Below are 57,671 nucleotides of genomic sequence, written 5' to 3' on the forward strand. Positions count from 1 at the left end.
CTGTTATCCCCCAGTACGAGGCAGGTTGCCCACGCGTTACTCACCCGTCCGCCACTAAAGATCATCAAGATTCTGCCGAAGCTTCATCAGCGATAATCTTCCGTTCGACTTGCATGTGTTAGGCACGCCGCCAGCGTTCATCCTGAGCCAGGATCGAACTCTCACGTTTAAATGTTTCTCAAACATCTCTGTTTAAGATCGTTCGTCTTCTGACCAGAACTTAAGCTTGGCTTTTGTTCTGTCCGTTTTACCTTTAGTTAGGTTGTTTTGTTCTCTGAATATTCTTTTTGGAATTTTCAGGGTTGCATTACTATTTCATTGTCAAAGTACAATCTCATCATATTGATGAGGAACGCAGAAGGAGGGATTTGAACCCTCGCGCCGCTATTAACGACCTGCACCCTTTCCAGGGGTGTCTCTTCAACCTCTTGAGTACTTCTGCAAAAGTGTTGACTTCATCTCTTCACTCTTTAATTTTGAGCGGAGCGAGAGGGATTCGAACCCTCGTGGCGTTGCCGCCAAACGGTTTTCAAGACCGCCTCGTTATGACCGCTTCGATATCGCTCCATTTATAATTTTCTCTGTGAAGTGTTGCACACCTCAGCAGCGAAATTTATTATATCCATATGTGCATATAATGTCAACACTATTTTTAAATTTTTTCTTTTTATATTTTATTTTTTTCTTTCCCTTTTCTCAAAGTGTGACTTTTACTCTTTGAAGCATCTTTCTTAAGTTGGAATTTAATTTTTACTTCAGCTTTTTCTTTTTAATATTGATTCAGCCAGAATAATATCCTCAGGAGTGGTTATCTTAATATTGTCATATGATCCTTCAACCAGCTTTACTTTCCGTTTTCCAAATGTCTCCATTACCATGGCATCATCTGTTATGTTTATACCTTTTGAAATCAGGTCCTCTTCATTTCTGACAAGTTCTTCATATAACTCTGATATTTCATCATAAACAAAAACCTGCGGCGTCTGTATAAGCCAGGTATGATTCCTGTCAGGTGTCATTTCGGCAAAGCCTTCGGAATCTGCAATCTTGATGGTATCTTTTACAGGCATGCCAATTACACATGCTCCATACTTCATCACTGCATCATAAGCTCTCTCCAAAATCATATCATCAATAAATGGTCTTGCTCCATCATGAATAAACGCTATCTCTGTATCCCCTGAAGCTGCTTTAAGGCCATTTCTTACACTGTGGTAACGAGTGCTGCCACCCGGAATCATTGCTTTAACTTTAGTGAAATTACGCGAACCTATTATGTCTTTTTTTACATATTCAATATCTTCTGACGGTAATACAAGAATGATTTCATCAACAAAGCTTTTTTCAAACACTTCAAGTGCATATAAAAAAAGTGGTTTCCCTGCTATCTGCATATACTGCTTTTTTATGTCGCTATGCATTCTGCTACCGCTTCCTGCAGCTAAAACTATCGCTGTTGATTTTTTCTTATGATCTGCCATGATATCTTCTTTCCCTGTTTCCAAGAGGTAAATTAGGTACTGCATTTAAATCCATCCCACTTCTTACCCCTTTTAAAAACTCATAATAGCCTGCTGCTCCGATCATTGCTGCATTATCAGTGCATAATACCGGTGAAGGCCTGTAAAATGTATATTCTCTGTCCTTGCATTCTTTTTCCAATCGTCCACGTAACGCTGTATTAGAAGCAACGCCACCAGCTATGGCTATCTTATTGCATCCATATTCAGCCGCTGCTTCTATTGTGTGCTCAGTAAGAACATCTATAACTGCCTTCTGGAAAGAAGCAGCCACATCATTTATGTTTACGCTCTCTCCTTTCATTTCAGCCTGGTTAAGATAATTCAGTACTGCAGACTTAAGTCCGCTAAAACTAAAGTCATATGATTTTTCAGTGGTTTTTGCTCTAGGAAAGTGTATTGCTTCCGGATTCCCCTCCTTTGCAGCAGCATCCACCTTGGGTCCACCGGGATATCCAAGCCCTATCGCTCTTGCAACTTTATCAAAAGCTTCACCGGCAGCGTCATCACGTGTCTGACCAATAATGTCATATTCACCATAATCTTTCACATAGACAAGGTGTGAATGTCCTCCAGAAGCAACAAGGCAAATGAACGGCGGCTCTAATGTCTTGTCCTCTATATAGTTAGCACAGATATGTCCTTCTATATGATGCACTCCAACAAGCGGTTTTCCTGTAACAAAGCTAAGGGCTTTGGCTTCTGAAACACCAACAAGCAGGGCTCCGACCAGGCCGGGACCATATGTTACTGCTATGGCATCGATATCTTCAAGCCTGAGCTTTGCCTCATCCAATGCAGCACGCACACAACCATTTATTTTTTCTACATGCTTTCTGGAGGCTATCTCGGGTACTACCCCACCATAAATTGTATGTAAAGCTATCTGAGAAGATATAATATTTGACAACACCTCTCTGCCATTTCTGACCACGGCAGCCGCTGTTTCATCGCAGCTGCTTTCTATTGCCAGTATTGTTATATCATCAGCTTTGTTTTTTTCAATGTCGTTCTCGTTCTTAATCGACATAAATATTACGCCGTCCTCTTCGGTACGGCGCTCAATTTTTTCTACATTTTTATTATCCATAATTTACTGCTCTTCATCCGTTATTTCTGAAACTGTCCAACCCATTATCTTCCATAGTCCTTCTGAATCCTTTCGAAGAACAAACAAATAGTTATATGGAGTAGTGGATGTTCCATGTCGCAAATTGATTTTTGCGAGTACATTTGCTATTTCTTCACCGTTATCTCTCTTTTCCTGGAGATCCGATGTCAATACTTCATATTTGGTGATAGAATAGTCACCCTTCTTTTTTTCGTCTACTTCATTTTTGAGTCCATCCGGCCAATTGCTCTGATTCAGCAGAAATTCTGAATCAAATATACCCGCAAGAATTGCTGCCATTTTATCAAATTCTTCGTCAGTATATGTCTGTTTATACAGAACCTTCATGGTCCGGGCATAAAGATCCACAACAGTAGGAGGAGTTTTCGGATAGCTTTTTGCAAGGTCAATGGTTGTTATTTTTTGAACCTCTGTAAGCACCTGGTCCTCTGTTGTAGTATTTGTGTTCTTACCATTTCTGGTTATAACAACAAATATAGATATTCCTACAACTGCTGCAAGAAACATAAGCAACACGGTTTTAAAAATACTATTCTTCGTAGACTCGTCCATAATTCCTCCTCAAAAGAAATATGATCTGTTATTCGTCTTCAAATTTTAATGTGATATTTCTACCGTCCTTGGCTGCAATTGATTTAGAAAAAATTTCCTTTACTTTAGGGAGATATTCCTTTGGATTAACAAGTGACGGACTGTAATGTGTAAGCCACATTTCTTTAACGTTTGCCTTCTTTGCAAGTTCAGCAGCTTCATACATTGTCATATGTTTGTTTTCTTTTGCTTTCTGCAGTTTTTCAGGTTCTCCGTACATTCCTTCACAGATAAATAAATCTGAATTTTCGGCATATTTAATTATACTGTCGGTGGGCCTTGTATCTGTGACATATGTCAGATGTATGCCCTTCCTTGCCTCTCCAAGAACCATATCCGGTGTGAAGATTCTGCCATCCTCAGTATGTATAATCTCGCCTTTTTGCAAAGGATTCCAGTATTTCTGTTCTATATTGTTTGCTTTGGCAGCTTCGACGTTAAATTTTCCAATCCTGTCCAGCTGCATGGAGTATCCATAACATGTAATGTTATGATTTACCTTGAATGCATTGATTTTAAATTCCGGCATATCAGGTATTATGATCTGGTCACTATCGCTATTGATCTCGTGATATTCAATAGGGAAAGGAAGTTCCGGCGCGATTGTCCTCAGCGCTTTAACTACACGTTCAAGCCCTTTGGGTCCTACGACCAGAAGTGGTTCTGTTCTTTCGGCATTGCCCATAGTAAGAAGCATTCCGGGTAATCCGGAAATATGATCTGCATGATAATGTGTAAAACAGATCATATCTATGGGTTTAGGACTCCATCCGCTTTTCTTTAAGGCTATCTGTGTCCCTTCTCCGCAATCAATTAAAAAGCTCTTTCCGTTATAACGGACCATCAGAGCTGTAAGGTATCTGTTTGGCAGTGGCATCATGCCGCCAGTTCCAAGTAGACATACATCAATCATTCGTTTTATTTCTCTTCCAATATATTATAGCATCGTCCTTCGGATCATCATAAAATCCAGGTCTGGTCCCCTCATTCACAAAACCAAGTTTTTCATACAGCCCTATTGCCGGTGCATTTCCTGCTCTGACTTCAAGAGTAAAGTTCTCGCATCCTATAGCTTTTCCTCTAAGCAGTAGTTTTTCAAGCATCATAGAGGCGATTCCTGCTCCCCTGCATTCCTGGGATACAGACACATTTGTAATTTCTCCGTCTCCCTGGATGTTTTGCACGCCGCATAATCCTACTACATTTCCCACCTTTTCTGCAACAAGATAAACCGTGTCATCCCGTGTACTTGCTTCAAGTATTTGTTTTTCAGTCCATGCTTCTTTACCGAGGTTGGCTTTTTCCAGTTCTGCAGCGTATGTTATATCCTCTGCCCTAAGGTCTCTTATGTAAATGGATTCACTTTTACTCTTTTTTTCCAGCTTAGTTGAATCTTCAGAGGATGATTTCATTGCAGATTTTTTCTCTGCAGCTTCACGCTCAGCCTGGGAGGCTCTCAAATATTCAGGAGAAAAGCTGTCAGCATCTACTGTTTTGCCTTCACGAAGGTATATTTCCGCCAGAGAAGCCAACGCTGAAGCTCTCTGTCTGTTCATATGAGCAGGCGCAAGGATATAGTTGACTGTCAACAGTTTTTCAATCTTATCCCTATAAACCGGTACTCCATCACCAAGAAGCACAACCGTTTTGCCAAGCATGTTAAGTTCACCTGCTATGTTCTCAACAGACATTGCACTCTGAGGTTTTATTGTTTTCATAGAAAAATAGATTTCACTATGCTTTTCGTTTTCCTTTTCAGGGACAAAAGTATATATGCCTGTGTAAACCTGGCTTCTTCTGGCATCCATCATTGGACATATAACGAGTTCATTACCATAAAACTGATATGCCATTGCATCAAGGGTTGGCACGGCAATCAGTGGTTTATCCATGGCGAGGCATAGTCCTTTAGCTGTTGCGCATCCTATTCTAAGTCCTGTAAATGATCCGGGTCCCGCTGCAATCGCAATAGCATCAATTGTATTTAAATCAAGTGCTATACGTTTTTTAATTTCGTCCATCATAGGAAGTAAAAGCTCTGAATGCGTAATCTTATGCTGTATGGAAAACTCCGATAACAGTTTGTCATCCTCCATAACAGCCACACTGCAAACAAGGCCCGATGTATCTAATGCAAGTATTCTCATTTTCTATCTCTCAATCGTTCTTAATGTTATTCGGCGATAATCTGTTCCTTTCATCAGATCTTTTTCAATTATTATCTCCATATATTTTTCAGGAAGGATTTCCTCTATCAGATTTGCCCATTCAATGAAGCATATTCCTTTTCCGTAGAAATAGTCCTCATATCCTATCTCATCCATTTCACTCACATCGCCTATTCTGTAAACATCGAAATGATAAAATGGTATCCTCCCCTCATCATAAACCTGAAGTATCGTAAAGGTAGGACTGTTTACAGGTCCTTCGATTCCAAGACCTGCTGCCACTCCCTGAGTTAATACGGTTTTACCCACACCAAGATCCCCGATCAGTGTATATACCGATCCGGGCGCAGCAGTCTCTCCAATTCTTTTTCCAAATGCGAAGGTTTCCTCCGCTGAGTATGTTTCTAATATAGTATTCATATAATCAGAATATTCCAGCCATCCAAAAAATGCAAGTCGGGAGCCAAAAAGGTATTGACGTATTCACTTTCTGCTATATAATGATGACATAAAAATATAATCTTCGGGGCAGGGTGTAATTCCCTACCGGCGGTAACTGAGAAGCTTTTTATTTTGTATGTCAGCTTAATCATTCATTAATGACATCGAAACAGAAATGTTTTGCTGATAATCTGCTTGCATCAGAAGTCCGCGAACCGTTTTTACGGCCGATTTGGTGAGATTCCAAAACCGACAGTATAGTCTGGATGATAGAAGATGTCGTTTTATTTTGTCCCGAATCAACATCTATGTTGATTCTTTTTTATTAATAGAGCGTACGTAATCTAATCATAATCCTCCCCGACATTAATCTGGAGGAAAAAAACCATGAAAAACAATTTATTAGCTTCAATCGCAGAAAACACTCTTCTTGTAGCGATTTTTCTCATGCTTATCGTTGCCATGTTTATAGCAGCAAGAATTGCAGAGAACTATGTATCTAAAAAAACCGGTGACTCTTCAGGCACAATGAGTACCAGAAAACTTGTCATCATCGGCATCTTTTCAGCAATTTCAGCAGTGCTCATGCTCTTTGAAATTCCGATGCCTTTTGCACCAAGCTTCTACAAGCTGGATATCTCAGATCTTCCGGCAGTGATCGCAGGTTTTGCTTTTGGCCCCATGACCGGTGTAATGATTGAATTTATAAAAATCCTTCTCAATCTTGTACTTAACGGAACACAGACAGCATTTATCGGTGAGTTGGCAAATTTTGTTGTTGGATGCAGCTATGTACTTCCCGCTTCAATCATTTATATTTTCAAAAAGAACCGCCAGACAGCATTTATTTCATGCCTGGTAGCAACTATGATCATCACAATAGTAGGAAGCTCTCTCAACGCATTCTATCTTCTTCCTGCTTTTGCCAAGCTTTATGGAATGCCACTTGATGCACTTATTGGAATGGGAACAGCCATTAATCCGGCTATAAACAATCTGTTTACATTTGTGCTTTTCGCTGTTGCTCCCATTAACCTTATTAAAGGTGGCGTACTTAGTGCAATTACAGCTCTGGTTTATAAAAAGCTCAGTCCAGTGCTCAAGAATTCAGAACTGGCATCTCACAGAAAAATTCAGACAGGAACAGAAGCTTAAACCTGCAATTTATATATTATTTATTGTTTTTTAATAGCATGAAAATGGCGTCTTTATTGACTTTTATACTAGCGAACCCTAAGATTAATTTGTATTTACGTTCACTAAAAAACAGTCAATGAGGCGCCTTCTTTATGAAAAGGTTGATTACAAAAAAACTTGTTCCGGGCATGGTTTTATCTGATAACATATATGCCCATGATAATAATCAATTGATCTTACCAAAAGAATATGTTCTGGATAATCAAGCCATCACAAAGTTGACCTTTTATTCTATACAAAGTGTGCTTGTTGAAGATTCTTCAGAAGATTTGATTGCTTCTTTTGATAATAACAAATCCTATGCAGCCAGTCTCAGACAGACTGCTGAATTCATTGAGTTCAAAAAGGACTTTGAGGATTGCGCAACCAAATTCAAATCCGGTATAGAAGACTTAATAAACGATAAAGAGAAGTTTGATATTGATTCCATCATTTCTCCAATTTATGCATTACTGCACAAAGGGAGCAGCTCCTCAAATCTTTTCGACATGATTCATAATCTCCGCTGTTACGATGATGCAACTTATGTACATTGTATAAGCGTAGCCATGATATGTAACATTTTAGGTCAATGGCTTAAAATGAGCGAAGAGGACATTTTGATCCTGACAGAGGCAGGTCTTCTTCATGATATAGGAAAACTTCTAATTCCAAATGAAATAATAACCAAACCATCAGGTTTATCTTCTGATGAGTACTCTGTGGTTCAGACCCACCCCTCTCAGGGGTATATGATCCTTACCGATCTGAATCTGAGTGACCATGTGAAAAATTCCGCGCTTATGCATCATGAACGGTGCGATGGCACAGGATATCCTGCTCATCTTCGCGGGCCTCAGATAGATTATTTCGCAAAATGTGTGGCCATCGCAGATGTTTACGATGCCATGACCTCTGCCCGTGTATACAGGGATTCACTTTGTCCCTTTATAGCAATTGAAATGTTTGAAAATGAAGGGCTTCAGAAGTATGACACAAATGCTATAATGACATTTCTTCAGAATATCGTTAATACATACTTATTAAACCGCGTGAAATTAAGCGATGGCCGTGAAGGAGAAATCATATTCATAAATCGCGCTCATCTCAGCAGGCCTACAATAAAAATCAATGATGAATATCTTGATCTTACGCAGCATCCTGATCTATACATAGAAAAAATACTGTAACTGTAGCTTATAGGCATATTCCTTTTATTATGGATCTTCTCTAAAACCTATTTATAAGTTAGCATGAAAAAGCCTTACCAAACAAACTCCACCAAGTCCGAAAATATTGTACTTATCGGAGTTACATAGTTCTCTCGAAGCTTGTGAAAAACTCACTGGTTTTTCTACTAAAATAAGAATTTTGCTTGCAAAATTCTCGCGCCGAGCGCGGTTGCTTCAAGCAACATATTCCTATCGCGCGAGTGCGCATCCTCACGGAGTGTTTTTATCTTATAGGAAATCCGGAGGAATTTCCTGTAAGATAAAAAAAGAATCACTGTAAGCTACAGCGATTCTTTTTGTTTATATTCATGTTTGTATTTATGTTATGCAAACTTTAATTTGAATTTCTGAAGTTCTCTGTCAGAATCTATCTTTTGAATCTGAGCTCCAAGTTCTCTGAGTTTTACATCAAAGTCCTCATAACCTCTCTCGATATATTTGATATCTTCCACAGTAGTAAATCCCTCAGCTGTAAGTCCTGCTATTACAAGGGCTGCTCCGGCACGTAAATCCGGTGCTGCTACTTCTGCACCTGTATATTGATCAACGCCTTCAATAATTGCAGTACTTCCCTCAACTTTGATGCTGGCTCCCATTCTGGTAAGCTCATCAACGTATTTAAAGCGATTCTCAAAGAGCGATTCTGTTACAAGACTTATACCACTTGCAAGTCCGAGTACAACAGTAATCTGCGGCTGCATATCCGTAGGATATCCCGGATATGGAAGTGTCTTTACATGGACATTCTTCATTCTCTTAGTTGCTACGACTCTGACTGCATCATCAGATTCGAGAACCTGACATCCCATCTCAGTGAGCTTGGCACTTATTGATTCCAAATGCTTGGGTATTACATTTTTGATAGTGACATCACCCTTAGTAGCAGCTGCAGCCATCATAAATGTTCCTGCCTCTATCTGATCAGGAATTATCGTGTACTCTGTCCCGTGCAGCCTCTCAACACCTCTAATACGTATTATGTCAGTACCGGCACCTTTAATGTCAGCACCCATACTATTTAAGAAGTTGGCAAGGTCAACCACATGTGGTTCCTTGGCAGCATTCTCAATTATTGTTTTCCCTTCTGCCATAGAAGCTGCCATCATAATATTGATCGTAGCACCTACGCTGGCTATATCGAGATAAATATGGTTAGCTACTAATCTGTCTGCCTGGGCACTTATAATTCCATGTTCTATTGAAACATTCGCGCCAAGAGCAGTAAATCCCTTTATATGCTGGTCGATAGGTCTGAGACCGATATTACATCCACCTGGAAGTACGACCTGCGCATTCTTGTATTTTCCAAGAAAAGCACCAAGCATATAATATGATGCTCTTATCTTTTTAATAAACTCATTCTCTATTTTGTATGAGCTAACCTGTGATGCATTGATTGTAACTGAATGACGGCCTGTTCTGTCGATCAGTACCCCTATGCTCTCCATTGCCTGAAGCATTACATTTGTATCAGCCTCATCAGGCATATTGTCTATATATACAGTCTCATCGGTCATAGAAGCCGCAGCAAGAATAGCCAGTGCAGCATTCTTAGCTCCACCGATTTCAACTTCACCTACAAGTGGTGTCCCACCTTTAATAACATATTTTTCCATAATTTCCTATATTCACACCTTCGTGAATCTTTTAGTTGATAAACTTTCTCCCCAATTTTATAAACGCTTTATGTTATACCACAAATTAAAACATTTGTAAAATGAACCCATTAATTAAGATAATTAAGCGGATTAACCTGAGAGCCATTTATCAGTATTTCAAAATGTATATGCGCGCCGGTACTTACGCCGGTGTTACCGCTAAGTGCTATCTTCTGTCCCTGAGAAACGGACTGTCCGGGCTTAACCAATATTTTGGATAAGTGTCCATATCTGGTCTCTCTTCCATCAGAATGACTGATGTAGACAACATAACCATAGCCACGTCCCCATCCGGCTCTTGTTACAACACCGGCATTAGATGCCATGACAGCAGTACCTACAGGAGTTGCCCAGTCAATTCCTTTGTGGAAAGAACTTGCACCCTTTGTAGGAGCATTCCTTCGTCCAAATCCGGAAGACAGTCTTCCTCCAGATATAGGTTTAATATATGTGGGAGGAACGATGGTTCCCCTTTCTACAATCTTGGGAACTGCTTCATAGGTCACCTCTTCCTTTTGAATATCACGACCTACTTCGCTATTATTAACATACGAAACCATAGCCACAACTTTTCGGTGACCGTCTGAGGGTTCCTGAACAACTTCAGACCTTGTTGTATACCAGGAATCATTATCCCTGTAAATAACGTCAGCCTCATAGTCTTCTTCGTAATACTGCTGCTTTGTATATACAACAGCCAGTTCCGGTTCAGGAACTGTAACTATGATCTCATCTCCTATTCTTATGGTTGAGTTCTCATCTTCTATAGTTTCATTTATCGCTATAAGCTGATTCATCGGTATTCCGAAATCTTCAGCTATAGTTCCTAATGTATCGCCTGCCTTTATTTCGTATATCTGATTAGTCTCCTGATCCTTGGTGACTTCATCTATGGCAGTCTGAATATCAGTAATTTCTGAAGATGGCAAATAGCTTTCGACCACTTCCACCTTATCACCAAAATCTATTGACATAAGTCCCAACTGATAATCATCAAAGCTTTTTTCGACAATCAATGGCTTGATCTCTCTGAAAATATCAGATATTGCCTGATTAATTCCAGCCTCAGGAAGCTTAATCTCCTCTTCCTGCTTCTTGGCCTCTTCGACTGATACAACCTGTGATGTAAGCACATTTACCTCACGGGTAGGGTCCGTTACAAGTTCAACCTTGTATTCACCCTCTGTATCGTATTTTCCAAGGGCCTCCCCTAAAAGAGTAAAAACATCATCTTTACTAGAAAGATTGACTGAGTATTTATTGATTTTAACAGTATATGAGCGTTCCAGTGTTGTCGAAATATTATTTTTGAGTACCTCAAGCATTCTGGCTCTGACTGCTTTTTTAGAGTCAATCTGTCCAAACAGTACATCATCGCCCTCAAGCTCAAGATTAGCATCCACAAGTATGAGTTCTTCACTCTCAGCAGCAAGCTGCCTTCTGGCATCCCTCAGGCATTTCTCTGCAGCTTGTTTAGACGATAGTGTTCCGACTTCCACTCCGTTTAATGAAACTTTAAAAATATTATCACCCGAACTTTGTATCGGCGAATAAATCGGCAATATCATGACCACCCAGACAATTGCCGCCATAATAGTAGCCTGAAAAATGCCCACTCGAATTTTTTTGAGCTTATAAAACTTCATTCTTTAAACCAACCCTATAATTCGTAGAACTACAAGAGCCAAGTTGGCAATAGTAGCGATCAGAATGATCACTGTCAAAGGCATAATACCTCTGTTCTTTGCTCTATTAGCCCTCTGCATGGAATCAAGCTGTCTCACAAGCATAGTGAATTCACCTCTGATTGATTCCATCTGTTTCTTTAAATCCTCTTTAATCTCATCAAGCTGCTTCTTTTGTTCATCTATTACAGCAGCCTGGACGTTCCTGTAAATTCTTACTCCGACATCATGAGTAGCTTCGTCACTTTTATTAAGTCTGTCGCTCAGATTATCCTTAAGTTCTCTGATAGCATTATCAAGTTCCTGTACATTGACATCTGCCTCATCTCTGTCCTTCTTTAGATCCTTAAGAGCTATTTCAATATTATTCAGTCTGTCCTCAAGCTTATGTGCATTTTGACGAAGAACATTTATCTCTTCTTCATATTGCCTGTTCTGATTCTCAATCTGCTCTCTATGAGCCGCCTCAGCAGCAGCATTAGCATTTATTATCTCTTGCGCACTGATTTTCCCAGCAAGTTTATCCATTATATTATCCATAGCCCCTCCCGTCAACAAATGCATTCTGTCCATTTTATTTAATTAAAACTTTATAGCCAAATACTAGATTACATTATTTATGCATTTCGCACAATAATACTATGAAATAATTCCTTGTTTTGTTTATATTAACGTCTAGTTTAAATTTTATTAATAATTTGTTCATATTTGATTGTTATAATTAAACAGAACCAAGGAAAATGAGGTTCATGAGCGAAGCTTATTAGTAGCTCCGAAAGATAGATAAATTTTTTCATAATAGCCCGGGTGCCGAAAGGTGCCTGGGCACTCCTCATTATTGAGGAATTATTACTTTCAATATAGATTTCTATCTGAACGCATATAGGAAAATGCGTTCAAAAATCCGTTATTTCACAGATTCCTGAACGTATTCCATTTATATATCTATAAATGATATCAATCATTCTGAAGCGTTATTGACTGTATCTCTTCATTCAGTGATAGCATTCTGTCGTCAAGCTCCGCCACCATCCTGGCACATTCAAATAACTGCGCTTTTATATTTGCAGGTGCCTTGGTCTCGAATTTATATTGAATCTTATGTTCCAGACTTGCCCAGAAATCCATGGCAACAGTACGAATCTGGACCTCAACCTTAACCTCTGCCTTATGATCAGACAAATATACAGGAACTGCAACAATCATGTGATAGCTGCGGTAGCCACTGGTTTTGGGATTCATTATGTAATCCTTTATAGTCAGTACCTTAATGTCCTGCTGGTTGCTTATCATGTCCGCAATACGATAAATATCTGAAGTAAAAGAGCATATGATTCTGATACCGGCTATATCATTGATATATTTCATCATGTTTTCCAGTGTTGATTCATAGCCGTGCCTTTTAAGCTTTTTAACAATACTTTCAGGAGTCTTAATTCTGGACTTTATATGTTCTATCGGATTATATCTGTGAACTTCTTGAAATTCATCATTTAGTATCTCAATTTTTGTATTTATTTGTTTAAGAGCTGAATTATATAGAAGGCTGACTTCTTCCCAGCTTTTTATATCTCCATCTGAAAATCTGGACTCCATAGTATTCCCCCTGTATGGTCCATCACCAAATACATCTATTATTATTTACCCAAAAGTACCCATCATTTATCCCAATAGCTCTTGTTCATTGAACATGCTCTTACAAGCGCCTTGGGAAGCTTTTTATAACGCCTTCCCATTCTGTATCCAATAAATCTGAACCCACACATTACAATATAATGAGGCACCAGATACAGCTTCCCGATATGTTGAAAATGTCTAATGGTATCCCTCACCATACGCTTGCCCTCAGATTCAGACTTGATTCCGGAAAAGATTTCAGGATGATCAGTCTGAGACACACCAAGGTCAAAATTCCGATGAAACTGCTGCATACAGGAATAATTATGGGAATGTATTACTCCCGCATCAGGTACATAGCATATCGCATATCCCTGATACATTGCGTTTCCTGCATATACCATGTCTTCATTGAAAATCGCCTTGTGAAGGAACCCTCCTACCTTATCAAAAACATCTCTTCTATACATTGCACAAACATTGGAACAGAAGAAAGTTTTTATCCCAAGGTTTGGTAAATCTTTGATTGTCTTGCGAATGTATTCTGTAGGGTAATTGAATTTTCTTGAATAGCGTTCAGCCAGATTGCAATCGCTTTTAGGATACTGTCTACCATAAGCTGCTGCTACCTGCGGATCTTCCAGCTCTTTTATAAGATTGGAGATCAAATGATAATCCCTTGGCACAGCATCCTGAGTAATCATAAGAAAGCAATCTGCTGTTGACAAACTTACTCCAAGATTTCTAGTCTCACCATGATCAAATTCCTTCTTGGAAATATGACGGACAATTATATTGTCATATTTGCCGATTGTATCCATGGCGTCTTTTCTTTCTACCAGATGATGCTTCTCTGTATTAATTATTATAATCTTCTCAGGTCTGTATGCCTGCTTCTCCAGCTCATCGATAAGCATGGAAAGCTCCGGTCCCGGTTTATATGTTGGTATTATTACATCTACTGTCTGCATTATACTCCTTTAAATCATAAACAAATTCCAATGGATTGTTATGAGTATGCTTGTTTCAGTACATATTCAGCTTGCGCAAGTGCGCAAATATCTCATAGCTCAAATAAAGCCCCGGCTGAAATGCCGGGGCTAGTCTTCAAAACTTCTATCTGTCAAGATACTCATCCGTATCAGCAGCGATCTTCTGGCTGTATTCCTCAACACTTGAAGATACCTGATATTCAGCATCATCAAAGAGGAATTCATGAAGCCACTTAACATTAGAAGCAAGATTTACTGGAATTACACAACTTCCCTTTTTACCAATTGTACCGGTTGCTCTCATATCCGCTACCGGGAATCCATCATTTGCAACTACATTATAATTGGTAACATTTCCTAATAATTTTACAATATCATCAAGTCCAAGTGAAGTATATGTCTCACCAAAAACCTTATTTGCGACATTTTCAAGTTCAGAAATGTTTACTGTTTTAGCCTTTTCCAAAATAGCCATGAGAACTGTTCTCTGTCTCTCAGCTCTCTTGAAATCATCACCGGCTGTGTACCTTATACGGCAATATGCAGTAGCCTGAAGGCCGTCAAGTGTCTGCATTCCTGTCTGAGTAACCGGTGTGTATTTTTTATTGAGTTCTTCTGCCATAGTTGACTGGTAGTTGTTAAGATGAGTTATCTCATTCTCTTCAATGTTAATATCAACTCCACCAAGCTCATCTATAACATCTGTAAGGCCACCAAATCCAATTGTAACGAAATCAGTTATATCCATATCCAGATTCATATTCAGCATTGAGATAGCCTGCTCAGGGCCACCAGCCATATATGCTGCATTACACTTGGTATATGTATCATTACTAAGATTAAGATATGTATCACGGTATACTGAAACCAGTCTGATATCACCTGTAGCATTGTTGATTGAAGCAATCATGATGGTATCACTTCTGGTATTCTTATCAAGATCGCCCTCACGAGAATCTACACCAAAGAGTGCCAGATTCGTATAGCCTGTCATCTGCTCATTCTCTTCGACTCCGGTATTCACACTCTCGGCAATTACCTTCTCATCAAGATTGACCTTACCTACCTTATCAACTTTAATCCTGCCAAACAAAGTCCAAACTATAAAAAGAAGTATAAGCAGAACAACAATTTCAACCCCAAAAATCACAAGTGCTCTCTTTGTGTTCTTCTTTCTGCCTCTTCTGCCTGAGCTTCCACTCCTGCGATTAGACATATCAAAAATCTCCTTTAACTTATGTTTTCCACTGCCCTATTTTGCCACAAAAACAATAATTATACAAGCAAAAGTAATCAGTAAGCATTCTTATTTATAAAGCCATGGAAAATCGTTCCTATAAGAATCCTGATATCAAATTCCATTGACCAGTTCTCTATATAGTAAATATCATATTCTATACGTTTTCTTATAGAAGTATCTCCTCTGTAACCATTGATCTGAGCCCATCCTGTCAGTCCGGGTCTTACCTGATGCTTGACCATGTACCTTGGAATCTCCTGCTTGAACTTTTCAACAAACTGAGGTCTCTCCGGTCTTGGCCCGACAAGTGACATGTCTCCGATCAGAATGTTAAACAACTGAGGAAGTTCGTCTATACTATGAGATCTTAAAAATCTTCCAATTCCGGTTACTCTGGGATCATCCTTTGTAGTCCAACCCTTTTTCTCGCTTTTCTCAGACTGAAGCTTCATGGTTCTGAATTTGTACATCATGAAGCTCTGGCCGTGAAGTCCAACTCTCTCCTGCTTAAATATAATAGGTCCAGGACTTGAAGCCTTAACTGCTATGGCAGATGCGAGCATTATTGGTGAAAAGAGAATTATTGCCACTATAGAGCCAACTATATCAACGATTCTCTTCACAAATACATTAAATGCATTTGTCAATGGCACATATCTGATGTTAATAACCGGAAGTCCCATAATATCTTCCGTGTAAGGATTACTCGGGAAAAGGCTGGTATAGTCCGGTATGAATTTTGTATGAACACCTGATTTCTCACACTCATCCACAAGCACTTCAAGTCTGTCATATCTGTCCAGGGGAAGAGTTATCGTAATCTCATCATATTCATTCTCTTCGAGAAGTTCAGGAAGCTTACCTATTTTTGAGATTACTTTTACCCCATGATAAGTTGTTCCGATCGGAACCGTATCATCAAGAATTCCGCTTACTACATATCCCCATTGAGGATTATTGTTGATTCGACTGATATACCCTTCAGCGCTTCTTGAATATCCCACAAGGAGAATATGCTTTAAATTATATCCTTTTCTCCTGATATATCTTAGAAACCTCCGGAGCAAAACTCTTGAGAGGCTCATCAGTATGACATTTATCACCCCGAACATGATTATCATCTTACGGGAGAAATCGACCTGTTTAACCATGTACAGCGCTACGAAGAATCCTATAACGCCAATAACATTGGCTCTTAGAATATTATATAGCTCAATCCTGGTCCTTGTGGCACGTCTTGGCGTATAGAGATTGACCATATTGTAAAGAACCATATATGCAGGCACCAAAAAATAGAGGGCAGTAAAATATGTCCCCATTGATAGGTAGCCTCCCTCCGGCTCTGAAAAAGGTGATTCAAATTTCAGATAAAATGCCAGCATATAGGAACAGGCCACAATTATGCCGTCCCCAACGACGTGCAGCATGTTCAGGTTTTTCTGATTATCTTTAATCATATCTATTTCATTCTATAACATTTTATTTTATCCAACAAGCCTGCGAACGCAGTTAACAAGCAGTTCCAATTCAAGCTTAGCATAATTTTTAAAATGCGTATTACTATATGCTACTTTCTTGTTACTATTATGGATAATTTTGTTTATCCCACTCATTAATCCTTTGAAATAAGCTCTTCCAAGCTTTTTCTTTGAAAAATACAACTGCTTTATTATAATTCCTGTGACTATGAGCGGTAAATTTATAATTATCTGTAAAAAAGGCATATTCTTGTATATAAAATAAAGATTGTTGGCAGCTGTAAGTTCTTCCTTAAATACGTTATATCTTGAGCCGCTGGTCCCGCTACCTGCATGATAAACTATAGCAGATGGTTCAAAAACGTTCTTATATCCAAATATCCTTGCCCTGTAGCCTATATCAACATCTTCAAGATAGCAGAAATGAGCTTCATCAAAATAACCTATTTCTTCAAAGACAGATTTTCTATAGATAGCCGCCCCTGCGCATGCTGAGGTGATTGTTTTCTTTTTATTGTAACGGCCTTTATGTTTATCCCTTGCAGGTGAAAAGGCCCATCCCAGTGCACAGTAATAATCCCCTGCATCATCTATATAGTCTGGATTGTTCAATTGTAGCATTTTAGCCTGAACAGAGAAAATCTTCTTATCGTGATCCGCTGTTTTTATAAGCTTCTCCGTCATTGCCTCATCAGAAACAGTATCATTATTAAGAAGAAGGACATACTCTGTTTTAGCAAGTTTCATACCTACATTCACCGCATTGGCAAACCCGGTATTCTCAGAAAGCTCGTGAATAATTACTTCAGGGTATGCTTTAGCATGTTTTGCCATTGCATTTTTTAGTATTTCCAATCCGTTATCTGTCGAACCATTATCTACCACTATAACCTTAGACGTAACAGTCTGCTTCTTAAGGCTTCTCAGACAGGCATCAAGATATTTTGCACCGTTATAGTTAGGAATAATGATCGTAACTCTTTCGCCAGTATACACTAGAATCTCCTCTATAAGCGTCGGATTCCTGTCAGATTATAGTTTCAAATCCGGGATCCCACAATACTTTGTAGCCAAGTTGTTTTGTAGCCAGTCCGAAACGGACGCACTTATTCAGTATTTCGCTTTCTGTTCCCAGAATCTCAGGACGAATACTATTATCTTTTGTTGTATCCACATAAGATATACCAAAAATCTCTTTATACAGGTTTTTCAGCTCAGGGCGAATTTTCATACATCTTACGTCAACCGCATCAGTATCCTGTTCCAAAACAGCCAGATGTTGCCTTCCGCCGCTAAATCCCTTCGGAAGACCATCAAATCGGATCTTTCCATCTGCTCTGTAATTACCACCAAGAAGAGTGCCGTTCTTATCTACAATCTTACCGCCTACTACGCCGACATCTTTTCTTGCATCAAAAATGTCTTCCTTATACTCAACCCTGTAAAAGCCCACATGTTTAAGATGAGATACTGTAGCCCTTATATTATTTGAATCAAGGAAGTCCTGAACAGCTCTTTTTCCGGCATCATAGGCATACATCTTGCTCTGCGGGTTGGCAGAGGTTGAATTCTCATGCGTTCTCCAGTGATATAACACTTTTGAGATATGTACTATCTGCTTCTCATAATCAGACGTCCACATGATTCTTCCAATAGCCCTCAGGAAAAGATCATAGTCCTGAGCTCCGTCATATTCATTCCGGAATCTGCAGGTATGTATTACATCAGACCTGATTGTCGTAAAGTGACAGATATAATTATTGGACAAAAACAGGTCCGGATTAAATTTCTTTTTTCTGTGATATTCGAAAAACTTCTTTCCTTCAGCATCACACTTATCCTCATCGGAATAAATAAGCCTTGGATAGTTTTTTATGGCAGCTATGGCAACTTCACACAGGGCATCAGGAGTAAGCAGATCATCATGATCAAGCAGAGCCATATAGTCTCCCCTTGCGACATCCAGCGCCGCATTACTGTTTCCTGAAATTCCTGCATTTGCTTTCAGCTTTATATGTCTTATTCTGCCGTCATTTGTTGAATAGCCCTCTATAGTTTCAGTGAGAGGATAATATGGTCTTCCCTTTGAAACCACCGGTGCCTCAGCAAGAATAAGTTCCCACTTACCGTATGTTTGATTCTGTACTGACTCTATCATTTCACGCAGAAATCTTCTGTCAGTATTAAAGCAGGGCACAAGTATGCTTATAAGAGGAAGCATCTTTGATTTTCCTGCATTATTAAGAAGCGCTCTGTACCATTTTCTTTGTTTTTCCAATTTCTCTTCGGAAACCGGCACAAAATCATAGCTTTCAGTGCGCTGATCGCGGAGCCTCTCCATTGCAGCAACAACGGTATTCCCCACTCCGTTTCTTCTTGCATATGCAATTGTCTTTTTTATATTATTGATCATATTAAAATAAGAGGGCTGCCAGGCAAACTGACAGCCCTATAAATAGTATTTTTAGTGTTATTCTATAAGAGCCTTAACAGCAGCTGTTAATTCTTCCTGCTTCTTCTCAGCATCCTCAAGACTTGTTCCCTTAACACCCATGTAGAATTTAATCTTGGGCTCGGTTCCTGAAGGACGTGCGCAGCACCATGAATCATCATCCAGTGCAAAGTACAATACATTAGACTCCGGAAGTCCGGTTGTTCCTTTTTCACCAGTCTGAGGATTAACTGTCTCACCTGTCTTGTAATCACGGAACTCAAGAACAGTCCAATCACCAAATTTCTTAGGCGGATTGCTTCTAAGTTTATCCATAAGTGCAGCTATCTCTTTTGCACCTTCAATGCCCTTCATAGTGATTGAATACTGACCTTCCTTGTAATAACCATAATCTTCATACATGTCGATCATAGCATCCCAAAGAGTCATATCATGCTTCTTGCAATATGCAGCTACCTCGCAGAGCATCATAACTGCAACAATAGCATCCTTGTCACGGGCATGTGTTCCGGCAAGGCAACCATAACTTTCCTCAAGTCCAAATACATAATTGTATGACTGATTGTTTTCCTCAAAAAGTCTGATCTGCTCGCCTATATATTTGAAGCCTGTAAGAACTTCGATATAGTGTAAGCCGTACTTATCAGCTACTCTCTTAGCCATGTTAGTTGTAACTATTGTAGTAACAAATGCAGGTCTCTCAGGCATTGTACCTGTAGCCTGTCTCTCACGAAGAATATACTCTCCAATAAGCATACCGGACATATTACCTGTGAATGCTACATACTCGCCTGTCTTTGTATCCTTAGCATAAACACCAAGACGGTCTGCATCAGGATCTGTTGCAAGAACGATGTCTGCATCCTTCTCTTTTGCAAGTTCAAGAGCAAGCTTAAATGCCTTAGGATCCTCAGGATTAGGATAATCCAGTGTAGTAAACTCAGGATCCGGAAGCTCCTGCTCAGGAACAATAAATACATTCTTAAATCCAAGCTCAGCAAGTACTCTCTTTACTGGTACAAGACCTGTTCCATGGAAAGGTGTATATACTACTGTGAGCTTCTCAGCCATTTCCTTGATAACATCAAGATGAATGATCTGCTTTTTAAGCTCTACCATATATGCATCATCAATTTCCTTGCCTATAACTTCATAAAGGCCTTCCTTCATTGCGTCCTCTTTGGACATGGTCTTTACGTCATTATAGTCAGTTATTGCCTTAACTTCTCCGATTATTCCAGTATCGTGAGGAGGTGTAACCTGTGCGCCATCCTCCCAATAAGCTTTATATCCGTTGTATTCCGGCGGATTGTGGCTTGCAGTTATCATTACACCTGCAATACATCCAAGCTTTCTTAAAGCAAATGAAAGCTCAGGAGTAGGTCTAAGTTCATCAAAAACATAAGCCTTTATACCATTAGCTGCAAGACATCTTGCTGTCTCATCGGCGAACTCAGGTGAAAATCTACGGCAATCATATGAAATAGCCACACCTCTCTTAGCGCCATCAGCACCACCGTTTTTCTTGATATAGTTTGCAAGTCCCTGTGTAGCCTTACGTACTACATACTTGTTCATTCTGTTAGTACCTGCTCCGATAACCCCACGCAGACCACCTGTACCAAACTCAAGCTCCTGATAAAATCTATCCTGAACTTCATCCTCATTGTTACGGATAGCTGTCAGCTCTTTCTTTGTTTCCTCATCGAAGTAAGGATCATTCAGCCAATATTCAAGCTGTTTCATTGCTTCACTCATCATCTTCCTCCTTATAAGTGAGGTTAAACCTCAATATACTTAGTAAATCATTACTGAAAGCAAAAATCAAGATAATACTTCCCAACAATCATAGGAACGAAAAAGTCACTTCGTGGCTCTTTTCGTGCTCATGAATTTCTCAGACTGCTATATCCTTCGACGTTTAGCGAAAAATCGCTTCTGTCAAGTGAGAAGTTCGGATTATAGTACGGATCTCCCTTATCGAGAACTTTTTTCCATTTAGTGCGGAAATGCTCTGATTCCTTATCATATCTTTTGGCATTTTCGCCCTCAAGATCAAGACCTCTTGAAGCGGACTCATAATGATACATCTCTGCAAAGGGTGTAAATATGTTGAGATACCCTTTTTCCCGTAATTTGAGGCAAAAATCAACATCATTTAATGAAACCTGAAATCCTTCGTCAAATCCTCCGACTTCATCGTACTTTTGTCTTGATACCATGAGACATGCACCTGTGACAGCCGATACATTCTGAGCGTAGCAGAGTCTTCCCATATATCCAAGGTTCATTCCCTCCTGCCCATAATGTGAATGTCCTGCCGTTCTGTGAGCTCCAAGTCTTAAAACAATTCCTGCATGCTGAATTTTTCTGTTGGGGAAATATAATTTTCCTCCAACTGCACCAACATCACTACGCTGGGCATACATCAAAAGCTCTTCCATCCAGTTCACGGTTATTACCTGAGTATCATTATTCAGCAATAGAATATAGTCTCCTGAAGAATTCTTTACTCCATAATTAACTACCGCAGAATAATTGAACGCCGGTCTTGATCCATCCGGATTTAAATTATTCTTATCATCATAGTAATCCACAATCTTTAACACAGAGCTCATCGCGCTGTTTCTAAGTTCATCATAATAAGCTTTTATTTCTTTTGAGCTGCTGCCATTTTCTACCAGTATGATCTCATAATTATCATAGGTCGATTTTTCATATATTGATGTGAGACACCTTTTAAGATCCTCCATGTGCTCACATGTAGGAATAATTATCGATATTTTAGGCATTCCTTCGACTTCATATGCTATCTTGAATATAGTCTCAAATGCCCTTGTGCTGCTGATCTTAAAATGATCATAGCCGTGTCTTCTTAAATGATCAGCCACTGCGCCTCTTGCCGCATCAATGGCATAGCTCTTGGCACTGATATCTGATGCCACACTTCCGGCATGGGATCTCCAATAATATAAAAGTCTTGGTACATGAACTATCTTTTCCGCGTTGTCTGTCAGCCTGAGAATCATATCATGATCCTGGCTTCCATCAAACTTGGATCTGAAAAGCTCGGTCCCATCCAAAAGTGAACGTTTAAATACACTAAAATGGCAGATATAGTTATTTGCCCTTAAATTATCAGGTGCATAATCAGGTTTAAAATGCATTGTTATCATGTGATCAATGCTCTTGCCTGAAAAAGTGGCCTCATCACAGTAAAGATAATCTGCATTTTCTTCGTTGATAGCCTTAACGTAATAATATAAAACCTCAGGATGCAGAATATCATCATGGTCCAAAAGGCCTATATATTCGCCGGATGCAAGCTTCAGGCACTCATTGGTATTTCCGGAAATACCTGTATTTTTCTCAAGTCTGTGATATAAAATTCCGGAGTCTTTCGATATACCTTTTCCGCTCCGCTCATCCTTCTGATATTCCTTTACAATCTGCTCTACATATGCATGCTCGGCATCTGAGCCGTCTGCCAGACACAGCTGCCAGTTTGTATAAGTCTGATTTAAAACAGACTCGATCATATCTCTCAAAAAGTTCTCAGGTGTGTTATACAGAGGAACAAGAATACTGATAAGAGGCATATTATCAAATCTGGTCTCTCTCTCAATCCTTATAGTTTCCTCTGAGGGAAAGCTCTCTGTTCCATAATGAACCTTCGCTTTTCTCTCAATCTGTTTGTACTTAAGCTTTGCTATAACACCTCTGACAGATCCTGCATTCTTGACTCTGTCCTTTTGTCTGATAACAAAATGCATGGCGTTTCTGGCAGGAGTACTGGCTTTCCAGATAGGATTATTTTTAATTCTGTTTAGTTTAAATTCCAGTTCCTGATTCTTATCTTCAAGATCTGCTATTCTCTGAGCAAGATCAGCACTTTTAAGCTTTTCCTTCTCATATGCTGTTTTAAAATCAAATTCTGTATTGTCAGTCATTATTTCACCTTAAGTAAATTTGGTACCCAATTAATCAATTTCAGGCTTCCGGTCTGATCAAGTGCTGCCATACCGACCTGATAATATCCGGGAGAAAGCTTCCCGGTTGCAATTCGCACTTTGTATCCGGTCAGGTCCACATCTATCTGATCCTGAAGTCTTAGTCTGATATCAGGTCTGTACCATGTATATACCGGCATACTGTAAACTATAGAAGAAACCGGCCTTGCACCCTCATCGGATCGTTCAACCTGTCTTAGTACAAGCCTTCTTTCGAAAAAGGCATTGTCTGAACCGATAACAAAGCTATATCCCTTGATAAAGTAGCCATCGGAGGCCTCTCCATCTCTGATTCCATACATCCAGTTTTCCATAGTTCCGGCATATTCAACACCAACCCTGAGGCAGGCATCCTCTCTTGCATCAACAAATCCATCCTCATGAACCTTGATGCTGTGATAGGGTATATCCGTTACCGGTGTAAAGTCTTCACATGGAATTATTGCGCTTATAGTCTCATCATCAGTAAGATAACCACTGTAGAAGGGATCCTTATTGTAAAAACCGGGATGACGCTTCATAAGCACTTCATACTCACGGGCAAGGCGCTCCATCTTTTTAATATCCAGAGTATCAAGCCCTCGACTTAATGACTCGTGATGATAGAGGCTTATGTGATTGCAGGATACATTATAATATCCCTTCTCAAAAACACTGTAGCACAGATCAACATCATTAAACGCAACCGGCAATTCCTCAGGAAATCCTCCGACCTCGTTAAACTTTTCTCTGCTGATCATAAGGCATGCGCCTGTAGCACCTATCAGATTATGAATTCCTCTGTTAAATCCAAAATAATGTGATTTCTGATCGTGCATTTTCTGGAGCTTATGAACAGGGCCAAGCCTTACATTAGTGATTCCGCAATGCTGAATCAGATCACTGTCAGGATAAAGGAGCTTGGCACCAACAACTCCGACATGACGAAGCTGCGCCTGTGAAAGCATCTCCCGCATCCATCCATCCTGAGTGGCTTCAATATCATCATTCAGGAAAAGCAGGTATTCACCGCCGGACCTTGATGCTCCACGATTACACATATGTGAAAAATTAAAATTCTCAACCTTATATAGATACGAAATATTGATCAGACCATTGATCTTATCAATCTGGCTTATATAAGATCCATATCTCACACGATTATAAGCAGTACTTCCATTATCAACTATCACTATCTCATATTTAATATTCTTCTCATGAGTAGTATTAACTATCGATTTAAGACACTGAAAAAGAATGTCCGGATGGTCCTTTGTAGGAATTATAATACTCACAGTAGTGGGTTTCATAAGCATATGCCTGGAATTATGAAATCCTCTTCCATAAAATACATCCGTCTCAGAGTTTCTGTGGAAGAGTATCTCTCCAATATGTCCTATAGGAAATGACATATCTTTTCTCTTTCCAAAAGCTCTTTCTTCTATCGCGAGCATGCAGAATAAAACGTCCGCAGAAAGCATACTTGCTTCACGTCCCAAGGCTTCCGGGGTATTTTTCTTAACTCCCGTGGTTCCTCCAAGCATTCGCAGAGCATTGTCATACTCTGCTGCAGCGGCTTCATAGGTATTTGCTCTGCAGGCAAATACACTGCCAATATAAAATGCATTAAGATATGTATCAGGTGACCAGTCAGGTTTAAAGTACGGGTGTCCGTATTTACCCCTGCTCACCATTTCATCCTCATCGCCGTAAACAACGTTGATCTCGGGATGTGCCTCAAAATAACGTCTTATATTTTCAACAGCATGTCCTGCGAGCCTTCCTTTTGGGCTCACGAAAATAAGGATCTTCTCAGCAGTGGCCGTAGGATCAGATTCTCTCCAAACCTTAGTATAGGATACAATCTCCGTAGTCAGCTGAAGTCTCCCCGTAACTTCAGAAGCCTCCCCGTTTTCAATAAATACAGGGTGCTTCTCCTGACGGTGTTCCCAGATGTTATAGGCATTTTTACACTCATTGACCTTATTCTGGTAACCACGTTTTCTGTTGTTAATAAGAACGTTCTTAATGGCTTCTTTTAACATCTGCTAATGCTTTACTTAGGAAGAAGCTTCTTAATCTTCTGAAGAAACTCCCCTTTCTCCTCCGCGCTTTCATCCACACTCACCCTGAGTGAATCCTCAAGGGTAATAGCTGTCTCCTTCGGAATAAGCGTAGTCATCATTGTAACCTTCAAATGATTCTCACGCCTTTTCTCAATTTTATCATCCATAAATCCAAATTCTATATTAGGATCATCTGTTCCAAATACAATACTGTCCTCAGAAATCCATGAACCGTTGGGATGAATTGAAATATAAGTGTCTCCTTCTTCTACCGAAACACCATTCCATACAACCTGCTTAATAGTTACTATGCAGCTGGAAAATGCCGGATCGATTCTGATGTTCTGCACATTATCATTGCACTCCACATCGAGTGTGACGATATTATGGTCATCATAAGACTCCTCAGGGAAAATAGAATCATCCTCGCTATAACCATCACCCTCATCAACATAAATCTGAATATCCTCAGCACTTCTTGCTGTTTCTGCGGAGCCTGCAAGTTCCTTGGGAACAATAGCAGTCCTTCCTATCATCTTCCAGAGTTCAACTGACGATTTCCTTCTTCCGGTGACATATTTCTGGAAATCAGCCTCCTCACTGAGAAGAGCCTTTATATCCTCATCAGTTATACCTATCTTTTCATATAAAGCCTTAACATCAAGCTTCTCACGGCTTCTGTCCTCAAGGATGTAACTGTATAGTGCTCTGAATGCTATTTCCTTTGGCGGAATACATTTTCCATATGTCCATTCATAATCAATTATGGTCCATATAGGTCCATTAACCAGAATATTAGGGAAAATCAGATCATAATCCGTAACCGGATAATCAGATCTGTATCCAATCCTTCTCATGTACTCTCTGAAAAGTGCATTAAATGAATCCATATCATCTGATTCAAGACATGCATCAAACAAAGCTGTAAGAGGGATGCCGTTAACATATGAAAACATTGCACATCTTGACTTCTCATCAAGCTGGCAGTCGTTTACCTCAAGGTCTCCGCCTCTATATCTCTCGCGAAGTGCATAATAAGCATCCTGCATTCCAAAAATGTGCTCTTCTGCAGCTTCTGTAAGGGGATACTTCTTTATTATCTTCCTTCCAAGTTTATCAACAACAATATCTGTCCTTATCTTAAACTCGTCCGCACGGTCGTTGGAATATTTGCAGTAAACAGTATCAAATCCTGGCCCTAAAATAACCTCGAAGGAATTAGCAAAATCAGCATACATTCCATCATTTATAAGGCATTCATAGGCACGCTTTTCATTAAAAAGAAGTAATCTGTCTCTATCAAAATTCCGTACATTATCCTGCAGTTCTCCGTATCCGGGTAAATATTTATCCGAATGGAGTGAAGTCATAAGCTTGTAATCCGGGTATGGATAATAGAAATGATAATCATTGATACCACACTTCTTAAATATCTTTATAAGCCCGTTTCTTGTAAATGTTCTTGCAACAGAATCCTTGGAATAACCTTCAATTCCATTGAAATAACCACCAAGATGATCCTCTGCTGCCCCTGCAAAGTACTTAAGACCTATCCTGTTCTCTATAGCTATAACAATTCGTCCATCTTTTTTAAGATGCTTCTTAAGCATCTTAAGGAAATTCTCGTATGGGTTCTCTGTGCCGATATAGCCCTGTCCATACTCAAAAACACCTATAAGAAAGATAAAATCGAAATCTGTCGGAAGGTCAGGCTCAATATCTCTAAAATTACCAACGTGAATAGTTACATTATCACAATCAGAATTCCTTGTAGCATTTATCTCACTTCTACGTCTTGAAAGATCACACGCAACTACCTCTTTGGCTTTCTCCGAAAGCATACCGGTAATTGCACCGCAACCGGCTCCAACCTCAAGAACCTTTTCCTTACCATTCATCGGAATCCATTCTACAATGTTGCTTCTAAGCTCTGATAAATGATACAGTACCGGCCAGCTGGCTTTCTTTTCAATAATCTCCGGATACTCTTCTCTTTTATGTTTTCTTACGATGTCGAAAATTTCCTGTTCTACCGGTCCATCACTATACAGATCAAGTCCGGCATAATGCTTGAAATTCAGTTTTACGTTACCAATAAATACTTCTTCCTGCATGTTTTATTCCTTTTTGGCATCGGTTACCTGTACTGTTGATTCCATATCTACAAAGCCAACCGTGTTTTTATCTGACACAACAGTTAAGTTAAGTGCATCATAGAGACGATGGTAGACCTCAAAATTATCCTGTTCAAAACCTGTAACTCCAAAGGATACGAGATAGTCTCCTCCCTGCAAAAGCATTCTCTGACTAAAGGTAATAACCTTCTCCTCTCCTGCCTTAACAGGCTCCAGGAATGCTTTTTCAACCATGGAATTGGTTCCTGCAATTTCAATTCCCATGATGTTTTTAATAGTAAAAGCAAAAATCGGAGCATTTATATCTTTAAGGAACTTAACCTTCATATGAATGGTAAACTCTGTTCCCTTAATTACCGAATTAGTACGCAGCCCCTTGGAATCTGTGGCATAAAATTCCACAATCTGTGCTGCATTATTTCCATATTCCAAAAGATCAGGATTCTGCTCGGTTTTATCCTTATCTTTGGTGGAATCATCACAATTTTCTTTGTTGTCCACATCTTTTTTGCCAAGCTTTTTCCCGGCAGCTTCCCTGATGTCATCATCCTCAAGAAGAGACTTGAAATCATTCTCGGGAAGAGGATATTGTCCAACCAGAACCTGTTTATATATATCTATCATCTTTTTAGGGGTACCTTCACCAAGGATCACTCCCTGATTCAAAAGGATCGCCCTGTCACAATATCTGCTTATGGTTGAAAGATCATGTGAAACAAAAAGAATCGTTTTCCCCTGCTTCTTGAACTCCTCAAATTTATGGTAACACTTTGCCTGAAAGAAAACATCACCAACTGAAAGCGCTTCATCAACAATCAATATTTCAGGATCTATGTTGATGGCTACTGCAAAAGCAAGTCTTACAAACATACCGCTTGAATATGTCTTAACAGGCTGATAAACGTAGTCTCCTATATCGGCAAATTCAAGTATCGAATCCATTCTGGCCTTTATCTCATCTTCGGAAAAACCTATCATCATTCCATTGAGGAATATATTGTCGATGCCGTTATATTCCATATTAAAGCCAGCTCCGAGCTCCAGGAGTGCTGATATATGTCCATCCACCTCAACAGAGCCTGATGTAGGTGATAAAACACCTGTAATGATTTTAAGAATAGTAGATTTACCGGAGCCATTGGTTCCGATAATACCTATTGTCTCTCCCTTTTTCACTTTGAGATTAACATGATTAAGGGCAAGATGCTCTGTATATGAATTTCCTTTAAGCAATCCCAGCGCATCTTTCAATCTGTCACCGTTTTTATTATATAGTTTATACATTTTCGTCAGGTCTGTGACCTGAATCGCTATATCTTTTTCCATTAAACCAAACTTTCCTGATGGATTATATTAAAGCACATCTGCAAAATGTGTTTTAGAACGCTTGAAAATCAAAGAACCTATACAAAATAATGCTACAACAACGATCCAGAAATATGTGCTTGAGTAGAAATGCTCAAAGAACCATTCATCGCCGTAAACAGCATTACGATAGCCATTAACAACATAAGTCATGGGATTAAGCTTAATAATCCACTTAAGATTGTCTGGAAGCATATTGATATCCCATAAAATCGGAGTCGCCCACTGTCCTACCTGCAAAGCGATCGCCAGGATCTGTGTGAGATCCCTAAAGAAAACCACCACTGCACATGTAGTATAACAAACGGACAATACTAAAATAAACTCACATATTGCGTAATAAAAAATCTGAGTCGTATATATTGTGGGATAATACCCATACATACAAGCCACAACAAGCATTACTACTGCAAAAAATATATGAATAAATAATGCTGCAATAACTTTGATTAGCGGAAGTATACTGATCTTAAATAGAACCTTCTTTACAAGGTAATTATATTCAAGAAGTGATGTAGTTCCGTTCATAAGTGCTTCATTAAAAAAGAACCACGGAACAAGTCCGGATGTGAGAAAGAGAACATACGGCACATCTATTCCACCTGCAACCATCTGAGATCTTGTGTGGAATATTCTGTCAAATACAAACCAATACATCAAAACAGTGACCACCGGTTGAACCAGTGCCCACACAACGCCCATATAAGAGCCGGCATATCTTTTCTTAAAATCATTTACCGCAAGTCGCCATATAAGCCTTCTGGAATTAAAAAGCTCAACCGGCAATACCATAAGTTTGTCATACCATGCAGTAACAAGTATCATCGACATGACTATCAAAATACATGCACATATCTTTTTAAGGAGCTCCGTATGCTGATCTGCCAGCTGATTGCTGTGCAAGACAACAATCAGCATAAGCACTACAGCAAGTCCATAATATATTCCAAGCCCCACCTGCTTTGGCAGCTCACTTATAAACGGCAGTTTATCAGTTTTTTCCTTTGCCATTTAGTTAATACCGCGTTCCTTTTTATAGTCAGAAAGTGTTCCCCACTTAGTATCCTTATCTGAAAGTGTGAGTTCTGCCTCATTTTCGAAAGGCCATTCTACTCCAATCTCGGGATCCTTAAAGAGAAGACCGCCCTCATCGTCGGGATGATAGAAATCTGTACATTTGTACGCAAATTCAGCATAATCTGAAAGTACAAGGAAACCATGTGCAAATCCCTTAGGAATAAAGAACTGCTTCTTATTCTCAGCTGAAAGAACAACTCCAAACCACTTTCCAAAAGTAGCTGAACCTTCTCTTAAATCAACAGCCACATCAAAAACTTCACCGTTTACAACACGAACAAGCTTGTCCTGAGGGAAGCTCTTCTGAAAATGAAGGCCTCTCAGCACACCTTTTTTAGATGCTGACTGATTATCCTGTACGAAATCCATAGGAATACCTATTTTCTCAAAATCACGTTTTGAGTATGTCTCCATAAAATAGCCTCTGCTATCACCGAAAACCTGGGGTGTGATAACCTTAAGTCCTTCTATTTCACATGTTTCAACTGTTAACTGTCCCATTTTAACCTAAATCCTCCAAAATCTAATTTGCATTTCCGTCTGTAACTTCCGGTACTTCATGAAGCATTCCGTGTTCATCCGGTTTTAGATTGCCGTCCTTAACAGACGATGACTGATCCTGCTGAATGTCTGCATTGGCAGGAACAGGCACATTATCAACAACAACCACCACTGAAGGGCGTTGCTCACTTTTATCAAAAAAATCGTTGGCAGTAAGAAACCCTTTAAGATTGTCTCCTATCTGTTCTCCATATTCAGTTGTACGTACTTCTTCCTCAACGCTCTCCTCTACCTCTGCCGTATCATTCTTTCCAACAAGAGAATTGATCTGCTCTCTGTTGGCAGCATAAACAACAACAGCGATAAGGGCCAGCGTAGTAAAAATAGCCAGTACAGATAACCTGAATGTTTTAGAGTCCATTTGCTACCTCAACAAGATATTTACCGTAATCAGTTTTCATCAAAGGCTCAGCAAGCTTTAATAACTGTTCCTTGTCGATAAAACCTCTCTTATACGCAATCTCTTCTATACATGAAACATAAAGTCCCTGTCTCTTCTGGAATGCGCAAACAAAGTCAGCTGCATCAAGGAGTGAATCATGATTTCCTGTATCAAGCCATGCAAAGCCTCGACCCATAGTCTCAACACGAAGCTCACCGCGTCTCAAATACTCATTATTAACACTGGTAATCTCTATTTCTCCTCTTGCAGAAGGTTTAACATTTTTAGCAATTTCAATTACGTCATTATCATAGAAGTAAAGTCCCGGAACCGCATAGTTGCTCTTTGGATGCTCAGGCTTTTCCTCAATTGATATAGCCTTGCCGTTCTCATCAAACTCTACAACACCATATTCTCTGGGATCACGAACATAGTATCCAAATATGGTTGCACCCTTATCCCTTGCAGCAACTTCCTTAAGGAGCTTACTAAAGCTCTGACCATAAAAGATATTGTCTCCAAGTACAAGAGCCACACTGTCATTACCTATGAAATCTGCTCCGATAATAAATGCATCTGCCAGACCTCTCGGCTGCTCCTGAACAGCATATGAAAATGACATACCAAGCTGCTCTCCTGTTCCGAAAAGATCTTCAAAAATCGGCAGATCTCTGGGTGTTGAAATAATAAGAACCTCTCTTATGCCCGCAAGCATAAGTGTTGAAAGCGGGTAATAGATCATAGGCTTGTCATAAACAGGCATAATCTGTTTTGAGATTGCTCTTGTAAGCGGATAAAGTCTTGTTCCGGAACCTCCGGCTAAAATAATACCTTTCATGGATATTCCCTCCAAATAAATTCCTAAAGCGGACCACTTGCGGTGAATCCCTTAGGACGATTCACAGTTTCAATAATTTGCTTTACATTACCTCACAAAAATGTAAGCAAACATTTTCACCACATTATACTATAACACAAAATGAACGTGTCTTTCATTTGTTGTTATTTCGTTATTTATTCTCGTTTTTTCGAACCTCATCAATGATAAACGGCGGTCTGGACCTTGAAGCATCCAATGCACGCCATATATATTCCCCAAGAATACCAAGGGTTACCATTATCAGTCCTGTTGCAAAAAGCACTACGCACATAAGTGAAGCGTATCCTGCTATCGGTGTTCCCACTGTCAGCTTCTCATATATAGCACCAATTATTCCGATCAATGCTGCAAGAGCAACAAAAAATCCCACAGTGCTGATGGCCCTTATGGGGAAATACGAAAAGCTCATCATCGAATCAACTACCAGTTTATATTTCTTAGCGAAAGTCCAGCGTGATTTACCTACTGTCCTGTCTTTTCTGTGGAAGTATACCTTTGCTGATTTAAAACCGATCCACATAACCTGCAGAGTAAGAGATGAATTTTTCTCATCCATCAGCTGAATGACCTCTATAGCCTGTCTGTCCAAAAGGTAACAATCACAGCCTCCCTGAGGCATCTCTTTGTTGATTGTCTTTCTTACAAGCCAGTAATACATACCGGCAAAGAACTTTTTCACAGCACCTTCATCTCTCTCAGCGCGAATAGCAAGTACTACTTTATTGCCTTCCTTCCACTTTTCAAAAAGATCAAGAATAAGAGTACTGTCCTCCTGCAGATCAGCCTGCTTGGTCACAGCGCAATCACCCGTGCACACAGATAACCCCGCCAGAATTGCAGCATGCTCACCAAAATTCCTTGAGAGTCTGGTGCATACAACCTTCTCATCACGGCTGGCTATCTTATTCATAATTTCCCAGGAATTATCGCCGGATCCATCATCAACAAATACTATCTCGTAGTCAGGAAGCTTTCCCAGGATTTTCTCCTTCATGTCATCATAGAGCATCTCTAGTGTATCTGAATTGTAATACACAGGAACAACTATTGATAATTTACTCATCTTATCTCCATAATTTCACCGATAATTATCCTTACCGATGAGGTCTCCTAAAACGCAACAACAGAGAGCCCGGTAAAAAAGCTTACCAAAGCTCTCTTGTTATACTAATGATACAACCGCATCATTTATGTTTTAAAGCTTGTTGCTGTACATGCTGTCGTAATATTTCTGGTAGTCACCGCTTGTAACGTTCTCCATCCAATCCTCATTGGCAAAGAACCACTTTATTGTCTTGCGGATACCTTCTTTAAACATTGTCTCAGGCTCCCAGCCGATCTCAGCCTTGATCTTATCAGGAGCGATAGCATAACGACGGTCATGTCCCTTTCTGTCTTCAACATAAGTGATAAGATCGTAAGTAATCTTCTCTTTTCTGGGATCTGAATCATCAAGTGACTCACGAAGGACATCTATAATAGTCTGAACTATCTCGATATTCTGTTTCTCATTATGTCCACCGATATTATATGTCTCGAAAAGTCTGCCCTTCTCCTGAACCATATCGATTGCCTTGGCATGATCTTCAACATAGAGCCAGTCACGAACATTCTTACCGTCTCCATAAACAGGAAGAGCCTTGCCTTCAAGTGCATTGTGGATCATGAGAGGTATCAGCTTCTCCGGGAACTGGTAAGGGCCATAGTTATTTGAGCAGTTTGTAATGTTTGCAGGGAACTTATATGTATCCATATAAGCCTTAACAAGCATATCTGAGCTTGCCTTACTAGCTGAGTACGGGCTGTGAGGATCATAAGGTGTATCCTCATAGAAATAAGCATTGGGATCCTCAGGAAGCGATCCGTAAACTTCATCTGTACTTACGTGAAGGAATTTCTTTCCTTCCTTGAAGGTTCCATCGGGAAGTTCCCATGCCTTCTTAGCTGCATTAAGCATTGTTGCTGTACCAAGTACATTGGTCTCAACAAAAATCTCAGGATTAACAATTGAGCGGTCTACATGACTCTCAGCTGCAAAATGTACAACCCTGTCGATATCATTTTCTTCAAAAATCTTATTTATAGCATCTCTGTCACAAATATTAGCTTTAACGAAAGAATAATTATCTCTGTCCTGAACGTCCTTTAAATTCTCAAGATTGCCTGCATATGTAAGTGCATCAACATTGATGATACGGATTTCATTATCATATTTTTTAAACATGTAATGAATGTAATTTGAACCGATAAAACCGGCACCGCCTGTTACAAGATAAGTTCTCATTTTTTTACTCCTATATAATATAAATATAACTACTTTTAAATAATTAGCTCATAAAATTATAACCGTTATGTGATATTCACGCAAGAAAGATTTCTTGCCTTACTGCCTGATGCAAAAAGAGAAAGTATTAAAATGCCCATCAACAGGCCATTACAAGCCACCTTCGTTGAAGGTCAGTCTGATTAAAGCAGATAAAATACAAGGATACCTGCCATGATAAGTATCATACCCCAAATCTTGTTTTTGGTTATCTTCTCTTTGAATATCATTCTGCTTAAAAACATAACAAGGATATATCCCACAGGCTCTATTATCACCACATACATGTAAGGCATATGTCCATAACAGATAATAGCCACCAGCATGGACACAACAAGAAGCCCATATCCGCCTATCACAAGTACATTAAGATACTGTCTGATAAAACCGTGATATTCTTTAAGAGAGCTCTGTTTTAACATAATCTGGGACACTGAAGCCAAAAGTTGTCCAAAGAGCATCAGCACTATGAAGGGAATCATATGCTTCCTCCCTTCATATCATCTGTATCCTCTTCCATGTTTTCTGTAGGAGAATTCAGAATGATGGTGCCTGCAATAACCATGATCACTCCAAGAATCTTAGCAAAAGTTATTCCTTCGTGGAACAGCACGACACTCCAGAGAAGCGACCATAAAAGCGTCATCGCCTTGTTTGCATAGGCTATAGACAGCTCAAACCTCTTTAATAACTGCTGCCACAATATGGCATATATTCCCAGCACCGCAAAATCAAGCAAATAAAAAATCACAAATTCTTTTGACAAAAAATCATAGCCAGAAACAAGCTTACTGATAACTGTAGTCAGTGAATAAATAAGCACCGCTCCCTGCAAAAAAATAATACTCAAAAACCTGTTATTCTTCATCAAAACCTCATTTATATATTGCGGAGGCAAAATGCTCTGCTATATGTTTATTTGCATCCTTGTTAACATGAATATTATCAAGAAGGAATTCCGAACTGTTTCCCTCATCGATAGTTCCATAATAATTATCTATGAAAGATACTCCGGTATCACCGCAGGTATCTATCATATGCTGCAGATATGTAGTAAGTTTACCGTTTCCAAAATCGACCCTGTCTCCATTTTTCAGAACACCATCTGAATCATAGGCATAACAAAAAGTAAAAGACATGCACACAATTCTGATGAAAGGATATTTTTCCTGTATCATCCTGATTCCCGAATCAAGTGCTCCCATGTAGGTCATAGGATCCAGTTTGTCGCCGGGATTCATACCTGGACGAAGCTTTATATAATCTGTGGCATCATAATAAATGATAAGTGTGTCCACCTTGTTCATATCAAGATCAACAAGGCTCTGTGCATGCTGCTGCATCACTGTCTCACCGAGAATCCAGGTGGCATCAAGAACATCCGTCCTCGTATCACCAGCTATAGACTTAGCTATATTGAAAAAGCTCAGTCTGTCCATCGCATCTCCTTCCCCTTCAGGGCTTGAAAGAGCGATTGTACTTCCCGCAAAGCCTGCGTTTATCACTTCCGCTCCGGTTCTGTCAGCTATCTGTGCACAGACGCCATCGTCGGAAGTATCATATGTAATCGCATCATTTCCCAGAACAAGTATCGTTTCCTTGCCATCGTCTTCATGCCCTTCTCTCTTTTCGGAGGGTAAAAGAAATACCTGGTCAAGAAGCTCTACCTCATATTCCGATTCATCAATTTCAACCTTTTCAAGCGTCTTGCCCTTATTCCATTTAAGGAGCCTGAATGCGCCATATCCGATAAGTAAAACAATAAGTCCCAGAATAACCAGATGAACCCATCCGGGAATTCCAGCGTCATTTCGTCTTTTTCTACGTCCTCTGTTATCATCAGATCTGTAATTAGCCATAAAAACCTCTCTAATACTCCTTTGAAAACAGCTCTTCAAAATCGAAATTCTCTATAATCTTTCGCATTTTGGAAAGCTCGGTTTCAAATTCTTCCTCACTTTTTATCTCATAGGATCCATCCGCAAAACACTCTGTCATAAAGCGGTTGATCCTTGGATTATAGTGCGTATAATCCGCATAATTATTCAAGTCTGTCACAACATCTTCCATATTCTGAAAATAGAATAGACGCACATTATCATACTGCAAAAGCTCTCTCGCCGCAAACATATATTGATTCAGGGTAGCCTCCAGATGATTTTCAGTAATAACATTATTCCAATAAAGAATGCTGTATGGCGGGAAAAATACATAAAAAACCGTGTCCGGATTTTCTTTCACAAATGGAAGAATATTGACCTCCAGATTTTCCTTCGTCTTGGGAATCAGAAGCTCCTTATCCATCTCTTCATCAACCGGCTCCGGAGCCTCATATCCGTGCATCACATACTGAAGGTTATAGTAATCCTCAGTCCACCAGCTGGCATAAATCTCAGACATATTGGAGGGTTTTCTCTGAATTACAGGCTTTAATATATATTCCAGAAGAACATCCTTATTCCACAGATATTTAACATCATTTACCGGATTTTTATCATAAAGATACATTGGAAGTTCATACTTTATCTCATCCGTTTCTGCGGTAAGGGTAGGTATATCCAGCCCCAAAAAGACCGCTTTCATATCATTATTCTTTCTGGCATAGGTGTCCTTATCAAAAACTATGCTTAAGATGTTGTAATCATCCCTTGGATACGCTCCGCTGTAGGAAAGTTTTAGCGTATTAAGTCCTATCAGCTCATTAAAATCATCCGTATGAAAATTGACTGTCATCGATGAACCTATTATGCAGCTGTCATAGTCCATATGCACCGCCATTCCCGGATTTTGAGATAACTGATTATCCACTATATATGGAAATCCATTTAAAGGTTTATGATAATGAAAAAACGGATCTACATAGGCAACCAACACTGACACAAGAATCAATATTATTGCAACGGTTACAAAAAAATATAATATAAATTTTTTTCCGCCTGATTTATCCAATACAAATCTCTCCTCATCTATAAACAAATCTTTTATCTGACTAAGACCACTCTGTAACCGGTGCCGTTAACCAATCATGCTTTGCATTCCTGGACGGTATCAGTGTCAAAAGTTCACATAAAGGAAGGTACTGACGCCACCAAGACTTAATACTCCCCATACAAGCAACAGTCCATAAATTATGGGAGCCTTTCTTTTTTTTGCAATTTTTCTGGCAGTGTCACCTCTGAATATGATAAGTGCAGAGATGATAATTATTATCCACATACATATATAATTACTCTTGTCCCAGCGCGGTATCGGAGTAACCTTAAAGATATACCAGATTTCATCAACCATAAAACATTCTGCCAGTTTTATGGAAATATGAAATCCTCTCCAGGCATCAATATTGATAATTTTTCCCAAAAGTGCCAGTGCAGAATCAATACCGGGGGCCCTGAAGAACACCCAGGCTGCAGTTACATAAAGAAATGTAAGCAAAGTTTTTATCCCGTCAATTACTGCAGATTTTTTTGCCTCTCCTGCCTTTTTATCACCTTTTAATAATCTGGTAAGCACCATAAGAAGACCATGAAGACATCCCCACAGAACGAAACCCCAGCCATTTCCATGCCATATTCCGCTTATCAGAAAAACAACCATAATATTTATACAGGTTCTCACTATTCCCCTGCGGCTTCCACCCAGTGGAATGTAAATATATTTTGTAAAAAACCTTGTGAGGGATATATGCCATCTATCCCAGAATTCTGATATATTTCCCGACTTGTACGGAGAATCAAAATTTATCCTGAGATCCATTCCGATCATTTTGCAGATTCCCTCTGCCATATCACAATAACCGCTGAAATCAAAATAGAGCTGGAAAGAATATGAAACCGCTATAACCAGAGCATCCAGCGCCGTAGCTGTGTTTATACCCTGATAGCCAAAATCCACTGCTTTCCCAAGGACATCAGCTAAAAGCACCTTTTTTACAAGTCCCAGAGTAAACAGCCTAAGACCCTCGGCTATATTATCTGAATTCAGTTTTCTCTTATGAAGATCAAAAATTCCTGCCCTGATATTTTCATAATCAGCAATAGGTCCCTGGAGAATCTTGGGGAAGAAAAGGACATAACACAGGTAATCAATTATATTAAGTCCTTCCTCTTTATTAAGTTCTGCTATAAACATGATCTGGGAAAAGGTATAGAAGCTTATTGCCACAGGCATAGCCCCGGCATTTAAATATTTAAAATAACCAAGAAGTGCTACATCCCCTACGATTGCAAAAGCTTTAATATATTTAGAAAAACCGCCCCTGCTTCGTAAAATTGCAAGTCCGGATAAAAGATTCCATAAAATACTAAAAGAAAAGATCAGGATACTGAATCTCCCGTATCCCACGAAGAAAAAGGCTGACATTACTATCAGCCACAATTTCATCAAAGTTCCCTTTTTATCATCCTGTAAAAAGGAGCTCTGGATTCCCCATATACCCAGAAGGAATACAGGTAAAAATATAAAAATAAATGAATATGAATTAAAAGTCATTTCTATGCTTACCGAACCTATAGTCCTTATTGCTGAACCGCTTCGGTATCCTCATAAATATTATAACCGCCGACATTATCCACAAGTTCAAGACCCATTTTATCAAGCGGTACATCTATTTTCCTGCCCTCATGCATAACTATGTATCTGCATTGAGCCTGTCTCGTAGCCTCAAGAAGATCCTTTGCGTTAATTTCCTCCGGCTTTTCAAAAACTTCATGAACCGCATTGTAATAATCCCAATGAATAATATCACGTCCGTAAGGCATTAGGATATTTGTATCATATTGTCTTACAAAATGAAGCATCTCAGAAGGAAATACTGCCCTGACTCTCGGCTCATTCTCCCCTGGACTTATAACGTCGCAGACATCAATGACCACCTGGGGTATATGATAAACATTTTCAGCTTTGACCATATACTGATTCTTGTAAACAATACTTCCGCAAAGAATGATAAGAGCACTTACAACCGGAAGTCCTATCCTCTTGTGGTTTATGAAAAGCTTACAGCCGGCATAGGATATGCACACTCCCATCGGAAGAAGCCACAATATACGGTAATAGGTATCTCCTCCGTCACTTAAAACTGCCACATAGGCAATTCTGGTGTATGGTATGAAAAAACCCACAAGTACTATCAGTGGAGCAACGGCTATAACAAGTCTTTTCCTGTTGTCCTTCTCAGTAATCAGAAGATATATTAGAGAAACCAAAAAGAGCGGGATCAGAAAACCATTCTCTCCGTATAATTTAAAAATGACCCAACACTCCATAAAAATTCCATACATAAATTTTCCTCAAATTCAAAATGATGTGTATATTAAAAGATATACGCCTGTAGGAATAACTGACAAAGCAGCCTTGATAATAACCTTTAAATCTCTTGTGTAGATCAGAAGTAAAAGTGACAACAATCCTATAAGTCCTGCTCCAAAAACAATCCCCATGGAACTCATGATTCCTGCTGCCATATTGAGAAGAAACAATAGTATCCAGGCACTGTTGCGAATCGACCTTATTCCACCTTTTGTCTCTTCCTTCCACAAAAATCCCGGCTTCCTGCAATCATCAAACAGCCATAAAAACAGCCAGAATATAAAAGGAATAACGAAGTTGGCTACCATAGCTTTTCCCTGCCAGGTTCTCATCATAAAAAAGGTCTCCGGCGTGTAGATCGAAGTATTACCGAACATGGCAAAAAGCGAAATAAACAACATGTACACAGGAATCATATCCTGCCTTGCACCAAAAAGAATTCGACCTATTTCCAGATAGATCAGATAAACAAGCGGAATGATCAAAAACGGCATTATGGTATGAGATACAATTGTAGCATGAATCCCGCTCATTCTTGCTATAAATGCAATCCAGAGAGGAAATACCGCCATGGCATGACGTATATCAAGAGATGTTGAGCTTCCGGTATAAGGAAGAATCGTATTCATAACATCTGTCTGCTGCGCAAGGAGCGATTCAACAACATAATATGAATCGTCACCGTCAAACGGAGCAATTACAACAGCCATTACAAGCTGAAAAATCAGCACCACAAGAAAAACAGCCCAATATATAAGACTTTCCCTGGAATACTGAAATTTCATGACTCTTACATCTGTTCTGGGGCTTATGATAGCCTCCGGTTTTGCTCTCTTATCTCCCGGAAAGAACAGATAAAAAATATTTACATCCTTTTTTTCGTAATCCCTCTGAATATCCATAATCTTTGCAGCGTATCCCGCAATGGCAAGAATGCCCTGTACACTGGCAAAGGCAACACTGCACTTATGAAAAGCACCGTAAGGAATCTTTATCATGCACCAGATTCCTATCACTTCGAATACAGCAAAGGATATCAGAAATCCGCAAAGACAGGTTATCCCTATTGTCTTTTTCGTTTGCGGAAGAATCCTCTGAATTAAGAGCCCCATCCCCATAGGTACTATAAAAAGCCACAATATCAAAGAAAGTGCGGACAGTACCAACATTATCAGTTAACCTCCTCCCGAAGCATTGCATTTAAGTGCTCTGTAAAGATATTGATACCAGTGAGATTCTCGCCGCCCCTCGGAATTATAAGGTCAGCATATTTTTTACTGGGTTCAACAAACTGCTCATGCATAGGTTTTACAGTCTCAGAATACTGGGTAAGTACTGACGAAACGCTTCTTGCACGCTCGATAGTATCTCTGCGAATACGTCTCATAAGTCTCTCATCAGCATCTGTATCAACAAAAACCTTTACATCCATAAGGTCTCTAAGCTGTTTGTTCTCAAGTATCAGAATGCCCTCAAGAATGATTACCGGCTTTGGAATCACATGCACTGTCTGATCGGATCTGTTATGGATTGCATAATCATATACCGGTACATCAATCTCTTCGCCATTTTTAAGCTTCATCACATCTCTTATAAGAAGCTCTGTATCAAAAGAAGAAGGATGATCATAATTGAGTCTGCTTCTCTCGTCATAGGTCAGATCATTGTGTGCTTTATAATATGAGTCATGGCTGATGACCACAATATCATCACCAAACTGCTCCCTTATTCTGTTCACAATTGTTGTCTTTCCGGACGCAGAACCACCGGCTATTCCTACAATGCAAATTTTCTTCATTAGAACCTCTCTTTCAAAACTGTGTATTACTCTTCTATTTCATAATTGTGGGATGATTCACAATAAATATGAGAAAGCATCTCTCCACTATTATTATCATATGTTATAAGCTGAACATCATCCTCAAGGTGATCATCATCATATAAGAAATTATTATTCTCATCTGATGTAAGATACAACAACCTGAATTTTTTCTCAATAGGAATATATGTCATTTGCCCCATTGAAGTATCCATATTTTCAACAGGCTCATATCCAACAGCCTCGTAGATATTACCTGATGCCCTGTCCATCAGAAGGAAATATTGCTGATGATCTCTTCCGGCCTCTTCAATCTTATCTGTACCTGTCAGATTTGAAACCAAATGTCTGAACCATGGATCCTGAAGTGCAGGTGAATCCTCTGTAAGATAGAGCGCAGCACTTACATCTCCCAATGTGAGCATATTAAGCTGAGTAGTGAGAAGTCTATAGCTTATTTCCCTATCTCTGACTTCTTTATCATATCCTGCGCTGAGTTCATCCCACTTAGAAAACTCTGCATCACCTCTGTGATCCTTAAGATCAGTGTTCTCAGAAAGCCATTTTCCTATGCAATCTGTAACCTTCTTTGCTCCGGTAGAGGACAAGTGCCCGGGATCACTTAAATCCGCTTTGGGGTCAATAATATCCTCCATCTGAAGCATATTTATATACGGAACTCCATACTGCGCTGCAATGTCTCCCGCAGAATTGGCAGACTGAATATCCTGAGGCTCTGCTGCAAACGGAAGATATGTAACAAGTATTCCTATACCGTCTCTTTGACATTCATCAATGATTTTCATAAGGTATTCTTCACAAACGGTATGCTCCGGAAGTCTTGCAGCTGTATCATATTCATAATCGTAAGATATGCTTCCCTCAAGCTCATGCTTCATCTCTGCTCCCATTAACATATTGTATTCTGAAGTACCTGTAAGTCTCTGGAAGTCCTTCTGCTCAAGCTCGTTCCATCTGTTGTGATATACCATAAAATCAAAAAGATACTGTTTTTGTATATCAGGATCATGAACGAGGTCCTTAACAGCTGCAATCTTGAGCTTACTCAAAGGATACGCATCCATATTGAGGTGAAGCTGGCTGATAGCTGCCTGCCTGAACTCTTCGGGAGTCTCCTCATACATTTCATCAATATAATCGTAGTTCCTGTCCATCATAAAGCAATCCACGACTACATAATCCGGCTTACAGTAATCAAGAGCCCTTATGAGCTGCCAATAGCTTTCCTTCAGAAGGCTGCCGTGACCACCCAGATTGTAGGATGTGATTCCGTAATCCTCATACAGATCAATGGGATTTATACCGTTTATCACATGGGAAGATCCCAAAAACAAAACATCAAGATGATCTTTTTTTGCTTCCTCAAAAAAGTCCTTATTCTTCATATAGCTGGTTTTTCTCTCGGTAACAAGCATTACTGTACACAAAACACCGCCAAGAAGTATAAGAAATAATATTGTTTTAAGTGTAAGAATCAGTTTTCTCTTCATTATAATAATTCCTTAAAAGTTCTGATAAATAAATCCTGCTGCATCATATCCGGGTCCCCATATACCACAAGTCACAATAAATGTAACCGCAGCGATATAGATGAGCCATCTGAGCCAGATTCCCTGATTTTTAATTTTTTCCGAAATCACAATGCCCTTCTTGTTAGCTATATCTACTCCTATAAGCAAAGCTATGGATGAAAACAGCAAAAGCACATTGGTTCTGTCAAGTCCAAGGTTATAAAGGGTTCCCTTTGTAATAAACCATGGCTCAGGCTTTAGAATATGTGTCACCATATAAACAGCAGAACCAAAATCCTGAACCCTGAAGAATATCCATGCGAGATTTACCAGCATAAAGGTTATCAGGATTTTTAAAACTCTATGGGAAAAGCTGGTCGTTTCAACCTTAAAAGCAGCACATAGCTTTTCTCTTGCAGGCATCAGGATATGACCTATTACCTGATACAGGCCATGCAATAATCCCCAGATTGCAAAAGTGTAGTTGGCGCCATGCCACAGCCCACTTAAAATAAACACAATCAAAATATTTATATATTTTCTAGCAGTTCCCTTTCTATTGCCGCCAAGGGGAATATACAGATAATCCTTAAACCAGGAGGAGAGTGAAATATGCCAGCGTCTCCAGAATTCCTGGACATTACCTGATAAATAAGGAGCATCGAAATTCTTCATCAGATCAAAGCCCAGCACCTTGGCGCAGCCTATGGCAATATTACTGTATCCGCCAAAGTCACAGTATATCTCAAAGGTATAAAGAATTGATGCCACCAGTGTAGCTGTTCCCGCGTACTTCACAGGATCTGCATAAATAGCAGATACAAGTATCGCACATCTGTCGGCTATTATCATTTTCATAAAATAGCCCCACATCATCTGTAAAAGGCCATCTCTCATTTTGTCATAGCTAAAATCATGAGGTTCCCTGAACTGTCTGAACATATGTCCCGCACGTTCTATAGGTCCTGACGTAACCTGTGGGAAGAAGGATACAAATAGTGAGAGTATGAAAAAATTCTTCTCCGCATAAATATTCCCGCGGTAAACATCAACCATATAGCCGATTGCCATGAACATAAAAAATGACATACCGACTGCTGACAGAATTGAGATGCCCGCATATTTTGAAAGAGCAAGGATCAGAAGATTTGCACCTATCACACATGCAAGAATAGCTTTTCTCTTATTCCCTTCCTGTTTCTCCATGACCCTTGCCCCAATATAGGTGGACAGGGATGTGAAAAGAAGCATCGGAAAACCTTTAAGATCGAGTGAAAGGTAAAAAGCCCAGCTCATCAGAAAAAGCCATAAATACCGTAGCTTCGCCGGGATTAAAAAATAGATAAACGCCATAACTGGCAAAAAGATTAAAAACTGCAAAGATATAAGCTGCATTATTCGTCCTCTTTGTTAGATAATATTAAGGTTTAGTATAGCAAAATAAGACCTAAAAAAAAAGAATGTCGCGCCTAGACATTCTTTTGGTTGCAATTTATTGTTTTTTCTTGATACTGTCACTGTATGCCCAGAAATCAAAATTATTTATTTCGATATAAGGCATTTCACTGTCATCAAGCCCTCTCAGCTTCTGAATTCTGTGAGCAAGAACCGCTGCGTAAATCTGTCTTCCTTTTTCGTTGTAATGAAGACCGTCTACAAGATAATCATCTATAGTTTCCATCTTAAGGTCAAACTGTGACGCATACATGGAATCCATAAAGTCTATGCCCATATCACTGGCAAGGTTGCTGGCAGTATTGGAATACTCTGAAAGCGTACCAATTCCTTTACTTACGGTATAACTGTCTCCAATAAGATATCCGTCTGAGTTGTACCATACACAATATGATGGTCCGCAGAGAATAAACTGCGCCTTGGGGCTTATGGTCTTAAGTGTATTTATTCCCTCTGAAAGAGCTCCGCTATATGAATGATAATCTACATAATTGGAATTATACAAATCTTTTCCGTTTATATAGTCATTTGCTCCATACTCAATAACATACAGATCCACCTTTTCGGGATCAACCCTTTTAAGCTCCTCACCCGCAGGATACTGATCAAGGAAAGAAGCGTTTATCTTACCTGCAAGGGCATAGCTGATTCCTATAAAACATGAATCACTAAATGTATCAAGTTCAAGGCCCATGTCTCTTGAAAGAGATGCTGCCGTTCCTCCTATTGCCAGGTTATAGAACTTAACCTTTTTCCCAAGAAGCGAACAGGTATAAGAGGGTATATCAGATGCCGTTCCTCTGGCATTGTCAAACTGGCTGTCACCAATAAAGACTATGTCATAATACTTATCCTTTTTGGGTTCTTCTGCAGGAGTAGCCGCAGGGTCTTCTACGGGAGTCTCAGCAGGTGTCTCAGCCACGGTCTGTTCTGTTTCAGTGGTATCGGTGGCGGGTACATCAGCAGTTACCGCCTCTGCCTGCTGTACTTCAGCCGCAGGAAGCGCAGGCTCAACTATCTCCTCAGGATCAAATGCCACTCCATCCGACGTTACTGCCATAGGCTTTTCAGCTGCTTCTGCTGTAGAAGCTTCAGCGCCATCACCTTCTGCATTCTGCTCCAAACCAGTCGCCTGCCCCTGACTTACGCCATCAGACACGGCTTCCTCCGAAGTCTCCCCGGTTATCTCTTCTTCCACAACCGGTTCATTTACATTTTTTGAAGTCAGCTTAGACGGATCACCGCAGCCGGCTATTGAGACGGTAAGCATTAAAGCAGTCAGTCCCATAACAAATCTTTTTTTCATAATAGCTCCTCATGTCATTAGCAAATCACAAAAGTACAATGACATTTTAACACTAGAAACTCCCTATCATCAAAAAAACACAAAAAGTTAATATAATCTTAACTTTCCTTTTCCAGCAATCTCCTCTTATCCGCATTCAGGCTTATAAGCCTCATCTCGAATTCTCTCCTGTGATTTATTGTAAGATTATGCAGTATCATTCCTGCGAAAAATGCGAAAATCGCAGCAAGCATCACAAAACCACAGACAATAAGCGTCGGAAATCTCTCAACAAGCCCCGTCTGAAGATATGATGCAAAAATCGGCACAAAAAATACAATTGATACAATCGCAAGAACAAGAGAGATTATTGAGAAAAATCCCATAGGCTTATAGTCTCTGTAAAGTCTTGCTATGGTCATAAGCACTCTCATTCCGTCAGAGTAGGTATTAAGCTTTGACTCAGAGCCTTCCGGTCTGTCCCTGAATTCTATGATGTAATTCTCAATCTGCATATGATTATTTACAGCATGAATTGTCATCTCTGTCTCAATTTCAAACCCGGTTGATAATACAGGAAATGTTTTTGCAAATTCGTAGCTGAATGCCCTGAATCCTGTCATTACATCTCTTATGTCACAATCAAAAAGCCTGTTGATGCTACCCCTTACAAGACTGTTACCAAAATTGTGAAAAGGCCTTTTATTCTCAGTAAAATATGTTGATGAAAGTCTGTCACCTACAACCATATCAGCATTTTTCTTAAGTACCAGCTCGCACATGCCAGGTGCTGACTCCATAGGATAGGTATCGTCTCCATCAACCATTACATAGCACTCTGCATCAATTTCACGAAACATTCTTCTTATTACGTTGCCTTTTCCCTGAACATACTCATGGCGGACGATTGCACCATTTGCCTCTGCTATTTCTGATGTGCGGTCAGATGAATTATTATCATAAACATATATAACCGCATCAGGAAGAGCCGCCCTTGAATCCTTTATTACTTTTTCAATGGTCTGCTCCTCATTGTAGCAGGGAATAAGTACCGCTATTTTATCCATTTCTAACCTCTCATTATGATATTTGAGCTAAAATATTAGCCCCGGAAGATTTTCCGTTTTTCACAGGCTTTATAACTACAGACTTTATTAATCCAGCCTGTAGACATATATAGTCATCGGAGATGATTCATCCTCATATGTTCCTACAGATAAAAGCCCTTTTTCCTTTGCATTTCCAAGCTCAATCCTGGAAAAAATATATTTGCATGAAAGCTCCCTCAGAGCCTCTGTGTCTGCATACAGATTGGTATCAGTAACACCTGCCATACTTTTTGTAGGCATAACTATAGAATCATCAGTTCCGGAATACAGATAACACCTTGCTCCCCAGTCATCAAAATAGATTCTGGTGTTTTCCTTTCTATCAAGGGCTGGCGCTATGACTCTTCTGAACTTCTCCTTGTATTCCTGAGAATAAAATCCAAGATAACCGTCAAGTGTCGATATTCCGTTGTATTCCAGCACGGCGGGATGCATTCCATAGGCCACTGCCCACTCATCCTCTTCATAGCCAAGATCGCTTTTAATTTTATCAAAAAGCTCTGTGGAATAAAACTCTCTGTAACTGAGCCTGTCCACTTCATGTCCTGTCTTTAAACGATATGCCGTTCCGTAAGCAGTATCATACATATCATTATAATGCCCGGAAAAGAGCAGTATCACAAATACAGCTATAACAGGCAGGACTCTTGCGGATATCCTTAGCAGTACATTACTTCTTTTAGCCATTCTCCTGCATACTATGAAAAACATTCCGTACCACAGAAACGGGCTAAAGAAAATCGTCCTGTTAAACTGCCAACCTGTAAGCGGCGGTAATACCAACGCAACAAAATCTCTTACTGCCTCGCTGTAATAAATTCCATATACAGCGCTGTTAAAAATCAAAAGCACAAAAAAGAAATTGTAAATATCATGAACAATCCCTTTAAAATCCCTTTTTATCGCATATCCGGCATTTAAAAAGACCAGATATATCATACACACCGGGAATACAAAATATGAATGTGCATCATCAGCATGCATCATTCCATTTTTAAACACAGAAAAGCTCTCACCTATAATCTCAGAAATTCCCATGGAAGCATCTTTCATAGAACTTCTTATCGTTATTTCATCCGAAAGCAGCATGGTTCCAAAAAGTCTGTACTCAAAAATCACAAATCCTGCAGATAAAACTATAAGAGAAATACATAAGGAAAGAGAAAGCTTTTTATCACTTATCAGTCTCCAGATAATTGCAAGAACCAGGTACCCCAGAATAAACATTCCAAAATACGAAAAATAAGATACAACCGGATACAGAAATAAGAGTATATAGTACTTTACAACCTCCCTCTTTAATCCAATTCTGTATATCCTTCTAAGAAGATATATAACAAGGGGAATGGAAGCAAAAGGTATTCCAAAGGCTGGAAAAAGATTGAGAATTCCATATGCAAAAGCACTTAAATAAGCAACATCTCCCGGCTTCTCATCCGGAAAGAAATCCTTAAACAGCAGCAGGCAGGAAACAAGCGCTATAACAATCTTCAGAATATATCCCAGAACATAAGCGACATATGCCGGAAAAATCATGTACAGAATACTGTACAGATAAAATTCTCCGGGAAGATTATCCCTGCTGATACCATTAAGAAACGGGACATCCGCGCCGTGAGCCCAGAATGTCCCTGTATTTTTCATCATTTGATATTGTGCAACAAATAGATCCAAATTGTCCGGCACTGCTATGTAACTGTTCTCACCGACTATCATATACATAGCAAAAACAGCAGTGATAAAAATGCCTATAAGCCAGATGTACCATCCGGATGCTATTTTCCCTGTTATGCCTTTCACAACTTCACCTCTATATGTGCATATCCTGATAAGGCTGACATAAAGCTACGATTAGTCTTCCTTCTTGAAAATTCCCATTCTCTCATGTCCGCCGAGCTTATTGGGATCTCTTCCCTCAAGAATGGCCTTTACGATCGTCATACGGAATCCTGCATCAATAAAGTCACAATGCTTACAGAAGGGCTCATTCTGTCTTCCGGAAGCAATCTTCCTTCTTACAGCCATAAACTCCTCAGATGCCCATCCATCCTTAAGACTTGTTGTAGCAAGGTCAGCATAATTAGTAACCTCGAAGTTATCACAGCAGCAAAGTCCAAGCTTTCCGTTAGGCATTATCCACATATCAGTGAAAGGAAGAAGACAAGTCTCCTTGATAACCTTCTCGGTAGCCTGCTTGTTAGGTGCTGAACCGGCTCTGTTTGTGAGCACTTCCTCCAGATATCTCATCTGAATCTCTATATCAAGATCCTTGAACTCATCAGGATGAGCCTTAACATACTCATAAATCTCCTGAATGTTCTTATGAAGCTTGAACTCCATACTATAGTTGTTGATAATAAGCTGATTTATATAGGGCTGAATCTGCTTAACCTTATCAATATTAAGGATAAGTCCGTTAGTACTCATGAAGATGAAGCTCTCAGGAAGCTTCTCCCTCGCGTACTTATGGCGTTCAACTATCTTGGTATCAAGCCAGGGTTCATTATTACCATACAATGTGAGGTGTCCCTTGTATCCCCAGTCAGCAAGCTGATCGATAATGCTCTTATAAAGGTCATCATCTATCTTGCAAAGAGGTCTTCTCTCAGCATGTACATTTGCTGTACAGAATGCGCAGGTAGAATTACATCTGTTTATTGTCTCGATGTTAACCACATTGGGCATCGGAACTTCCTTGGCATTCATAAAATAATCTATATAATCCTGTTGCTGTTTATGTCTTGTGGCAAACTGAAGCTTTAAATAGGCTTCACTGGCAAGCATAGGAAAATGCTTTCTTGCAAACCAGCCAAATTTCCCCATAAAACTGTTAACCTTGATTGGCATTTCATTTCCTCCAAACTAAAAATCTACAAGAGTGCTTACTATATATACTGCTCACGCCTTATGGTGCTCACAGCAAGTGCGCAGAGCTGAATGAACAGTTTATAATTATAGTTACTGCTCACACCTTATGGTGCTCACAGCAACGGGATTTGCCCATTCCAATTGCCTTCGGCAAGGGGCAAATCCAATATTCAAAGCTTTAAACATCCTCACGCTCAGCGCAGCAAGTGCGCAGAGCTGAATGAACAGTTTATAATTATAACAATAGCAGGGCTTTTTTTCAACTTAGCGTTTGACTCTTATCTGTACGTTTCCTATAATTAATACACAAGTATGGCTTTCTGAATACCTGAGGAAATTCAAGAAGTCATCAACATTCGAACAATAATTGCAATCTACAAGGCGGAAAATAGTTTATGCTAACTTTAAATGCGGTATCACTCATTATCTATTTTGGGATCATTGCTTTAGCTTTGTATCTGTATAGTAAAAATGACCGTGGCTCATTTTCCCAGATAAATCTATCAAATGTCACCTTCAATAAAATATATACGTTTTTTTTACCTGCAGCCCTTATTATTATTGGTACTGCACTCCGAATTTATAAGCTCACACAGATTCCTTTGGGTCTTCATCAGGACGAAGCATCCATAGGCTATGAGGCTTACATCCTTTCTGTTTTCGGAATTGACCGTGACGGCAACAGATATCCTGTTTATCCGATCACTTACGGTTCAGGTGGCGGAAGCCCGCTTATGATCTATATTAACGCCATCACAACCTTTCTGTTTGGTTCAAGCCCCGTGACTCTAAGGGCCTTGCCGGCTGTTCTTGGTGCAGCTACACTTATTATTTCATTTTTCCTTATAAAAAAACTCAGCAGTGAATCATTTTCCGACAGTAGTGAAAGGCTTACTCTTCAGTATATATCAGGTGAATATCTGTGGCTCCCAATTGTGTATCTGTGCATAATTTCCCTTAGTCCATGGCATATCATGCTCTCAAGATGGAGCCTTGACAGCAATACCGCACCGTTTTTTGTACTTACTGCTCTCTTTCTTTTCGTTCTCGGAGGCAAAGCGCAAAAAGAAGCTACCTCCTTCGAGAACATTGGAACATTATTTAAGCGTAAAGACAGGAAAAAACGTCAATCCCTAAGTGCTTCTGATACGCAGGCAACTCTGCTTTTTGCTTTTTCCGCTTTATTCTATTCACTTACGCTTTACAGCTATGGCGCAGCTACAATCATCATTCCTGTCCATCTGGTTATCATGTGCGTAATATTTACAAAAAGACATCGCATGACCAGACTTCAGGTAACAACAGGCGTTGTGGTATTCCTTATTTTTTCTTCGCCTCTGCTGATTTTTTACGTGGTCAATGCACTTAATCTTCCACAGATTACAACGCCTCTGTTTACAATAACAAAATTCACAGCCAAAAGGAGCATATTTGTTTCCGGTTCAGGGATGCTATTGTCAGTGCTGCAGAACCTTCTGGTTATAATTAAAAATCTGTCAATCGGTTCCTCCGCAGAACAGATTCTTAATTATATCCCGGGATTTCCTCCGCTTCTGGCTTTTACATTCCCTGTTACACTACTTGGAATGTTTTTAAGTATACTCAGATTAAGAAATGGTGAATTTATTGATCAGGTAATTGCAAGCCTTTTCATCCCTTCATTTATCTTTGGTTTATTCGTTGAAGAAGATATAACAAGAATGGTGATGATCTTTATTCCAGTGATTTACTATCTGGCGCGTGGGTACATTTTTATAGTTAATGAATTTGTCACTCTTGAAAAAAACACACCAAACAAATTTATTCATTATCTTGCCATATTTGGAAAAGCAATTGCTCCCGCTGTTTTTCTTATTAGCGCAATTTTATTCAGCAGGACTTACTTTACTGACTTTAATCGTCTAAGCAGAGATGCCTACATGCCCGGATACGGAGAAGCCTGTGCCTATGCAGATAATATAACTAAGGATGATTCAATTATCTACTCAACCTACGAACACGTATCTGCCCCATTTATGATCGCACTTTATTACACCAAAACGTCGCCCACTGATTTTATCAAGACAGTCCATTACAAGGATCCGACTGCAGAATTTCGCATTGCAGATTCCTTTACCAATTTCAGATTTGGACTGCCGGAAGACTTTGCGGAGAATGTAGTCTCTTATCTGGATGAAGGTAATACTTTTATCCTTCATAAGACTCAGGCTGATACAATAAAAAATGCCCCGGGTTATGATCCCGAGGCACTAAGTATAAACTATTTTGGTGATTTTTTTGTAATTTCAAAAAGGCCGTAAGCTGCAAAGGGAAGGAGCATCAGATAATATCTTATTATATATCTGGACGAACCTTCCCATATTTCATGGAAAATCATTCCCCCAAAAACAAACAGTATCGGCAGCGCCTGCCAAAGTGTAAAGCTCTTTTTCTTCAAGGTTAATATGCAATAAACCACCACTCCAAAATACACAATGAAGTGGGCCACATCCATTATTCCCTGAAAAATCTTCGACCATATCCCATCTACCATTGACCTTGCAAATGAAGATGTAGAATCTGAATGTCTCATCGACAACTCAAAATTTCTGACAGATACAAATGTAGGATCCGCCCACTGACTTAAGAATTTTCTTGCATAAAATCTCGCCGCATGAAGCGGTCTTTCCTTAAACTCAGCAATTCTTTCAGCTATGGCAAGCTTTGCTTTTTCATCAGTAAGCTCTCTGTCATAATCACATTCATCATAGGTATTTCTGTTAAAGCCGTTGTACCAGCCCCACTCTCCTTCCCCCTCCTGCATAGCCATGGCAAAATAGGTTGAGCTCGGTACGCCCTCCGGATACGCCTCAAGGTCTGCCTTTGCAGCATATACATTCCCTAAAAGCTTAAGCGGATATATAGCCATGATGCATAGAATAATACAGAATACAAGATTAAAGAAAACAGTCCTCTTCTTTTGCTCTTCATTATCAAGAATCTCCTGCACAAAATGCACAATCAGCAGGATCACCATGGCAATTAAAGCTATATACAGATTTGTTTTCAAAAAACATCCAAGACCTAAAAACAGTGCTGCAAGTATCTCATCTTTGACCGCTTTTCCCTTTAAATAGCGGATTTCAAAATAAATAGCAGCAACTCCCGGCGTCACAGACCAGACATCGTTGTATACAAAGGTCACATAGGTAAAAAAGAAAAACATGAACAGAGAAAGCACATCAAATATCGCACAGACCTCGTCGTTTTCAAACAGCTCCCGGGTTATCAGGTGAAGAAGGTACACCGTAAACAGTATCGCTATCATATTTATCAGCTGAAATACTGTATAATTGCCTGGTCCGAACAGGTTACCTATTATCTGCCCGATAGCCACATATCCCAGCTGAAAGGGATATATAAACATGTAGCCACCTTTACTGAGGCTATGGTAATCCCCTGCATTGAATTCGTTGATGACATTATCCAGCATAAGTCCGTCTGTTACTGCCACGGCTTTTGATGAAAAAATGATAATAAGACAGACAACTGCTTCAAGTATAAGTGCAAGTGGCAGCATGCGCTTTTTTACAATTTTAACTGCCAGTAGAGCCATGAGTGCAAATGCAAGAATTCCTACCAGTAATTCCGAATAATTTTGCGTCCCAAATCTGGGAAGATCCGCCTCCTGCCCCACATCATAATACACAGTGGTAAAGGTCCCTGAAAGAAGTATCACTGCATTCAATAAAGTAAATGGAATAAAAAAGATCATTGAAAGTCTTCGAAGATGCTTATTCATGGGATCCAGCTCCAATCCTCTTTACAATATCAAAAGCAGTAATGGCATAAAGGACTACTGCAATAGCTGACAGAATTGTTATAGAGAACACTTCCTCCTTAAAGAGCACCATTATATACACCAGCATGGAAGTAATATTCATGATGGCTGCAATCCACAATTTCTCTCTCTTAACCCCAAGGCAAAATGCTGTCATGAGAAGGACGATCGCATAATCATATCTCTCGTGCATCCCCGGTAAAAACATGCAGCAGCTCCAAGCCATAAACAGGCCAAAGTATAATACATTTTCCTTTATATCAAAAAAAGAAGCATGGCGAATAGCATATACCGCAAATACTCCAAGCACCGCAACCGTCATAAGAACTGCCGGCAGCGTTAGTATCTCATCAAAGGCATCCAGCCCGAAATTATAAAAATTAGGATAATAGGACACCATGCCGTATCCTTCAGTTGCCACTTCCTGAGTCTGGAAAAGATATGCCAGATATGTGGCTCTAAGCCCTCTTCTGCTCAAAACACAGGGAAGCCCCATTATCAGATACATAACAGGAATCCATAGGAAATTTAAAATACTGTACCTCTTTTTTACAAAATAGAGTACCAGAAAAAGAGGTAGAAAGAACACCGCCTGAAGCTTAAAGCTAAATGAAATCGCAAGGAAAATGAAAGCTTTCGTGTAATTGTCCTTAAGTACATAATACAAAGCTATTACAAGAAATACTACGTAAATTGCATCACACTGTTTCCACAACGCTCCGTTCCAGATAACAAAGGGAAGAAGCAGGGTAAGTGCAGCTGAAAAATCACTGATTCTTACGGCAATCCTTCTCTCGACACCTCTCTCATCAAAAATGAGAAGGAGCATTTTTCTTATGAAGAACGCGCTGACAAGCTCAGCCGAAAGGGAAAACAGAGCGATCGGAAGATATGGCTCACAGGGAAAAAGTGAGCATATGGCATACATGACATTAAAGGGAACATAATAATCACCAATGTCCTTTGAAAGGCCTCCTATGAAACCATACTCTCTGTAAGCCTCTACCCAGGGCAGATAATAGCTCTTATAATCCGGTGAAAGCTCTGTCTCAGGTATAAGCTTCATCCTGATCAAAACTGCTATAAGGACAATTGCAAATATTGCAATCTTCTCCAGATTGTTCGTAACTATATCAATTATCCATTTATCAAAACCGGTTATACCGGAATTATTGAGTTCCTTTTTATTTGTTCCTTCAGTTTTCAAAAATCCTCCCCCTTAAGTGGCTCCTGTTATTTAAGAACCACACTTTTCTTATGATAATATTCAGCCAGTGACTTGTTAAGCCAGTCCTTCTCATCTGTAGTTATATCTGAAAAGAATAATAGGCCCGGTCTTACGGAATATGATGAAAGATCAACCTTTTCAGTTTTCTCATCCAGTAAGAGATTTAGTCTCTCCTCAAATTCCTGTTTATAAATCTTTGCTCCACCTCGAATATCCGCTATTGCTTCTGATGACGTAAGTATCGCAGGCTCAGGTCTTACTGCCAGGGCAGTACATACAATAAATGCCGCTGCTACAACCAGGACAACCTTAGATGCATACTGTCCAAGGAATGCATCCTCAAGAAAATCCTTTGGCTTTCTTTTTTCAATATCATCCGTATCTATAAGCTTAGCCGGCTTTATAACATATCTTATCCAGCCACACATGTAGCCTATGGATAATATCAGTAAAAGCATTCCCTGCATATAAAACAGAGCCTGGATTCTTCCTGCTTCTATACTTCCTGTGGCATATATCGGCGGCGTAATGCTTGCCGCTGTGAGCAGGAATGAAAAGGAAATAAACAATACCGGATGATCAAATCCGTAGAAACGCTTTATTCTTCCTGTAGCCTTCCACAAAAACGGTACAAGAAATGCTATCAGTATCACAACAGGCCAGGTCAGCCATTTTCCAAGCATTGCATCCACTGTGTAGTATATTGCCATAAGTATTGCTTTTATGGGATTAAAAGCAGCCTCAGCAGATCTCTTATGATTACCGGGAGCGATCATTGAAAGAAAAAGACCCAAAAGCATGAATGATGATGGGATGACACAAACTTTAAGCTCTGTCAGTTTTTCAGCCACCCTTACCAAAAGATGTTTTCTGTATTCTATCTGCTTTTCAATAGGTGCCTTTTCCGTGAAGTATGTTATAAGAGCTATCAATAGGATACATGCAGATATTATCCCAAGGCTAAGTGCAGTCATATAATTGGCGCCGCCCAGTAAAAATCCGATTACCGAAAGAGCAGAAATCTTATATCCTTTAAATGATAATACACCGGAAATCTTTAGAATGAATCCCAGCCACAGAAGAGCGAGACCAAACATAAACAAATAGTTGACAGCCCCGCTGTACCAGAAAAGGCTCTCCACTCTGGCAGAGCCTTCAGGTAAACACTGGATCAGAATAAAATAGATAATACTGATAATGCAGCCTGTAAGGTGCTTCTCCACTCTGAGGATTCCCATAAGGAGCTGTCTTAGGAAATACCAAAGCCCCACAGTGAACATAAAAAGCACGATCCAGGTTCCAAGAAAATAGAATTTTTCTCCAAAAACATGCGGAGCCAAAACAGTCATAAAGTTGCTGAAATATACACCTGTCCAGTTATTGTAATACCATATGGACATGTATATTGCTTTAACAACAGCATAAAACCCTCCCGATGACAAAAAGGCATCATGGACTTCATTCGTCATGCTAAAATCATCCGCTGACGGTACGCCATACATTGACACGTACAATATCGGAAGTAAAGAAAGAATATTTATTAAAAATAGTACTATTCTCAGGGTTTTAAGCTTAATCTTTTTTTCCATTTGTCGCTCCGATAAGGATTTATTTGAATGAATTTATCAGGTCAATAACATAAGTCTGCTCATCCTCTTTCATCCCGGTATATATCGGAAGTGAGAGAACCTCATTAGCATACTTCTCAGTTATCGGCAATGCACCCTCTCCTATTCCGAGATATCTGTATGCCTCGGAAAGATGCGGCGGTATCGGATAATGGATAATGGTAGTCACATTGTTATCGGCAAGATACTGCATAAACTCATCACGCCTTCCGGCTATCCTTACCACATACTGATGCCATACGCTTGTGGCACCTTCTGCAACAGCAGGCTTTATAACGATCGGATTGGTAATACCCTCGTCATATCTTTTTGCAATGGCAGCCCTCTCATTGTTTATCTCTTCAATATATTTGAGCCTTACTCTTAATAGACCTGCCTGCATCTCATCGAGTCTGGAGTTAGCGCCTACTACCATGTTGTAATAACGCTTCTCACTTCCGTAATTGCGGTAGATCTTCATAAGTCTTGCAAGCTCAGCATCATTTGTAGTGATAGCACCTGCATCACCGAATGCTCCCATATTCTTTGAAGGATAAAAAGAAAAACATCCTATATCCCCAAAGCTTCCGGTCATTTTCCCGTTAAAGCAGGCACCGTGAGACTGAGCGCAGTCTTCCACCAGCTTTAAATTGTATTTTTTGCACAGCTCCAAAGCCTTGTCCATCCCTGCTGCCTGTCCATAGAGATGTACAACAAGAATAGCCTTGGTCCTGTCTGTGATTTTCTCCTCAATCTTTGAGGTATCAATCTGGTAATATTCATCAGGCTCAACAAAAACAGGGGTTGCATCATTTATAGTAATGCCCATAACACTGGCTATATAGGTGTTACCCTGAACTATAACCTCATCACCTTTACCGATCCCCAGAACTCTGAAAGCAAGCCACAGAGCATCCAGCCCGCTTGCAAGACCTACACTGTACTTTGTCCCCACAAAGGCTGCAAACTCATTTTCAAAGTTTTCTACCTCTTTGCCAAGGATATACCAGCCGGAGCGAAGAACCTCCAGAGCCTTTTTCTCATATTCTTCCTGATGTTTGAAGAAGCCGCGATCCATACGGCTTTGCATAATTTTGTCCATTATTTATTATCCCTGCGCTTAACGTATCCTGCATACCAGTCAACGAAGTTTCTGATACCGTCTCTTAAATCTGTATCAGGCTTAAAGTCAAAGTCTCTCATAAGGTCATCCACATCGGCAAATGTAGCCTCCACGTCACCAGGCTGCATAGGTAAGAGCTCTCTGTGTGCCTCAAAGTCAAAGTCCTCCGGAAGTACTCCGTGAGCAACCAGTTCCTTCTGAAGAATATCAACGAAATCCATAAGGTTCTCAGGGTTGTGATTACCGATGTTGTAAACCTTGTATCTGTTACCCTTCTCATCCTCGTCGGGAGTGCTCTGCATAACATTGACAACACCTGTAACTATATCATCAACATATGTGAAGTCTCTCTTGCAGT

General features: G+C 39.7%; 48 protein-coding genes, 2 tRNA genes, 1 rRNA gene and 1 riboswitch (1 of these 52 running past the window's edge). Of the genes, 3 read left to right on the forward strand and 48 right to left on the reverse strand.

From position 1 onward, the window contains the following. The 9 genes from G622_RS0103050 to tsaE all read right to left on the reverse strand — a co-directional run. Positions 1-169, reverse strand: a 16S ribosomal RNA gene (locus G622_RS0103050); the annotation flags it as partial. 184 nt (positions 170-353) lie between these two features. Beyond that, positions 354-442, reverse strand: a tRNA-Ser gene (locus G622_RS0103055). A 39-nt stretch (positions 443-481) separates the two neighbouring features. Further along, positions 482-567: transfer RNA gene (locus tag G622_RS0103060), tRNA-Ser, on the reverse strand. Between the two features lie 188 nt (positions 568-755). Continuing rightward, a complete protein-coding gene (ispD, locus tag G622_RS0103065; protein WP_044957032.1) occupies positions 756-1,481 on the reverse strand; it encodes a 2-C-methyl-D-erythritol 4-phosphate cytidylyltransferase in 726 nt (241 codons plus the stop codon). Continuing rightward, positions 1,468-2,550 carry a tRNA (adenosine(37)-N6)-threonylcarbamoyltransferase complex transferase subunit TsaD gene (gene tsaD, locus G622_RS0103070; protein WP_196814172.1) on the reverse strand — a complete coding sequence of 361 codons (1,083 nt, stop codon included), beginning with the start codon at positions 2,548-2,550 and terminating at the stop codon, positions 1,468-1,470. Before tsaD ends, ispD begins: the two co-directional genes overlap by 14 nt. A gap of 63 nt (positions 2,551-2,613) precedes the next feature. After that, a complete protein-coding gene (locus G622_RS0103075) occupies positions 2,614-3,204 on the reverse strand; it encodes a DUF6715 family protein (RefSeq protein WP_026509452.1) in 591 nt (196 codons plus the stop codon). A gap of 28 nt (positions 3,205-3,232) precedes the next feature. Next, positions 3,233-4,156: a ribonuclease Z gene (locus G622_RS0103080; protein ID WP_026509453.1), complete on the reverse strand. Its 924-nt coding sequence runs from the start codon at positions 4,154-4,156 to the stop codon at positions 3,233-3,235. Further along, on the reverse strand, positions 4,149-5,390 hold the full coding sequence (tsaB, locus tag G622_RS25140; RefSeq protein WP_026509454.1) for a tRNA (adenosine(37)-N6)-threonylcarbamoyltransferase complex dimerization subunit type 1 TsaB: 1,242 nt from the start codon (positions 5,388-5,390) through the stop codon (positions 4,149-4,151). The genes G622_RS0103080 and tsaB overlap by 8 nt, the downstream gene beginning before the upstream one ends. Before the next feature lie 3 nt (positions 5,391-5,393). Next, positions 5,394-5,831, reverse strand: coding sequence for a tRNA (adenosine(37)-N6)-threonylcarbamoyltransferase complex ATPase subunit type 1 TsaE (tsaE, locus tag G622_RS0103090; RefSeq protein ID WP_026509455.1), 438 nt, complete (start codon positions 5,829-5,831; stop codon positions 5,394-5,396). A gap of 95 nt (positions 5,832-5,926) precedes the next feature. Beyond that, a riboswitch (FMN riboswitch) is annotated at positions 5,927-6,134 on the forward strand. 105 nt (positions 6,135-6,239) lie between these two features. Between tsaE and G622_RS0103095 the strand changes: the two genes are divergently transcribed. Together G622_RS0103095 and G622_RS0103100 are read left to right on the forward strand one after the other, a co-directional pair. Further along, on the forward strand, positions 6,240-7,007 hold the full coding sequence (locus tag G622_RS0103095) for an ECF transporter S component (protein WP_044913879.1): 768 nt from the start codon (positions 6,240-6,242) through the stop codon (positions 7,005-7,007). Positions 7,008-7,141: 134 nt separating this feature from the next. After that, a complete protein-coding gene (locus G622_RS0103100; RefSeq protein ID WP_026509457.1) occupies positions 7,142-8,218 on the forward strand; it encodes an HD-GYP domain-containing protein in 1,077 nt (358 codons plus the stop codon). 365 nt (positions 8,219-8,583) lie between these two features. On the opposite strand, the gene G622_RS0103105 is transcribed toward G622_RS0103100, so the two are convergent. From G622_RS0103105 to G622_RS0103270, 34 genes are all read right to left on the reverse strand, one after another. Next, positions 8,584-9,876: a UDP-N-acetylglucosamine 1-carboxyvinyltransferase gene (locus tag G622_RS0103105; protein ID WP_026509458.1), complete on the reverse strand. Its 1,293-nt coding sequence runs from the start codon at positions 9,874-9,876 to the stop codon at positions 8,584-8,586. A 110-nt stretch (positions 9,877-9,986) separates the two neighbouring features. Next, entirely contained in the window at positions 9,987-11,510 is a 1,524-nt protein-coding gene (locus tag G622_RS0103110) for a M23 family metallopeptidase (RefSeq protein ID WP_242832946.1), read from the reverse strand. Between the two features lie 57 nt (positions 11,511-11,567). Beyond that, positions 11,568-12,143: a hypothetical protein gene (locus tag G622_RS0103115; protein WP_026509460.1), complete on the reverse strand. Its 576-nt coding sequence runs from the start codon at positions 12,141-12,143 to the stop codon at positions 11,568-11,570. Between the two features lie 417 nt (positions 12,144-12,560). Continuing rightward, positions 12,561-13,199, reverse strand: a complete 639-nt coding sequence (locus G622_RS0103120; protein ID WP_026509461.1) for a GTP pyrophosphokinase — start codon at positions 13,197-13,199, stop codon at positions 12,561-12,563. 62 nt (positions 13,200-13,261) lie between these two features. Beyond that, on the reverse strand, positions 13,262-14,191 hold the full coding sequence (locus G622_RS0103125) for a glycosyltransferase family 2 protein (RefSeq protein WP_026509462.1): 930 nt from the start codon (positions 14,189-14,191) through the stop codon (positions 13,262-13,264). A gap of 145 nt (positions 14,192-14,336) precedes the next feature. Beyond that, positions 14,337-15,428 (reverse strand): LCP family protein, encoded by a 1,092-nt coding sequence (locus G622_RS0103130; RefSeq protein ID WP_044913875.1) that lies wholly within the window; start codon positions 15,426-15,428, stop codon positions 14,337-14,339. Between the two features lie 77 nt (positions 15,429-15,505). Further along, positions 15,506-16,909, reverse strand: coding sequence for an undecaprenyl-phosphate glucose phosphotransferase (locus G622_RS0103135; protein ID WP_026509464.1), 1,404 nt, complete (start codon positions 16,907-16,909; stop codon positions 15,506-15,508). 27 nt (positions 16,910-16,936) lie between these two features. Beyond that, positions 16,937-17,926: a glycosyltransferase family 2 protein gene (locus G622_RS0103140; protein ID WP_026509465.1), complete on the reverse strand. Its 990-nt coding sequence runs from the start codon at positions 17,924-17,926 to the stop codon at positions 16,937-16,939. A 31-nt stretch (positions 17,927-17,957) separates the two neighbouring features. Continuing rightward, complete coding sequence (locus G622_RS21475) at positions 17,958-19,343, reverse strand: glycosyltransferase (RefSeq protein ID WP_049945660.1); 1,386 nt, start codon at positions 19,341-19,343, stop codon at positions 17,958-17,960. A 57-nt stretch (positions 19,344-19,400) separates the two neighbouring features. Beyond that, on the reverse strand, positions 19,401-21,140 hold the full coding sequence (locus tag G622_RS0103150; RefSeq protein ID WP_026509466.1) for a phospho-sugar mutase: 1,740 nt from the start codon (positions 21,138-21,140) through the stop codon (positions 19,401-19,403). A gap of 128 nt (positions 21,141-21,268) precedes the next feature. After that, positions 21,269-23,332 carry a glycosyltransferase family 2 protein gene (locus G622_RS0103155; protein ID WP_044957035.1) on the reverse strand — a complete coding sequence of 688 codons (2,064 nt, stop codon included), beginning with the start codon at positions 23,330-23,332 and terminating at the stop codon, positions 21,269-21,271. After that, a complete protein-coding gene (locus tag G622_RS0103160) occupies positions 23,332-25,416 on the reverse strand; it encodes a glycosyltransferase family 2 protein (RefSeq protein WP_026509468.1) in 2,085 nt (694 codons plus the stop codon). Before G622_RS0103160 ends, G622_RS0103155 begins: the two co-directional genes overlap by 1 nt. Positions 25,417-25,427: 11 nt before the next feature. After that, a complete protein-coding gene (locus tag G622_RS25145; RefSeq protein ID WP_081675158.1) occupies positions 25,428-27,551 on the reverse strand; it encodes a class I SAM-dependent methyltransferase in 2,124 nt (707 codons plus the stop codon). 3 nt (positions 27,552-27,554) lie between these two features. Next, the gene (locus G622_RS0103170; RefSeq protein ID WP_026509469.1) at positions 27,555-28,898 is read right to left on the reverse strand and encodes an ABC transporter ATP-binding protein; all 1,344 of its coding nucleotides are present in this window, start codon (positions 28,896-28,898) and stop codon (positions 27,555-27,557) included. Between the two features lie 27 nt (positions 28,899-28,925). After that, a complete protein-coding gene (locus tag G622_RS0103175) occupies positions 28,926-29,948 on the reverse strand; it encodes an ABC transporter permease (RefSeq protein ID WP_026509470.1) in 1,023 nt (340 codons plus the stop codon). Next, positions 29,949-30,515, reverse strand: a complete 567-nt coding sequence (gene rfbC, locus G622_RS0103180) for a dTDP-4-dehydrorhamnose 3,5-epimerase (protein ID WP_026509471.1) — start codon at positions 30,513-30,515, stop codon at positions 29,949-29,951. A 22-nt stretch (positions 30,516-30,537) separates the two neighbouring features. Continuing rightward, a complete protein-coding gene (locus G622_RS0103185; protein WP_026509472.1) occupies positions 30,538-30,936 on the reverse strand; it encodes a hypothetical protein in 399 nt (132 codons plus the stop codon). After that, positions 30,926-31,795 carry a glucose-1-phosphate thymidylyltransferase RfbA gene (gene rfbA / locus G622_RS0103190; RefSeq protein ID WP_026509473.1) on the reverse strand — a complete coding sequence of 290 codons (870 nt, stop codon included), beginning with the start codon at positions 31,793-31,795 and terminating at the stop codon, positions 30,926-30,928. The genes G622_RS0103185 and rfbA overlap by 11 nt, the downstream gene beginning before the upstream one ends. A 172-nt stretch (positions 31,796-31,967) precedes the next feature. Then, positions 31,968-32,900, reverse strand: coding sequence for a glycosyltransferase family 2 protein (locus G622_RS0103195; protein WP_026509474.1), 933 nt, complete (start codon positions 32,898-32,900; stop codon positions 31,968-31,970). A 132-nt stretch (positions 32,901-33,032) separates the two neighbouring features. Further along, entirely contained in the window at positions 33,033-34,121 is a 1,089-nt protein-coding gene (gene rfbB, locus G622_RS0103200; RefSeq protein ID WP_026509475.1) for a dTDP-glucose 4,6-dehydratase, read from the reverse strand. Between the two features lie 182 nt (positions 34,122-34,303). Then, positions 34,304-34,642: a multidrug ABC transporter gene (locus G622_RS0103205; RefSeq protein ID WP_026509476.1), complete on the reverse strand. Its 339-nt coding sequence runs from the start codon at positions 34,640-34,642 to the stop codon at positions 34,304-34,306. After that, positions 34,639-35,028 carry a transporter gene (locus G622_RS0103210; RefSeq protein WP_026509477.1) on the reverse strand — a complete coding sequence of 130 codons (390 nt, stop codon included), beginning with the start codon at positions 35,026-35,028 and terminating at the stop codon, positions 34,639-34,641. Before G622_RS0103210 ends, G622_RS0103205 begins: the two co-directional genes overlap by 4 nt. A gap of 7 nt (positions 35,029-35,035) precedes the next feature. After that, positions 35,036-36,019: an SGNH/GDSL hydrolase family protein gene (locus G622_RS0103215; protein ID WP_026509478.1), complete on the reverse strand. Its 984-nt coding sequence runs from the start codon at positions 36,017-36,019 to the stop codon at positions 35,036-35,038. A gap of 10 nt (positions 36,020-36,029) precedes the next feature. After that, complete coding sequence (locus G622_RS0103220) at positions 36,030-37,109, reverse strand: hypothetical protein (RefSeq protein ID WP_026509479.1); 1,080 nt, start codon at positions 37,107-37,109, stop codon at positions 36,030-36,032. A 105-nt stretch (positions 37,110-37,214) separates the two neighbouring features. Beyond that, positions 37,215-38,648 (reverse strand): MBOAT family O-acyltransferase, encoded by a 1,434-nt coding sequence (locus G622_RS0103225; RefSeq protein WP_044957037.1) that lies wholly within the window; start codon positions 38,646-38,648, stop codon positions 37,215-37,217. A gap of 26 nt (positions 38,649-38,674) precedes the next feature. Beyond that, the gene (locus G622_RS0103230; protein WP_026509481.1) at positions 38,675-39,439 is read right to left on the reverse strand and encodes a hypothetical protein; all 765 of its coding nucleotides are present in this window, start codon (positions 39,437-39,439) and stop codon (positions 38,675-38,677) included. A 15-nt stretch (positions 39,440-39,454) separates the two neighbouring features. Further along, positions 39,455-40,636 carry a DUF6077 domain-containing protein gene (locus G622_RS0103235; RefSeq protein ID WP_026509482.1) on the reverse strand — a complete coding sequence of 394 codons (1,182 nt, stop codon included), beginning with the start codon at positions 40,634-40,636 and terminating at the stop codon, positions 39,455-39,457. A 2-nt stretch (positions 40,637-40,638) separates the two neighbouring features. Then, on the reverse strand, positions 40,639-41,265 hold the full coding sequence (udk, locus tag G622_RS0103240; protein WP_026509483.1) for a uridine kinase: 627 nt from the start codon (positions 41,263-41,265) through the stop codon (positions 40,639-40,641). Positions 41,266-41,291: 26 nt separating this feature from the next. Then, a complete protein-coding gene (locus G622_RS0103245) occupies positions 41,292-42,797 on the reverse strand; it encodes a hypothetical protein (RefSeq protein WP_026509484.1) in 1,506 nt (501 codons plus the stop codon). Between the two features lie 12 nt (positions 42,798-42,809). Continuing rightward, a complete protein-coding gene (locus tag G622_RS0103250) occupies positions 42,810-44,024 on the reverse strand; it encodes an MBOAT family O-acyltransferase (RefSeq protein ID WP_196814169.1) in 1,215 nt (404 codons plus the stop codon). A 286-nt stretch (positions 44,025-44,310) separates the two neighbouring features. Further along, positions 44,311-45,579: an SGNH/GDSL hydrolase family protein gene (locus G622_RS0103255; protein ID WP_026509486.1), complete on the reverse strand. Its 1,269-nt coding sequence runs from the start codon at positions 45,577-45,579 to the stop codon at positions 44,311-44,313. 98 nt (positions 45,580-45,677) lie between these two features. Continuing rightward, positions 45,678-46,625, reverse strand: a complete 948-nt coding sequence (locus G622_RS0103260) for a glycosyltransferase family 2 protein (protein WP_026509487.1) — start codon at positions 46,623-46,625, stop codon at positions 45,678-45,680. Positions 46,626-46,712: 87 nt separating this feature from the next. After that, positions 46,713-48,467: a DUF6044 family protein gene (locus tag G622_RS0103265; RefSeq protein WP_026509488.1), complete on the reverse strand. Its 1,755-nt coding sequence runs from the start codon at positions 48,465-48,467 to the stop codon at positions 46,713-46,715. Positions 48,468-48,518: 51 nt separating this feature from the next. After that, positions 48,519-49,514, reverse strand: a complete 996-nt coding sequence (locus G622_RS0103270) for a radical SAM/SPASM domain-containing protein (protein ID WP_026509489.1) — start codon at positions 49,512-49,514, stop codon at positions 48,519-48,521. 416 nt (positions 49,515-49,930) lie between these two features. Between G622_RS0103270 and G622_RS0103275 the strand changes: the two genes are divergently transcribed. Further along, a complete protein-coding gene (locus G622_RS0103275; protein WP_026509490.1) occupies positions 49,931-51,835 on the forward strand; it encodes a hypothetical protein in 1,905 nt (634 codons plus the stop codon). Here the strand turns inward: G622_RS0103275 and G622_RS0103280 are convergent. The 5 genes in view from G622_RS0103280 to G622_RS0103300 are tightly spaced (at most 26 nt apart) and all read right to left on the reverse strand, a layout consistent with a single transcriptional unit that may run on beyond the window. Then, a complete protein-coding gene (locus tag G622_RS0103280) occupies positions 51,796-53,316 on the reverse strand; it encodes a phospholipid carrier-dependent glycosyltransferase (RefSeq protein ID WP_026509491.1) in 1,521 nt (506 codons plus the stop codon). The two genes, G622_RS0103275 and G622_RS0103280, sit on opposite strands and share 40 nt — an antisense overlap. Continuing rightward, positions 53,309-54,562, reverse strand: coding sequence for a hypothetical protein (locus G622_RS0103285; protein ID WP_026509492.1), 1,254 nt, complete (start codon positions 54,560-54,562; stop codon positions 53,309-53,311). The genes G622_RS0103280 and G622_RS0103285 overlap by 8 nt, the downstream gene beginning before the upstream one ends. 26 nt (positions 54,563-54,588) lie before the next feature. After that, positions 54,589-56,172: a DUF6056 family protein gene (locus tag G622_RS0103290; RefSeq protein ID WP_026509493.1), complete on the reverse strand. Its 1,584-nt coding sequence runs from the start codon at positions 56,170-56,172 to the stop codon at positions 54,589-54,591. 19 nt (positions 56,173-56,191) lie between these two features. Next, entirely contained in the window at positions 56,192-57,292 is a 1,101-nt protein-coding gene (locus G622_RS0103295) for a DegT/DnrJ/EryC1/StrS family aminotransferase (protein WP_026509494.1), read from the reverse strand. Next, on the reverse strand, positions 57,292-57,671 hold the end of the coding sequence (locus G622_RS0103300; protein ID WP_026509495.1) for an NAD-dependent epimerase/dehydratase family protein. It continues 679 nt past the right edge of the window; 380 of the gene's 1,059 nt are visible here — the last part of the coding sequence; its start codon lies off the right edge, out of view — the gene reads right to left on this strand; it ends in the stop codon at positions 57,292-57,294. The genes G622_RS0103295 and G622_RS0103300 overlap by 1 nt, the downstream gene beginning before the upstream one ends.

The organism is Butyrivibrio sp. LC3010 (assembly GCF_000424385.1).
GTDB lineage: Bacteria > Bacillota > Clostridia > Lachnospirales > Lachnospiraceae > Butyrivibrio.

Bases quoted from the DNA above. Each gene is read 5' to 3' on its own strand.
- ispD (WP_044957032.1), bottom strand. From the start codon at position 1,481: ATGGCAGATCATAAGAAAAAATCAACAGCGATAGTTTTAGCTGCAGGA.
- tsaD (WP_196814172.1), bottom strand. From the start codon at position 2,550: ATGTCGATTAAGAACGAGAACGACATTGAAAAAAACAAAGCTGATGAT.
- G622_RS0103075 (WP_026509452.1), bottom strand. From the start codon at position 3,204: ATGGACGAGTCTACGAAGAATAGTATTTTTAAAACCGTGTTGCTTATG.
- G622_RS0103080 (WP_026509453.1), bottom strand. From the start codon at position 4,156: ATGATTGATGTATGTCTACTTGGAACTGGCGGCATGATGCCACTGCCA.
- tsaB (WP_026509454.1), bottom strand. From the start codon at position 5,390: ATGAGAATACTTGCATTAGATACATCGGGCCTTGTTTGCAGTGTGGCT.
- tsaE (WP_026509455.1), bottom strand. From the start codon at position 5,831: ATGAATACTATATTAGAAACATACTCAGCGGAGGAAACCTTCGCATTT.
- G622_RS0103095 (WP_044913879.1), top strand. From the start codon at position 6,240: ATGAAAAACAATTTATTAGCTTCAATCGCAGAAAACACTCTTCTTGTA.
- G622_RS0103100 (WP_026509457.1), top strand. From the start codon at position 7,142: ATGAAAAGGTTGATTACAAAAAAACTTGTTCCGGGCATGGTTTTATCT.
- G622_RS0103105 (WP_026509458.1), bottom strand. From the start codon at position 9,876: ATGGAAAAATATGTTATTAAAGGTGGGACACCACTTGTAGGTGAAGTT.
- G622_RS0103110 (WP_242832946.1), bottom strand. From the start codon at position 11,510: ATGGCGGCAATTGTCTGGGTGGTCATGATATTGCCGATTTATTCGCCG.
- G622_RS0103115 (WP_026509460.1), bottom strand. From the start codon at position 12,143: ATGGATAATATAATGGATAAACTTGCTGGGAAAATCAGTGCGCAAGAG.
- G622_RS0103120 (WP_026509461.1), bottom strand. From the start codon at position 13,199: ATGGAGTCCAGATTTTCAGATGGAGATATAAAAAGCTGGGAAGAAGTC.
- G622_RS0103125 (WP_026509462.1), bottom strand. From the start codon at position 14,191: ATGCAGACAGTAGATGTAATAATACCAACATATAAACCGGGACCGGAG.
- G622_RS0103130 (WP_044913875.1), bottom strand. From the start codon at position 15,428: ATGTCTAATCGCAGGAGTGGAAGCTCAGGCAGAAGAGGCAGAAAGAAG.
- G622_RS0103135 (WP_026509464.1), bottom strand. From the start codon at position 16,909: ATGATTAAAGATAATCAGAAAAACCTGAACATGCTGCACGTCGTTGGG.
- G622_RS21475 (WP_049945660.1), bottom strand. From the start codon at position 19,343: ATGATCAATAATATAAAAAAGACAATTGCATATGCAAGAAGAAACGGA.
- G622_RS0103150 (WP_026509466.1), bottom strand. From the start codon at position 21,140: ATGAGTGAAGCAATGAAACAGCTTGAATATTGGCTGAATGATCCTTAC.
- G622_RS0103155 (WP_044957035.1), bottom strand. From the start codon at position 23,332: ATGACTGACAATACAGAATTTGATTTTAAAACAGCATATGAGAAGGAA.
- G622_RS0103160 (WP_026509468.1), bottom strand. From the start codon at position 25,416: ATGTTAAAAGAAGCCATTAAGAACGTTCTTATTAACAACAGAAAACGT.
- G622_RS25145 (WP_081675158.1), bottom strand. From the start codon at position 27,551: ATGCAGGAAGAAGTATTTATTGGTAACGTAAAACTGAATTTCAAGCAT.
- G622_RS0103170 (WP_026509469.1), bottom strand. From the start codon at position 28,898: ATGGAAAAAGATATAGCGATTCAGGTCACAGACCTGACGAAAATGTAT.
- G622_RS0103175 (WP_026509470.1), bottom strand. From the start codon at position 29,948: ATGGCAAAGGAAAAAACTGATAAACTGCCGTTTATAAGTGAGCTGCCA.
- rfbC (WP_026509471.1), bottom strand. From the start codon at position 30,515: ATGGGACAGTTAACAGTTGAAACATGTGAAATAGAAGGACTTAAGGTT.
- G622_RS0103185 (WP_026509472.1), bottom strand. From the start codon at position 30,936: ATGGACTCTAAAACATTCAGGTTATCTGTACTGGCTATTTTTACTACG.
- rfbA (WP_026509473.1), bottom strand. From the start codon at position 31,795: ATGAAAGGTATTATTTTAGCCGGAGGTTCCGGAACAAGACTTTATCCG.
- G622_RS0103195 (WP_026509474.1), bottom strand. From the start codon at position 32,900: ATGAGTAAATTATCAATAGTTGTTCCTGTGTATTACAATTCAGATACA.
- rfbB (WP_026509475.1), bottom strand. From the start codon at position 34,121: ATGAGAACTTATCTTGTAACAGGCGGTGCCGGTTTTATCGGTTCAAAT.
- G622_RS0103205 (WP_026509476.1), bottom strand. From the start codon at position 34,642: ATGATTCCCTTCATAGTGCTGATGCTCTTTGGACAACTTTTGGCTTCA.
- G622_RS0103210 (WP_026509477.1), bottom strand. From the start codon at position 35,028: ATGAAGAATAACAGGTTTTTGAGTATTATTTTTTTGCAGGGAGCGGTG.
- G622_RS0103215 (WP_026509478.1), bottom strand. From the start codon at position 36,019: ATGGCTAATTACAGATCTGATGATAACAGAGGACGTAGAAAAAGACGA.
- G622_RS0103225 (WP_044957037.1), bottom strand. From the start codon at position 38,648: ATGACTTTTAATTCATATTCATTTATTTTTATATTTTTACCTGTATTC.
- G622_RS0103230 (WP_026509481.1), bottom strand. From the start codon at position 39,439: ATGTATGGAATTTTTATGGAGTGTTGGGTCATTTTTAAATTATACGGA.
- G622_RS0103235 (WP_026509482.1), bottom strand. From the start codon at position 40,636: ATGTTGGTACTGTCCGCACTTTCTTTGATATTGTGGCTTTTTATAGTA.
- udk (WP_026509483.1), bottom strand. From the start codon at position 41,265: ATGAAGAAAATTTGCATTGTAGGAATAGCCGGTGGTTCTGCGTCCGGA.
- G622_RS0103245 (WP_026509484.1), bottom strand. From the start codon at position 42,797: ATGAAGAGAAAACTGATTCTTACACTTAAAACAATATTATTTCTTATA.
- G622_RS0103250 (WP_196814169.1), bottom strand. From the start codon at position 44,024: ATGGAGAAACAGGAAGGGAATAAGAGAAAAGCTATTCTTGCATGTGTG.
- G622_RS0103255 (WP_026509486.1), bottom strand. From the start codon at position 45,579: ATGAAAAAAAGATTTGTTATGGGACTGACTGCTTTAATGCTTACCGTC.
- G622_RS0103260 (WP_026509487.1), bottom strand. From the start codon at position 46,625: ATGGATAAAATAGCGGTACTTATTCCCTGCTACAATGAGGAGCAGACC.
- G622_RS0103270 (WP_026509489.1), bottom strand. From the start codon at position 49,514: ATGCCAATCAAGGTTAACAGTTTTATGGGGAAATTTGGCTGGTTTGCA.
- G622_RS0103275 (WP_026509490.1), top strand. From the start codon at position 49,931: ATGCTAACTTTAAATGCGGTATCACTCATTATCTATTTTGGGATCATT.
- G622_RS0103280 (WP_026509491.1), bottom strand. From the start codon at position 53,316: ATGAATAAGCATCTTCGAAGACTTTCAATGATCTTTTTTATTCCATTT.
- G622_RS0103290 (WP_026509493.1), bottom strand. From the start codon at position 56,172: ATGGAAAAAAAGATTAAGCTTAAAACCCTGAGAATAGTACTATTTTTA.
- G622_RS0103295 (WP_026509494.1), bottom strand. From the start codon at position 57,292: ATGGACAAAATTATGCAAAGCCGTATGGATCGCGGCTTCTTCAAACAT.